The 56,970-nt window shown below is 70.0% G+C and carries 56 protein-coding genes and 5 pseudogenes (1 of these 61 only partly in view); 44 read left to right on the top strand and 17 right to left on the bottom strand.

Annotated elements, in window-relative coordinates:
• The 5 genes in view from UK23_RS16670 to UK23_RS16650 are tightly spaced (each overlapping or abutting the next) and all read right to left on the bottom strand, a layout consistent with a single transcriptional unit that may run on beyond the window.
• Positions 1 to 76, bottom strand: the 5' portion of a protein-coding gene (locus UK23_RS16670; protein WP_045312440.1) for a hypothetical protein. 440 nt of this gene lie to the left of the window's left edge; 76 of the gene's 516 nt are visible here — the first part of the coding sequence; its start codon is at positions 74 to 76; its stop codon lies off the left edge, out of view.
• On the bottom strand, positions 73 to 1,428 hold the full coding sequence (locus UK23_RS16665; protein WP_156213158.1) for a hypothetical protein: 1,356 nt from the start codon (positions 1,426 to 1,428) through the stop codon (positions 73 to 75). The genes UK23_RS16670 and UK23_RS16665 overlap by 4 nt, the downstream gene beginning before the upstream one ends.
• Complete coding sequence (locus tag UK23_RS16660) at positions 1,425 to 2,192, bottom strand: ABC transporter ATP-binding protein (RefSeq protein ID WP_045312438.1); 768 nt, start codon at positions 2,190 to 2,192, stop codon at positions 1,425 to 1,427. Before UK23_RS16660 ends, UK23_RS16665 begins: the two co-directional genes overlap by 4 nt.
• Positions 2,189 to 2,983, bottom strand: a complete 795-nt coding sequence (locus UK23_RS16655; protein ID WP_045312437.1) for a membrane protein — start codon at positions 2,981 to 2,983, stop codon at positions 2,189 to 2,191. The genes UK23_RS16660 and UK23_RS16655 overlap by 4 nt, the downstream gene beginning before the upstream one ends.
• Entirely contained in the window at positions 2,980 to 3,492 is a 513-nt protein-coding gene (locus UK23_RS16650) for an RNA polymerase sigma factor (RefSeq protein WP_419503883.1), read from the bottom strand. The genes UK23_RS16655 and UK23_RS16650 overlap by 4 nt, the downstream gene beginning before the upstream one ends.
• 185 nt (positions 3,493 to 3,677) lie before the next feature.
• Between UK23_RS16650 and UK23_RS16645 the strand changes: the two genes are divergently transcribed.
• Positions 3,678 to 4,433 carry an ABC transporter ATP-binding protein gene (locus UK23_RS16645; RefSeq protein ID WP_045312435.1) on the top strand — a complete coding sequence of 252 codons (756 nt, stop codon included), beginning with the start codon at positions 3,678 to 3,680 and terminating at the stop codon, positions 4,431 to 4,433.
• Positions 4,433 to 6,898, top strand: coding sequence for an ABC transporter permease (locus tag UK23_RS16640; protein WP_045312456.1), 2,466 nt, complete (start codon positions 4,433 to 4,435; stop codon positions 6,896 to 6,898). Before UK23_RS16645 ends, UK23_RS16640 begins: the two co-directional genes overlap by 1 nt.
• A gap of 73 nt (positions 6,899 to 6,971) precedes the next feature.
• On the opposite strand, the gene UK23_RS16635 is transcribed toward UK23_RS16640, so the two are convergent.
• Positions 6,972 to 8,375, bottom strand: a complete 1,404-nt coding sequence (locus UK23_RS16635) for an alpha/beta hydrolase (RefSeq protein WP_045312434.1) — start codon at positions 8,373 to 8,375, stop codon at positions 6,972 to 6,974.
• 270 nt (positions 8,376 to 8,645) lie between these two features.
• On the opposite strand from UK23_RS16635, the gene UK23_RS16630 reads away from it, so the two are divergent.
• From UK23_RS16630 to UK23_RS16600, 8 genes are all read left to right on the top strand, one after another.
• Positions 8,646 to 9,824, top strand: a complete 1,179-nt coding sequence (locus tag UK23_RS16630; RefSeq protein WP_045312455.1) for an MFS transporter — start codon at positions 8,646 to 8,648, stop codon at positions 9,822 to 9,824.
• Positions 9,825 to 9,838: 14 nt separating this feature from the next.
• Positions 9,839 to 10,459 (top strand): nuclear transport factor 2 family protein, encoded by a 621-nt coding sequence (locus UK23_RS16625; protein WP_196777765.1) that lies wholly within the window; start codon positions 9,839 to 9,841, stop codon positions 10,457 to 10,459.
• 11 nt (positions 10,460 to 10,470) lie between these two features.
• On the top strand, positions 10,471 to 12,402 hold the full coding sequence (locus UK23_RS16620) for a maleylacetate reductase and hydroxyquinol 1,2-dioxygenase domain-containing protein (RefSeq protein WP_231114524.1): 1,932 nt from the start codon (positions 10,471 to 10,473) through the stop codon (positions 12,400 to 12,402).
• Positions 12,403 to 12,466: 64 nt separating this feature from the next.
• The gene (locus UK23_RS16615) at positions 12,467 to 12,946 is read left to right on the top strand and encodes a DoxX family protein (protein ID WP_052684721.1); all 480 of its coding nucleotides are present in this window, start codon (positions 12,467 to 12,469) and stop codon (positions 12,944 to 12,946) included.
• 15 nt (positions 12,947 to 12,961) lie between these two features.
• A complete protein-coding gene (locus UK23_RS16610) occupies positions 12,962 to 13,768 on the top strand; it encodes an IclR family transcriptional regulator (protein WP_045312431.1) in 807 nt (268 codons plus the stop codon).
• 174 nt (positions 13,769 to 13,942) lie between these two features.
• Entirely contained in the window at positions 13,943 to 14,971 is a 1,029-nt protein-coding gene (locus UK23_RS16605) for a S1 family peptidase (protein WP_045312430.1), read from the top strand.
• Positions 14,972 to 15,062: 91 nt separating this feature from the next.
• Positions 15,063 to 15,227 carry a hypothetical protein gene (locus UK23_RS51630; protein WP_156213157.1) on the top strand — a complete coding sequence of 55 codons (165 nt, stop codon included), beginning with the start codon at positions 15,063 to 15,065 and terminating at the stop codon, positions 15,225 to 15,227.
• A 171-nt stretch (positions 15,228 to 15,398) separates the two neighbouring features.
• Positions 15,399 to 15,977, top strand: coding sequence for a hypothetical protein (locus tag UK23_RS16600; protein WP_045312429.1), 579 nt, complete (start codon positions 15,399 to 15,401; stop codon positions 15,975 to 15,977).
• A gap of 165 nt (positions 15,978 to 16,142) precedes the next feature.
• Here UK23_RS16600 and pdxY read toward each other — a convergent pair whose 3' ends face one another.
• Positions 16,143 to 16,994 carry a pyridoxal kinase PdxY gene (gene pdxY, locus UK23_RS16595; protein WP_045312428.1) on the bottom strand — a complete coding sequence of 284 codons (852 nt, stop codon included), beginning with the start codon at positions 16,992 to 16,994 and terminating at the stop codon, positions 16,143 to 16,145.
• A 34-nt stretch (positions 16,995 to 17,028) separates the two neighbouring features.
• On the opposite strand from pdxY, the gene UK23_RS54600 reads away from it, so the two are divergent.
• Entirely contained in the window at positions 17,029 to 17,160 is a 132-nt protein-coding gene (locus UK23_RS54600) for a hypothetical protein (protein ID WP_269112285.1), read from the top strand.
• A 4-nt stretch (positions 17,161 to 17,164) separates the two neighbouring features.
• On the opposite strand, the gene UK23_RS16590 is transcribed toward UK23_RS54600, so the two are convergent.
• Positions 17,165 to 18,154, bottom strand: a complete 990-nt coding sequence (locus UK23_RS16590; RefSeq protein ID WP_045312453.1) for a LacI family DNA-binding transcriptional regulator — start codon at positions 18,152 to 18,154, stop codon at positions 17,165 to 17,167.
• Between the two features lie 194 nt (positions 18,155 to 18,348).
• Between UK23_RS16590 and UK23_RS16585 the strand changes: the two genes are divergently transcribed.
• From UK23_RS16585 to UK23_RS55010, 15 genes and pseudogenes are all read left to right on the top strand, one after another.
• Positions 18,349 to 19,647 (top strand): MFS transporter, encoded by a 1,299-nt coding sequence (locus UK23_RS16585; protein ID WP_045312427.1) that lies wholly within the window; start codon positions 18,349 to 18,351, stop codon positions 19,645 to 19,647.
• A gap of 9 nt (positions 19,648 to 19,656) precedes the next feature.
• On the top strand, positions 19,657 to 20,490 hold the full coding sequence (locus UK23_RS16580) for an alpha/beta fold hydrolase (RefSeq protein WP_045312426.1): 834 nt from the start codon (positions 19,657 to 19,659) through the stop codon (positions 20,488 to 20,490).
• Positions 20,487 to 21,632: a serine hydrolase domain-containing protein gene (locus tag UK23_RS16575; RefSeq protein WP_045312425.1), complete on the top strand. Its 1,146-nt coding sequence runs from the start codon at positions 20,487 to 20,489 to the stop codon at positions 21,630 to 21,632. Before UK23_RS16580 ends, UK23_RS16575 begins: the two co-directional genes overlap by 4 nt.
• Before the next feature lie 18 nt (positions 21,633 to 21,650).
• The gene (locus tag UK23_RS16570; RefSeq protein WP_045312424.1) at positions 21,651 to 22,622 is read left to right on the top strand and encodes an alpha/beta hydrolase; all 972 of its coding nucleotides are present in this window, start codon (positions 21,651 to 21,653) and stop codon (positions 22,620 to 22,622) included.
• Positions 22,623 to 22,648: 26 nt separating this feature from the next.
• Positions 22,649 to 24,625, top strand: a complete 1,977-nt coding sequence (locus UK23_RS16565) for an alpha/beta fold hydrolase (RefSeq protein ID WP_156213156.1) — start codon at positions 22,649 to 22,651, stop codon at positions 24,623 to 24,625.
• An 89-nt stretch (positions 24,626 to 24,714) separates the two neighbouring features.
• Positions 24,715 to 26,094 (top strand): alpha/beta hydrolase, encoded by a 1,380-nt coding sequence (locus UK23_RS48700; RefSeq protein ID WP_052684720.1) that lies wholly within the window; start codon positions 24,715 to 24,717, stop codon positions 26,092 to 26,094.
• Positions 26,095 to 26,206: 112 nt separating this feature from the next.
• Positions 26,207 to 26,329 (top strand): hypothetical protein, encoded by a 123-nt coding sequence (locus UK23_RS54595; protein WP_269112284.1) that lies wholly within the window; start codon positions 26,207 to 26,209, stop codon positions 26,327 to 26,329.
• Between the two features lie 672 nt (positions 26,330 to 27,001).
• The gene (locus UK23_RS16550) at positions 27,002 to 28,255 is read left to right on the top strand and encodes an ABC transporter substrate-binding protein (protein WP_196777764.1); all 1,254 of its coding nucleotides are present in this window, start codon (positions 27,002 to 27,004) and stop codon (positions 28,253 to 28,255) included.
• The gene (locus UK23_RS16545) at positions 28,252 to 28,986 is read left to right on the top strand and encodes an ABC transporter ATP-binding protein (protein WP_045312420.1); all 735 of its coding nucleotides are present in this window, start codon (positions 28,252 to 28,254) and stop codon (positions 28,984 to 28,986) included. Before UK23_RS16550 ends, UK23_RS16545 begins: the two co-directional genes overlap by 4 nt.
• The gene (locus UK23_RS16540; protein ID WP_063778078.1) at positions 28,983 to 29,693 is read left to right on the top strand and encodes an ABC transporter ATP-binding protein; all 711 of its coding nucleotides are present in this window, start codon (positions 28,983 to 28,985) and stop codon (positions 29,691 to 29,693) included. Before UK23_RS16545 ends, UK23_RS16540 begins: the two co-directional genes overlap by 4 nt.
• Positions 29,690 to 30,559 (top strand): branched-chain amino acid ABC transporter permease, encoded by an 870-nt coding sequence (locus UK23_RS16535; RefSeq protein ID WP_045312419.1) that lies wholly within the window; start codon positions 29,690 to 29,692, stop codon positions 30,557 to 30,559. Before UK23_RS16540 ends, UK23_RS16535 begins: the two co-directional genes overlap by 4 nt.
• Positions 30,556 to 31,533, top strand: coding sequence for a branched-chain amino acid ABC transporter permease (locus tag UK23_RS16530; RefSeq protein ID WP_045312418.1), 978 nt, complete (start codon positions 30,556 to 30,558; stop codon positions 31,531 to 31,533). Before UK23_RS16535 ends, UK23_RS16530 begins: the two co-directional genes overlap by 4 nt.
• A 105-nt stretch (positions 31,534 to 31,638) precedes the next feature.
• Positions 31,639 to 31,992: pseudogene (locus UK23_RS55015) on the top strand (helix-turn-helix transcriptional regulator); the annotation flags it as partial.
• Between the two features lie 118 nt (positions 31,993 to 32,110).
• Positions 32,111 to 32,236: pseudogene (locus tag UK23_RS53785) on the top strand (alcohol dehydrogenase catalytic domain-containing protein); the annotation flags it as partial.
• 47 nt (positions 32,237 to 32,283) lie between these two features.
• Positions 32,284 to 32,484: pseudogene (locus UK23_RS55010) on the top strand (aldehyde dehydrogenase family protein); the annotation flags it as partial.
• A gap of 139 nt (positions 32,485 to 32,623) precedes the next feature.
• Here the strand turns inward: UK23_RS55010 and UK23_RS16525 are convergent.
• Genes UK23_RS16525 through UK23_RS16505 form a run of 5 tightly spaced genes read right to left on the bottom strand, consistent with a single transcriptional unit; the run spans position 32,624 to position 36,809 of the window.
• Complete coding sequence (locus tag UK23_RS16525) at positions 32,624 to 33,136, bottom strand: DoxX family membrane protein (RefSeq protein WP_045312417.1); 513 nt, start codon at positions 33,134 to 33,136, stop codon at positions 32,624 to 32,626.
• Complete coding sequence (locus tag UK23_RS16520) at positions 33,133 to 34,236, bottom strand: NAD(P)-dependent alcohol dehydrogenase (RefSeq protein WP_045312416.1); 1,104 nt, start codon at positions 34,234 to 34,236, stop codon at positions 33,133 to 33,135. The genes UK23_RS16525 and UK23_RS16520 overlap by 4 nt, the downstream gene beginning before the upstream one ends.
• Positions 34,237 to 34,252: 16 nt before the next feature.
• A complete protein-coding gene (locus tag UK23_RS16515; RefSeq protein WP_156213154.1) occupies positions 34,253 to 34,903 on the bottom strand; it encodes a maleylpyruvate isomerase family mycothiol-dependent enzyme in 651 nt (216 codons plus the stop codon).
• A complete protein-coding gene (locus UK23_RS16510) occupies positions 34,900 to 35,712 on the bottom strand; it encodes a fumarylacetoacetate hydrolase family protein (RefSeq protein WP_045312414.1) in 813 nt (270 codons plus the stop codon). Before UK23_RS16510 ends, UK23_RS16515 begins: the two co-directional genes overlap by 4 nt.
• On the bottom strand, positions 35,709 to 36,809 hold the full coding sequence (locus tag UK23_RS16505) for a cupin domain-containing protein (RefSeq protein WP_045312413.1): 1,101 nt from the start codon (positions 36,807 to 36,809) through the stop codon (positions 35,709 to 35,711). Before UK23_RS16505 ends, UK23_RS16510 begins: the two co-directional genes overlap by 4 nt.
• 82 nt (positions 36,810 to 36,891) lie before the next feature.
• Here UK23_RS16505 and UK23_RS16500 point away from each other — a divergent pair, with 82 nt between their 5' ends.
• From UK23_RS16500 to UK23_RS54820, 8 genes and pseudogenes are all read left to right on the top strand, one after another.
• Positions 36,892 to 37,632: an IclR family transcriptional regulator gene (locus tag UK23_RS16500; RefSeq protein ID WP_045312412.1), complete on the top strand. Its 741-nt coding sequence runs from the start codon at positions 36,892 to 36,894 to the stop codon at positions 37,630 to 37,632.
• A gap of 10 nt (positions 37,633 to 37,642) precedes the next feature.
• Positions 37,643 to 40,303, top strand: a complete 2,661-nt coding sequence (locus UK23_RS16495; protein WP_045312450.1) for a helix-turn-helix transcriptional regulator — start codon at positions 37,643 to 37,645, stop codon at positions 40,301 to 40,303.
• A 92-nt stretch (positions 40,304 to 40,395) separates the two neighbouring features.
• Positions 40,396 to 41,832 carry an aldehyde dehydrogenase family protein gene (locus UK23_RS16490; RefSeq protein ID WP_045312411.1) on the top strand — a complete coding sequence of 479 codons (1,437 nt, stop codon included), beginning with the start codon at positions 40,396 to 40,398 and terminating at the stop codon, positions 41,830 to 41,832.
• Entirely contained in the window at positions 41,829 to 42,314 is a 486-nt protein-coding gene (locus UK23_RS16485; protein WP_231114523.1) for a RidA family protein, read from the top strand. Before UK23_RS16490 ends, UK23_RS16485 begins: the two co-directional genes overlap by 4 nt.
• Before the next feature lie 28 nt (positions 42,315 to 42,342).
• Entirely contained in the window at positions 42,343 to 43,074 is a 732-nt protein-coding gene (locus UK23_RS16480) for a twin-arginine translocation signal domain-containing protein (RefSeq protein WP_196777763.1), read from the top strand.
• 84 nt (positions 43,075 to 43,158) lie between these two features.
• Positions 43,159 to 43,623: a YkgB family protein gene (locus UK23_RS16475; RefSeq protein WP_045312447.1), complete on the top strand. Its 465-nt coding sequence runs from the start codon at positions 43,159 to 43,161 to the stop codon at positions 43,621 to 43,623.
• Positions 43,624 to 44,109: 486 nt separating this feature from the next.
• Positions 44,110 to 44,313 (top strand): annotated as a pseudogene (locus UK23_RS53780) (cold-shock protein); the annotation flags it as partial.
• Positions 44,314 to 44,343: 30 nt separating this feature from the next.
• A complete protein-coding gene (locus tag UK23_RS54820) occupies positions 44,344 to 45,048 on the top strand; it encodes a cold shock domain-containing protein (protein ID WP_330770110.1) in 705 nt (234 codons plus the stop codon).
• A gap of 15 nt (positions 45,049 to 45,063) precedes the next feature.
• Here the strand turns inward: UK23_RS54820 and UK23_RS53760 are convergent, their stop codons facing one another.
• The 4 genes from UK23_RS53760 to UK23_RS52675 all read right to left on the bottom strand — a co-directional run bounded on the left by UK23_RS53760 (position 45,064) and on the right by UK23_RS52675 (position 46,890).
• Entirely contained in the window at positions 45,064 to 45,261 is a 198-nt protein-coding gene (locus UK23_RS53760; protein WP_052684719.1) for a hypothetical protein, read from the bottom strand.
• A 357-nt stretch (positions 45,262 to 45,618) separates the two neighbouring features.
• Positions 45,619 to 45,891 carry a DUF6119 family protein gene (locus UK23_RS55005; RefSeq protein WP_419503884.1) on the bottom strand — a complete coding sequence of 91 codons (273 nt, stop codon included), beginning with the start codon at positions 45,889 to 45,891 and terminating at the stop codon, positions 45,619 to 45,621.
• A gap of 208 nt (positions 45,892 to 46,099) precedes the next feature.
• A complete protein-coding gene (locus tag UK23_RS16455) occupies positions 46,100 to 46,501 on the bottom strand; it encodes a DUF5313 domain-containing protein (protein WP_045312408.1) in 402 nt (133 codons plus the stop codon).
• A complete protein-coding gene (locus UK23_RS52675) occupies positions 46,498 to 46,890 on the bottom strand; it encodes a response regulator (protein WP_052684718.1) in 393 nt (130 codons plus the stop codon). The genes UK23_RS16455 and UK23_RS52675 overlap by 4 nt, the downstream gene beginning before the upstream one ends.
• 106 nt (positions 46,891 to 46,996) lie before the next feature.
• On the opposite strand from UK23_RS52675, the gene UK23_RS16445 reads away from it, so the two are divergent.
• From UK23_RS16445 to UK23_RS16400, 10 genes and pseudogenes are all read left to right on the top strand, one after another.
• Complete coding sequence (locus UK23_RS16445) at positions 46,997 to 47,347, top strand: ArsR/SmtB family transcription factor (RefSeq protein ID WP_045312407.1); 351 nt, start codon at positions 46,997 to 46,999, stop codon at positions 47,345 to 47,347.
• 86 nt (positions 47,348 to 47,433) lie between these two features.
• Positions 47,434 to 47,919 carry an NADH-quinone oxidoreductase subunit B family protein gene (locus UK23_RS16440; protein ID WP_045312406.1) on the top strand — a complete coding sequence of 162 codons (486 nt, stop codon included), beginning with the start codon at positions 47,434 to 47,436 and terminating at the stop codon, positions 47,917 to 47,919.
• Positions 47,916 to 49,913 carry a proton-conducting transporter membrane subunit gene (locus tag UK23_RS16435; protein ID WP_045312405.1) on the top strand — a complete coding sequence of 666 codons (1,998 nt, stop codon included), beginning with the start codon at positions 47,916 to 47,918 and terminating at the stop codon, positions 49,911 to 49,913. Before UK23_RS16440 ends, UK23_RS16435 begins: the two co-directional genes overlap by 4 nt.
• Complete coding sequence (locus UK23_RS16430) at positions 49,910 to 50,857, top strand: respiratory chain complex I subunit 1 family protein (RefSeq protein ID WP_045312404.1); 948 nt, start codon at positions 49,910 to 49,912, stop codon at positions 50,855 to 50,857. Before UK23_RS16435 ends, UK23_RS16430 begins: the two co-directional genes overlap by 4 nt.
• A 10-nt stretch (positions 50,858 to 50,867) precedes the next feature.
• Positions 50,868 to 51,518 carry a hypothetical protein gene (locus tag UK23_RS16425; protein WP_045312403.1) on the top strand — a complete coding sequence of 217 codons (651 nt, stop codon included), beginning with the start codon at positions 50,868 to 50,870 and terminating at the stop codon, positions 51,516 to 51,518.
• 29 nt (positions 51,519 to 51,547) lie between these two features.
• Positions 51,548 to 52,972: a proton-conducting transporter membrane subunit gene (locus tag UK23_RS16420; protein WP_231114522.1), complete on the top strand. Its 1,425-nt coding sequence runs from the start codon at positions 51,548 to 51,550 to the stop codon at positions 52,970 to 52,972.
• A complete protein-coding gene (locus UK23_RS16415) occupies positions 52,969 to 54,441 on the top strand; it encodes an NADH-quinone oxidoreductase subunit C (protein WP_045312401.1) in 1,473 nt (490 codons plus the stop codon). Before UK23_RS16420 ends, UK23_RS16415 begins: the two co-directional genes overlap by 4 nt.
• A gap of 94 nt (positions 54,442 to 54,535) precedes the next feature.
• Entirely contained in the window at positions 54,536 to 54,754 is a 219-nt protein-coding gene (locus UK23_RS16410) for a hypothetical protein (protein ID WP_052684717.1), read from the top strand.
• Positions 54,751 to 55,503 carry a hypothetical protein gene (locus UK23_RS16405; protein WP_156213151.1) on the top strand — a complete coding sequence of 251 codons (753 nt, stop codon included), beginning with the start codon at positions 54,751 to 54,753 and terminating at the stop codon, positions 55,501 to 55,503. Before UK23_RS16410 ends, UK23_RS16405 begins: the two co-directional genes overlap by 4 nt.
• Positions 55,500 to 56,970, top strand: a pseudogene (locus tag UK23_RS16400) (phosphoenolpyruvate carboxykinase (GTP)); the annotation flags it as partial. The gene UK23_RS16405 and the pseudogene UK23_RS16400, both read left to right, overlap by 4 nt.

Raw genomic sequence — 56,970 nt, 5'->3', positions numbered from 1 at the left:
GCAGGCAGAAAAGCGCCGCTGCCGCAACGGAGGCGGGCACCTGGCGGGAGCGCGCGTAGAGCAGGAGCGCCCTCACAACGTTCCACCCGTGAGTGCCGTGAGCTGGTCGCCCTGACACGACAAGCCCACCGCGCGGGCGGCACTCACCCGTGCCAGCTGCTGATCCGGTGGCAGCACGCGCAGGGCTTCCCAGGCGCGGCGGGCGGGTTCGGCCGCACCGGCTCTGATGAAGAGGTGGTCGCGCACCGGTTTGAGCTCTCCGGTGAACCAGGCGGCGGCGACGGCACGGGCGGCCGCCTCGCGGATCGTCCCCTGGTCGTCGTCGCTCTCTCCGAAACAGGTGGGCGTGCCCGCGCCCGCGACCAGCTCGGTGAGCCAGTCGCCGGGCTGGGCGGCCTCGAACGAGCCGTTGAACAGCACCGGCACCGTCTCGGGGCGCCGCGGAACGCCGCCGTGGTGCAGGCTCGGTTCTGGAACCTCTCGGACGGAGGTGGGCGCGTCGGGCAGTGTTGCCAGCAATCGCAACGCGTGCTCGGCCACCGGGGCGAACGAGTCCAATGTGGACGCACGCATCCTGGTCAGGCACACGTGCTCGCGGCACACGGCAGCCGACGCGGACTCGTTGAGCACGAGCGTCCTGGCGGGCAGCACCGGCAGCGCGATCGCGAAACCCGCCACGGCGGGAACGAGCGCGATCAGTCGCAGCCGCGCCGACGTGGCGACGAGGAGACCGAACCCGGTGAGCGCCAGCCCCGCCAGCCAGATCGCCTGCCCGGCGTTCGCCGCTGCGGCGACGGTGTCGTAGACGTTGCGCACGGCGGAGAGAGCGGGGGACAGCAGGACGACCTGGTTCGGCAGAACCCGCGAAGGGTCTGCCGCCGGGTCCTGGGAGATGGTGAGGAACACCAGGGCGACCAGCGCGCTCACCGCCAGCAGCGGAGGGGTGAGCACGGACGGGAAGGCGCGGGCGACCCCCATGCCCAGCCAGCCGCCCGCGACGACGGCGAGCGCGCCGACCGCGGTGATCGGCAGCCAGGCGAGGTGGAAGTAGCCGCCGTGCCAGATCACCTGGACGGCGCCGAGTGCGAACACCGTCAGGTAGCCGAGCACCAGGTAGATCGCGAGTGCGCCGGCGGTGACCGCTGCTCGTCGCCACGGCGGCCGCGCGGCGGTGGTGAGGAGGTCTGCGATGCCGGCGCGGTGGTCCCGCAGGCCCGCGACGGCGCCCGCCCCGACCACCAGCGGCCAGAGGAAGACGAGCAGGAACCGGATCCACTGGGCGGCCGAGTGCCATTGCTCGTCCCACGCCTCCGGACCTTTCCACCAGGGCGCGCTGACCGAGTACAGCAGCGCCACCGCGGTGGCGACGAGGAGCATGCCCGCCCACGGAGCCAGGGAACGGCGCAGCTCCAGGCGAAGAGCCCTCACCACGAACCCCGCTGACGAGGCGTGGCGAGCAGGGCGCTGTACCCGCGTTCGATGGGGCTGTCACCCGCGTGCTCGTCGGTGCCCGCCGCCGCGAGCTGGGCCGGCGTGCCCTGGAAGACGAGCCTGCCCTCCGCGAGCAGCACGACGTCGGTGCACGCGGCGGCGACGTCCTCGACGAGGTGCGTGGAGACGACCACGCAGGCGTCGGTGCCGAGCTCGGTGAGCAGCTCGCGGAACCGCAGGCGCTGGGCGGGATCGAGGCCGGCGGTGGGTTCGTCGAGCAGCAGGATCTCCGGGTCGTTGACGATGGCCTGCGCGATGCCCACCCGGCGGATCATGCCGCCGGACAACGTCTTGAGCCGGTCGTCGGCGCGGTCGGCGAGACCGACCCGTTCGACCGCGCGCTGGACGGCGGCCGGGACGTCGCGGGCGGGCATCTCCTTGAGCCAAGCCATGTACTCGACGAACTCGCGGACGGTGAAGCGGCGGTAGTGGCCGAACTCCTGCGGCAGGTACCCGATGCGGCGCCGCAACGAGCGCAGCTCCATGCCGCCCAGCAGCGAGAGGGTGCCGGAGGTGGGTCGCAGCACGGTGGCGAGGGCGCGGATGAGCGTTGTCTTGCCGGCGCCGTTCGGGCCGAGCAGTCCGTGGACGCCGCGTCCCATGGTGAGGGTGACGCCGTCGACGGCCGTGCGGCGGCGGCCGACCAGCAGCCGGAGGTCCCGTGCCTCGATCTCCCAGGCGAACGTGGTGGGCGCGGTCATCGGCTGGCCTCCAGACGCGTGAAAGCGGTGCGGTTCAGGGCGATCGCGAGCAACCCCAGCGCGAGCAACGCCGCCCACACCGGGATGGCCTCGGCGCTGAACACGGCGGACGTGCGGCTGAGCGCGATGGTCGGTGCGACGATCGCGCCGGCCCACAGCACGACGAGGGCGACGGCGGCGCGGGTGACGCCGATCAGCCCGCTGAGCGCCAGCGTGCCCGTGGTGAACGCGAGACACGGCAGCAGCCACTGGGCAGGCGAGGTGCCGGCCAGCCAGCCCGCCGCGAACAGGCCCGGCATCACCACGGCGAGCACGGCGGCGGTGCGCCGGAACACCAGGAGCAGTCCCGCGCGCGGGGTGGCCGCGGTGAGCTCGTACGCCGGGTCCAGTGCGCGTCCCCACGACGCCGCCACGCCGAGCACCGGCAGCACGGGTGCGATGAGCAGCACCAGCGAGATGCCGTCGCCGGTCGCCGAGCCGATCTGGTCGAGCAGGACGGCGACGAAGGTGACGAGGAGGATCATCGCGAGCCACGGACCGGCCATCGGTGAGACCCAGGCGGTGAGCCGGCGCCGCCACGGCCGTGCGCGCGGCATCTGCGGAGTGAGGTCGAGCAGCGGGGCGAGATCGGCCCACACCGCGTCGGCCACGGGGTCGGGTGCGAGGCGGCCTCGGCACGGCGCGCACGTCTCCAGGTGCGACTCGACCGCCCACAGCTGGTCGGCGGGGATGTCGTCGTCGCCTCGCGCGTAACGGCGCAGCAGCTGCTCGCCGGGGTGGTGGGCGGTCATGACAGGGCCTCCCGCATCGCGATCCTCGCCCGCCGTGCGCGGGTTTTGACGGTGCCCTCCGGCACCCCGAGCAGCACCGAGGTCTCCCGGACGGACAGTCCGTCGAGCACCATCGCCTGCAGCACCTGCCGCAGTTCCGGCGCCAGTGTCCGCAGCGCGTCGCCGACCTCGTCGCCGACCACGCCGTCGAGCGCCTCGTCCTCCGCGGCCCGGACGACGGGCTCGCCCGCGGCGGCCGCGGGTGGCTGGGCGTGGTGCGCGCGCCGGCGGAACGCGTCGATCAGGCGCCGGGCGGCGATGGTCCACAACCAGCCGACCGCGGTCCCACCGGTGGCGGCACCGGCGAACGCGTCGGCCGCGCGCCACACCGCGAGGTACGTCTCCTGCAGCACCTCGGCGACGATCTGTTCGTCCGAGCACCGCCTGCGCAGCCGCACTGTCAGCCACGGTGATGTGCGGCGGTACAGCTCCTCGAACGCGCGGCGGTCACCTCGTGCGACGCGCCGCACGAGGTGCTCCTCATCCAGGCCGGTGGGCTCACCCCGGATTGCTCTCACACTCCGCAAGACGTGGGGAACGCGGACCAGGTTCTCGCACTGATGTGTCGTGTGTCACACATCCGCTCGTGGAGAACCGGCTCGGGTGGTGCCGCCGTCTGGCCGCACGAGTTCCCCGAGAAGACGGAGCAGATGCGATGACAGTGTCCCAAGTGTCCCAAGTGGAGGTTCGCGGGGCCGTTTCGTCCCACGAACTGGTGAAGATCTACGGCAACGGCCCGACCGCTGTACGGGCGCTCGACGGCGTGAGCGTGCGGTTCCACGCGGGTGAGTTCACCGCGATCATGGGCCCGTCCGGGTCGGGGAAGTCGACGCTGCTGCACTGCCTGGCCGGACTGGACAGGGCCGGCTCCGGCACCGTCCACATCGGACCAGCGGAGCTGGGGTCGCTGAACGACACCCGGCTGACCCGGCTGCGGCGCGACCGGATCGGGTTCGTGTTCCAGTCGTTCAACCTGCTGCCGGCCCTCACCGCCGAGGAGAACATCCTCCTCCCGATGCGACTGTCCGGCCGCGAGCTGGACCGCACGTGGTTCGCGACGATCGTCGACATGCTCGGCCTGCGAGACCGGCTGCGGCACAAGCCGAGCGAGCTGTCGGGAGGTCAGCAGCAGCGGGTGGCGTGCGCGCGGGCACTGGTGGGCAGGCCGGACGTGGTGTTCGCGGACGAACCCACCGGCAACCTCGACTCGCGCACCGGCGCGGGTGTGCTGGAGTTCCTGCGCACTTCGGTGCGCGAGCTGGGACAGACGGTGGTGATGGTGACGCACGACCCCGTCGCCGCCTCGTACGCCGGCCGCGTGGTGTTGCTCGCCGATGGCCGGGTGGCCGGCGAGATCTTCCAGCCGACACCGGAGTCGGTGCTGGGCGCGCTCTCCAGGCTGGGGGCGTGATGCTGCGGACGACCCTGGCCGGGATCAGGGCGCGGTTCGCGCGCCTGGTGCTGTCGTCGATCGCCATCCTGGTCGGTGTGGCTTTCGTGTCCGGCACGATGGTGCTGGCCGACGCGCTGAAGGCGACGATGCGCGACGAGTTCGCCCGGTCGGCGCGCGGCGTCGACGCCGTGGTGGAACTCGGTGGTGAGCTGAAGCTGGACGTCGCCACCGTCCAGGCGGTCGACGGCGTCGCGAGCGCGGGGCTGCGGCGAAGCGTGCCGGTGCCCGTCGTCGGCGCGGGGGGCCGTGCGGACGAGGCCGACCTGGTCGCTCTGGCGGCAGATCCCGTGCTGCGCCCGCAGGAGATCAGGCAGGGCGCGATGCCTGCCGCGGGGCAGATAGCGGTCAGCGAACAAACCGCACGCGACCGCGGCCTCGCGGTGGGATCGGAGCTCGTGCTGCTCGGCCGCGACTCGGCACCGGTGCGGTTCACCGTGAGCGGTGTGTACGACAGCGGCACCGTGGAACGGCCCGGCACCGCGCAGCTGCTGTTGCCCGACGTCACCCCGTTCGTCGATCCAGCGGAACCGCTCTACAACGCTCAGATCGTCGTGCGGTCGTCCGGAGTGGACCAGGCGACGCTCGCCGACCGGCTGCGCACGGCGGTGGGAGGCGAGTTCCTGGTGACCACCGGCGCGGCGTACGCGGAAAACCTGCTCGCCCGCTACGGCGGCACCGAGGACGTCGCGATGGCGATGACCCTCTTCGCGGTGGTGGCGCTGATCGTGGCCGCGATGGTCGTCATGAACACCTTCACGATCCTCATCGCCCAGCGCACCCGCGAACTCGGTCTGTTGCGCAGCATCGGCGCCGAACGCAAGCAGATCTTCCGCTCCGTCCTGCTCGAGTCGGCCGTGGTCGGCGTGCTCGCGTCGGTGCTCGGCCTGGCCGCGGGAATCGGACTGGCGGCGGCTCTGCAGTCAGTGCTGGGATCTTCGCCGGTGCGGTTGCCGGTCGGTGCCCCCGCGGTCGCCGCCGCGTTCGCCGTCGGACTCGGGGTCACGCTGCTGGCCGCGGTGTTGCCCGCGCGCAGGGCGACGCGGGTCTCGCCGATGGAGGTGCTGCGCACTCAGGCGGACAGCCGCGAGGAAGTGGCGCGCACCGGCCGGGCGCGCACGGTGGTGGCGGTCGTGCTCGCTTCGGTCGCCGGGCTGCTGACCGTGCTGGCGATGACCTCGGGTGCGGGACCGAAGTTCGCGATGGTGCTCGCGATCGGTGCGGGCATGGTCCTGCTGGGCGCCGTCGTCACGGCGGGTCCGCTGCTGGTGGGGCCGCTGATCCGGCTGCTGGGCGCGGTGCCGCGGTCGTTGTTCGGCGTGCCGGCCGCGCTCGCGGTGGGCAACGCGATCCGCAATCCCCGCCGGACCGCGGCCACGATGGCGGCACTGCTGGTCGGCGTCTCGGTCGTGACCATGCTGACCGTGATCGCGACCAGTGTGAAGGAAACCAGGGACACCGAGCTGGAGCAGCGGTTCCCGGCGGACTACGAGGTGCGCAGCGCGGTCAGCGACCGCCGGTTGCCCGCCTCGCTGGTGGACCAGATCGCCGCCCGTCCCGGCGTCGCGCGGGCCGGAGGGGAGTCGCGGCTGTCGCTGACGCTGCGGGCGGGAGACACCAGTCGCTGGTCCGACACGGCCGCGGTGACCTCCGGCTCGCTCGGCACCCTGATCCGCCCGGAGGTCGTCCGCGGCGATCCGGGCTCACTGCGAGGCAACGGAATCGTCCTGACCGAGGAGCTGGCGCGCTCGGTCCGCGCCGACGTGGGCAGCGAGGTCCTGGCCACCGCGGACTCGGTCTCGCGGACACTGCGCGTGGTCGCGGTGATCAAACCGGCGGGCGGGATGGACGCCTACACCGATCTGGCGGTGTGGTCCGGTGACGGGGTGGACACGATCGCGGTGAAGATGGCGCCCGGTGCCGACGGCAGAAGCGTGCTGGACGCCGCGACGCGGAGTGTGCCGACCGCGAAGATCGTGAGTTTCGCCGACGTCCGAACCGAGTTCACCGCGCGGGTGGACCAGCTGCTCGCCTTCGTGTGGGCGATGATCGGACTGGCGGTGCTGACCGCCCTGTTCGGAATCGCGAACACGATGACGCTGTCGGTGATCGAACGGACCTGGGAGTCGGCCCTGTTGCGCGCCTTGGGTTTCACGCGTGCGCAGCTGCGCAGGACGCTCGTGGTCGAGTCGAGCCTGATCGCGCTGACCGGCGCGGTGCTGGGCGCGGTGGTCGGGGGAGCGTCGGCTGCACTGCTGGTCGTCGCGGTGTCGCGGGACGACGACCTGCGCATGGTGGTGTCCGTCCCGTTCGGACAGTTGGCGGCGTTGTTCGTCGCGGTCGGGATCGCCGGTGTGCTCGCGGCGGTGCTGCCGGCGCGGCGAGCGGCCTCGGCCTCGATCGTCGCGGGCATGTCCGACCACTGACGCCGCGCTGCCTGGTGCGCCATCGGGGCGCACCAGGCAGCGCGGTTCGTCCACTTCGGACCGGCGAGTGTGCTCAGACGGCAGGGCAGTGGAAGCCGTCTCGCGGCGCGGTGAGGCCGAGCAGGTAGGCGTCGGTGACCGCGCGGGTGCACGGAGTCCGGCGGTACACCCCGTGCCCGGTGCCGTCGTAGGTCACCAGCGTCGCTTTGCCGCGGGCCTGCCGACGCACGTTCACCGCGTTCTCGTACCCGGTAGAAGGGTCGTGCCGTGAGTTGAGCATCAGCACCTGCGGCGCCTTGACCGGCTGCCAAGGGGTGGGAGGGTTCAGCACGGGGCCCTGCCAGCCGATGCACCTGGTCAGCGCGAGGTCCCAGATCGGGGAGGCCTGGACCGTCGGGGCGGCCGCCCGCACGCGGGCGTCCACGGCCGCGACTTCCGCGGCGGTGCGGGGATGACCGGAGAAGTCCTGGCACAACACCGCGAAACTCTGGCGACTGGCCGCCGTGGCGCCGAAGCCCGCGGCCGGTTGCCCGGACAGGGTGGCGAAGTACTCGGCCATGCGCGGGAAATCCGGTGCGTAGCCGTGCCGCACGGTGCGGTTCGCGAGCTCGCCGGGCGTCAGCGGTTGGTCCGGCAGATCGGGTACGTGCAGGTCGCCACGCGCGGCGCGGGCACGAAGCTCGGCGTACAAGGCGTGAATGTCCTTGCCGTGCAGTGCACACGACGGGGTGTCGCCACACCAGCGCACGAACTCCGTGAAGATGTCCTCACCCGCGCGGGCACCCGCCTCCATCAGGCCGGGTAGCGGCATGCTCGCGTCGACCACGCTGTCGATCACCATCGCGCGCACGTTCCGGCCGAACCGCTCGGCGTACTTCTGGCCGTAGAGAGTGCCGTAGGACATGCCGTAATAGCTGATCTCGCGTTCGCCCAACGCCTTGCGCAGGTCGTCCATGTCCCGTACGGCACTCTGTGCGTCGACCCGGTCGAACACCGGTCCTGTACGGGAGCGGCAGTCCTCGGTCAGTGCGCGGTTGTAGGCCGCGAATGCGCCGAACCGCTCCGGGGTGTCCGGGCGTCCAGCCGGGTGCGGCAGTCCGAGGGCTGAGGTGTCGCAGTAGATCGGACTGCTGCCGCCGATGCCGCGCGGGTCGTGGCCCACGATGTCGAACCGGGCGAGGATCTCCGTGCTGAAGAGCTTCGGGGCGTCCTTCGCGAACTGCGCCGCGGATCCGCCAGGACCGCCGGGGTTGACCATCAGCACGCCGATGCGCCGACTCGGATCGGTGGCCGCACGGCGGGCCACGCTGAGATCGACCTGCGGGCCGTCCGGCCGAGCACGGTCGACCGGCACGCGCAGGGTGGCGCAGCCGGCCTCGGGCACGTCGGCGCAGGGCTCGAAACGCAATCCGGGAGATGCGGACGCCGGGGCCACCGGCAGGAGCAGCAGGACCACGGCGAGTGCGAGTTTCCTCATGCCCCGCAAGACGGACCGGATCCGGCGGAGGTTCTCACTGTGATGGGGCGCACATGTCCCGTGCCTCTTCGGTCCACATGGGACAGACAACCGCCGGGTTCTGGACGATTTCCGCCGGGCGGAAACGCGACCTGGCTCCCCGGCCGCGGCGGTTCCTACTGTCGGCACCCGCAGCCGGAGAACGCGGCATCCCCCGACGAAGTGGAGGCCCTTGTGGACACGACGCGAGAGAGCACCAGATGGGTCCGGCCGCTGTGCTGGGCCGCGGTGATGCTCGACGGGTTCGACATGGTCGTCCTGGGCGTGGTGCTGCCGGTCCTGCTGAGCGGCCACGTGTGGGGACTGACACCGGCGACCGGGGCACTCGTGTCGACGGCGGGCCTGGTCGGCATGACGATCGGCGCGCTCGCGATCGGCACGATCACGGATGTCCTCGGGCGCCGCAAAGCGCTCATGCTGTCGGTGACGATCTTCTCGGTGTTCACGTTCTTGTGCGCGTTCTCGCCGTCGTTCGAGTTCTTCGGCCTGATGAGGTTCCTCGCCGGCCTCGGGCTCGGCGGCTGCCTGCCGTCCGCCATCACCCGCGTGACCGAACATCAAGCGCGGCAAGGCAAAGGTGCCAGTGCGGCCACGTTCGTGATGACCGGATATCACGTCGGCGCCGTGCTGACGTCGTTGCTGGGGATCGTGCTCATCGCGGACTTCGGCTGGCGCTCGATGTTCGTCGTGGGCGCTCTTCCGGCGCTGGTGCTCGTCCCCTTGATGGCCAGGTACCTGCCCGAGTCGGAAGACCACGTGCGGCGACGTCGCGACGAGCCGGCCAAGGTGGGGCGCGAGGCCGTCGTGAGCCTGTTCACCGGTGGGCTGCTGCGGGCGACGCTGGCGTTCTGGCTGACCACGTTCTTCGGCCTGGTGCTGGTGTTCGGCCTCAACACGTGGCTGCCGCAGATCATGCGACAGGCCGGCTACCCGCTCGGCGCGGCACTCGGCCTGCTCCTGACGCTCAACCTCGGCGCCGTGATCGGCATGGTGGTCGCGGGCGCGCTGGCCGTGCGCCGCGGGGTGCGCGGCTCGACGATCGCCTGGTTCGCCGGTGCGGGCGCTTTCCTCGCGCTGCTCAGCATCCGGCTGCCCGGCGCGGGCGTCTACTCGGTCGTCTTCGCCGCGGGGTTCTTCGTCTTCAGCGCCCAAGCCCTCGTCTACTCCTACACGCAGCGGGTCTACCCGGCGCACGCGCGGGCGACCGGCCTCGGCTGGACCGCGGGGGTCGGCAGGCTCGGCGCGATCTGCGGGCCGTTGCTCGGCGGTGCGCTGCTGTCCGCGGGAGTCGCCTATCCGTGGGGCTTCTACGTCTTCGCGGGAGTCGGCTTCCTCGCGGCGATCAGCGCCGCGGCCGTCGCGGGCCGGCGGCAGCCGGCAGGCGAGATGACCTTCCAAGCAGTCCGATGACGAACGGGGAACACATGAACGACAAAGCGCAGATTCGCGAGGTCGTCGAGAACTGGGTGCTGTTCCGGGACGCCGGTGACTGGGCGCGGTTCGCGTCGGTGTGGCACGACGACGGCTGGATGACCGCGACCTGGTTCCAGGGCACCGCGGAGGGGTTCATCGAAGCGAGCAGGGCGGGCTTCGAGGCAGGCGTGCGAATCCTGCACTTCCTCGGCGGGCACACCAGCGAGGTGGCGGGTGACCGCGCGGTGGCCCAGACGAAGATGAAGATCCAGCAGCGGGGCTCGATCGGCGGCGTGCCGGTCGACGTCACCTGCACCGGGCGGTTCTACGACTTCTTCGAACGCAGGGACGGCCGCTGGGCGGTGGTGCGGCGCCAGCCGATCTACGAGCACGACCGCCTCGACGTCGTGACGCCCGGCGACACGGTCACCCTCGACGCCGGCGCCCTGGCCAGGTTCCCCGAGGGGTACCGGCACCTCGCGCACCTGCAGGAGAGCTCCGGACACGACGTGATGCCGGGACTTCCCGGCCTGCAGGGGCCTGAGGTCGACCTGCTGTACCGGGAGGGCCGCTCCTGGCTGCTCGGTTCGGCCACGGCCGGGACTCCGCTCGCCGCGACGAGCTCGGCGTGAGAGGGGTCGTCGTGAGCACAGCACGAGTGGTCTTCGGTTCGGGCACGATCGGCGAGCTGCGCGACGAGATCGAGCGGCTCGGCGGGCACCGGATCCTGCTGCTGGGCGGGCGCGGTGCCGCAGCCGCCGCGGCACGCGCCGAGTCGCTGCTGGGTGAGCTGGTCGCGGCGCGGTTCGACGGCGCGGCCCAGCACACCCCGGTCGAGGTCACCGACGAGGTGATGAGGCTGGTCCGCGACCACGGCGTCGACTGCGTGGTCGCCGTTGGCGGCGGCACGGTGACGGGACTCGCCAAGGCGTTGGCCGCGCGGGCAGGCATCGAGCAGGTGATCGTGCCCACCACCTACGCAGGCTCGGAGATGACACCGGTGCTGGGAGAGACCGCCGGCGGTGTGAAAGCGACGAGGTCGTCCGAGAGCATCCGCCCCGGCACGGTCATCTACGACGTGGAGCTGACACTGGACCTGCCGGTGCCGTTGTCGGTGACCAGCGCGATGAACGCGCTGGCTCACGCGGTGGAGGCGTTGTACTCCGAGGACTGCGACGACCACATCGCGGAGATCGCACTGGAGGCGGTCGAACGCATCGGCCGCGCCCTGCCGGTCATCGTGCGCGACCCGGCCGACCACACCGCGCGCGAGAGCCTGCTGAGGGCGGCGTGGCTGGCCGGAACGTGTCTCGGTGCCGCGGGCATGGGCCTGCACCACAAGCTCTGCCACACGCTCGGAGGCTCGTTCGGTCTGCCCCACGCCGAGACGCACACCGTGCTTCTTCCCCACGTGATCGCCTTCACGGCGCCGGCCACGCCTGGCGTGATGACCGCCATCGCGAAGGCGCTCGACGCCGAGGACGCCGCCACCGGAGTCCTCGACCTCATCACCTCGGCAAGTGGGCCGACCTCGTTGAGCGAGCTCGGCCTGCGGTTCGACGATCTGGAGGCCGTCGCGGCCGCCGCCGTGGCCGTGCCGTACCCGCACCCGCGGCGGCCGAGCTGGCCAGAACTCCTGGAGCTGCTGAAAGCGGCCTGGCGAGGCACGCGCCCGTCCGCCGCGCGCACGACGGACCCGGACCTCACCACGCTGACGGGCCAGGTCGTGGCCAGCTTCGACACCACCACCGACCCGCGGCGACGGCAGCTGCTGACCAGCCTCGTGCGCACCCTGCACGACTACGTGATCACCAACGACGTCACCGAACGGGAGTGGCAGCACGCCGTCGACTTCCTCACCCGGACCGGACAGACGTGCGACGACACCCGGCAGGAGTTCATCCTCCTGTCCGACGTCCTGGGCGTCTCGAGCGTGGTGGACCTGCTCGCCAACTCGCGGACGCCCGACACGACCCCCTCGGCGGTGCTCGGCCCGTTCTACGTCGAAGGGCCACCCGAGCAGGACGACGGCGCGGACCTGTCCGGCGGCCTGCCCGGCACTCCACTGTGGATCGACGCCAGGGTGGTGGACTCAGCGGGAAACCCGCTCGGCGACGCGGTCGTGGACGTCTGGCAGTCCGATGAGGACGGTTACTACGACGTCCAGCTGCCAGACCTGGACGGCCCGGTGCTGCGCGGACGCTTCCGCACCAAGCCCGACGGCAGGTTCCGGTGCTGGTCCATCCTGCCGTGCGAGTACCCCATTCCCACCGACGGCCCGGTCGGCGAGCTGCTCGCCGCGGCGCGCAGGCACCCCTACCGGGCACCGCACGTCCACTTCCTGATCCAGGCGGCAGGCCATCGCAGGCTCATCACCCAGCTGTTCGTCAGCGGTGGCGCGTACCTCGACCTGAGCGGTGGCCGCGGTGACGCCGTCTTCGGCGTGAAGGACCGGCTCGTCGCCGACTTCACCGAGCACAGCGGGCCGGCTCCTGATGGCCGGGTCGTCGACGGGCCGTGGCGCTCACTCGAGTACACGTTCCACATCGCCCCGGAGGACAGCCATGATCTTTGAGAGCGCGCGAGAGCGGGTCAGGAGCATTTCCTCGTCGGAGGTCGAACCGGGAGGCAGCCGGGACGTGGGACTCCTCGTCCTGCGGGTGGGCCTGGCCGCGGTCGTGGGTGCGCACGGCCTGCAGAAGCTGTTCGGGCTCTTCGGCGGTTCGGGCATCGACGGCTTCGCCAAGACCCTCACCGGCTACGGCTTCGCCAGGGGTACAAGCCTGCTGGCCTGGGTGACCGCGCTGAGCGAGACCGGTGGAAGCCTGTTGCTGCTGTTCGGCTTCCTCACTCCGCTGGGCAGCGCGGCGCTGCTCGGCGTGGCGCTGAACATCGTGTACGTCCGCGCCCCCACGGGCTTCTTCCTCAACGGCACGAAGGAGGGTTTCGAGTTCCAGCTCGTTCTCGCGGTGGTGGCTCTCGCACTCCTCTTCACCGGTGCCGGCCGTTACGCGGTGGACGCCAGGACACCCTGGGGCCGCGAGCCCGGGCGGTTCGGCCTCGCGGCGCTGGCATTCGCCGTCGTCACCTCCGTCGGAGTGGTGGTCTTCTTCCGGTGACGAGAGGCTGTGCACATGGGAGGCAACACCCGCGAGGCGGGCCGGACCACGGCTGACCGGCTGTTGTCGCTGCTGGCCGCGTTCTCCTCGGCGCGGCCGCAGCTGACGCTCAGCGAGCTGGCGGAAGCCTCGAACCTCCCCGTCGCGACCGCGCACCGGCTGGCAGGGGAGCTGGTCACCTGGGGTGCGCTGGAACGACTGCCCGACGGCCGGTTCCAGATCGGGCTCCGGCTGTGGAACGTCGGCGCGCTCGCACCGCGGCACCGGGACCTGCGATCGGTCGCCATGCCGTACATGGAAGACCTCTACGAGGCGACGCACGAGAACGTCCAGCTGGCGGTGCGGGACGGCACGAGAGCCCTCTACCTCGACAAGCTGTCCGGCAACCAGTCGGTCGGCACGCTGACCGAGGTCGGCGGTCACCTGCCGCTGCACGCCACCGGAGTCGGCAAGGTCATCCTCGCGTTCTCCGAGCCGGAGCTGCTGACCAGGGTGGCCTCCGAGGGACTGCGGCCGTGCACCCCGCACACGATCACCCTCCCCGGAGTGCTCGCGCAGACGCTGCGCCAGGTCCGCCGCGACAAGCTCGCCTACTCCCTGGAGGAGATGACCGTTGGCGCGGCGTCGGTCGCGGCTCCGATCTTCGGTCCGGACGGCGGCCTTCGCGCCTCACTCGCGCTCGTCGTGCGCTCGTCCACCAACGTGAAGGCGCTCGCGGCAGCCGTGCGCACCGCGGCGCTCGGTGTCACACGAGCACTCGGTCAGAGGGCGCACCGGGAGTCCGGAACGGACTCGATCGTCTCGCGCACGTCCGACCACTGACAAGAACGGACAGACTGAGCTGCCAGGCGCGGGTTGGGGCGTTCGCCGTAATCCGGGCAGACGCACCGGTCGTAGACTCGAGGTGTGGTCGCGCTCTCACAGGCGACCGTTGTGAGGTCTTTTCCTTGGCACACCTGGAAAAGGGTGTGTTCCCCTGCACCAAGGAGGATCCTGATGAAATCCCGTCTCGCCGCCCTGACCGCCACCCTGCTGCTGGGCGTCGCTCTCACCCCATCCGCCTCCGCCGACGTCGCGGCGGCCACCACCGATCTCGCCACCGCGGTCGCCGACCGGCTGGGCGACCGCACCGCGGGGTCCTACCAGGACTCCGCGACGGGCAGGCTCGTCGTCGCGGTGACCGACACCGAGACCGCTCACGCCGTCCGCGCCGCGGGTGCGGTGCCCCGGTTCGTCACCCGCAGCGGCGCGGTGCTGAAGGCCGCGACCGAGAAGCTGGACCGGTCCGCGGCGATCCCCGGCACTTCGTGGGGGATCGACCCGAGGACGAACCAGGTCCTCGTGTCCGCCGACAGCACGGTGACCGGCGAGAAGCTGGCGAAACTGCGCGGCGTGCTCGCCGGGCTCGGGGACACGGCACGGCTGGAGCACGTACCCGGCGCGTTCACCACGACGATCACCGGTGGCGACGCCATCTACGGCGGCCCGTACCGCTGTTCGCTCGGGTTCAACGTGAACCGGCCGGGCAGCAGCACCGCGTGGTTCCTGACTGCGGGCCACTGCGGCAACGCGGCGGCCACCTGGTCGGCCGCCGGAGGCCAGGTGATCGGCACGCGTGAGGGCAGCAGCTTCCCCGGCAACGACTACGCCCTCATCCGCTACACCTCCGGCATCGCGCGGCCCGGCGCGGTGAACCTCTACAACGGCACCACCCGTGACATCTCCAGGGCCGCCGACCCGTACGTGGGCCAGTCGGTCGGGCGCAGCGGCAGCACGACCGGGTTCCGCACGGGCCAGGTGACCGGGCTCAACGTGACGGTGAACTACAGCGACGGCACCACGGTGTACGGACTCATCAGGACCACCGTGTGCGCCGAAGGTGGTGACAGCGGTGGTTCCCTGTTCGCCGGCAACACCGCGCTCGGCCTCACCTCGGGTGGCAGCGGGAACTGCTCCAGCGGCGGCACCACGTTCTTCCAGCCCGTGGTGGAGGCGTTGAACGCCTACGGCGTGCGCGTCTACTGAAGTCCTGCCGGGAAAGGGGCGATCATGCCCGCCGGTCACCGGGTCAGCGCGCTACGCTCGGTCGAACGATCAACCACCAGGGGGAACGCAGATGACGGCTTCTCGTGCAGTGCTGGCAACCATCGGTGCGATGCTGATGTTCGGGTTGACCGTGGGGCAGGCTGCCGCCACTGAAGCCCCGGCGGATGCGGGCGTGCATGCCGATGAGGGCCTCCCCACGGCCTGCATCATCGGCCTGGGCAACGACGGCAACTGAGCAGGTCGGGCTTGCGCGGCGGCGTGTCAGCTGCCGCGCATCCACAGCGCGATCTCGCATGGGCTTTCGTGTCAGACTCGGTGCCACCTTTTTCCGGGCTGTTCACGTCGGCATCGGTGACCTTGTGCTCCAGCGCGTCGCGTGTGGACTTGAACAGAACGAGGTACGACGTTGACTGACGAGCTGTTCTCCAAGAGCCACGTGATCACGTTGATGATCGCGTCGTTGATCGGGGTGGGGTTCGGCATCGGGTGGTGGTTCTCCGGTGTGGCCGCGCTTTCCAGCGGTGGGACCGTGCTGATGGTGCTCGGTGTGGTGATCGCCGCAGGCCTCGCGGGCTGGGTGCTCCGCTTCGGCCGGTTCGCTGGGCGGTTGCCTGGCGGTGGCGGGCGGGAGGCCGGCCCGTTCGGCCGGACGTACGGGATCGCGGTGTTGCTGATGGTGGTCGCGATCTTCGCGGGGTCGCGGCTGTTGACGGTGCTCGATCTGCCGCAGGCGGTGCCGGCGTGGGTGCTGTTCGTTGTCGGAGTGCATTTCGTGCCGTTCGCGAAGCTCTTCGGTTCCACCAGGTTTCTGTTGCTGGCCGCGTTGCTCTGTGGTGTGGGTGTGCTCGCGGTCGGCCTTGGCGTGGCCGGGCTGGGCTGGTCGTGGCGACTGGTGCCCGGCTTCGGTGGGGCGATCGTGTTGTGGGGCACGGTGGTGGCGGGCCTGCTCGACGGGCAGAAGCTGGCTCACCGCTCTGTCGTCTGACGCGCAGGGCCGGGGGCGTCGCGTCGCCGACCGTCCGGGTCACAGCGACGCGCGACCGGAACACCGAACGTTTCACCGCGGGGACCAGCCGGGAGAAATGCTGTTGCAGCAGCGGCGAACCCGCTGCCCGGCACATCTGACTGCCATGCCATCGCCGACGCGGGCTCAGCGCACCTGTTCGGCCTTGAACTGCATTCGCGGCGTCGCGTAGAACTCCTGGGCCTGCACCAGCCGCAGCTCGCGCTCACCGGAGCGGTGGGTCAGGTCGATCAGGTCGAAGACGCTCGACGCGGTGCGCTCCAGGGCCAGTGCCGCGTCCTTCGTCTGCACGTAGTGGGCGGTGAACAGCGCGGCCGTGACGTCGCCGGACCCGTTCGCCTTGAACGGCAGGTGCGGGGTGCTCACGAGCCACGACCCGGCGGTGTCCACGACGAGCATCTCGATCGTGCCCTCCTCCCGGTCGGGCCGCTCGACACTCGTGACCAGCACGGTCGACGGGCCCATCGCGCGGGCGAGATCGGCCGACGCCAGCGTGTCCTCGACACTCGCCGGCTCGGTGCCGGTGAGGAAGCCCAGCTCGAACTGGTTCGGGGTGATGATGTCGGCCACCGGCACGACCCGGTCGCGCAGCAGCACGGGGATCTCGGGCGCGACGAAGCACCCGGACTTGGCGTTGCCCATCACCGGGTCGCACGCGTAGAGCGCCGCCGGGTTCGCGGCCTTCACCCTGCGCACCGCGTCGATGATCACATCGGCGATGCCCGTGCCTCCCTGGTAGCCGGACAGCACGGCGTCGACCTGCGGGAACACCCCGCGTTCCTCCACCCCGAGCAGGATCTCGGCCACGTCCGACGGCGGCAGCAGCGGACCGCGCCACGCGCCGTACCCGGTGTGGTTGGAGAAGTTCACCGTGGGGATCGGGACGACCTCGACCCCGAGGCGCTGCAGCGGGAACACGGCGGCGGAGTTGCCGACGTGGCCGTGGGCGACGACCGACTGGATGGACAGAACCTTCATGCGCCCACCCTAGAACGGACACCTGATCATCGCCGTGCCTGCCACCGGCCTGGTCGTGATCGGCCGTTCCATCTACCCCGACCACGGCTTCGACGCTAACCGGGACTCGTATCCCGGCCGGATCGCCCGGCAGGCCGTCACCCAGCTCCTGGCCGCCAACGGCTGAGTGGTCAGGTGGTGTCTCGCTGGACCAGGGTGAGGATGGCGGCCGGGTCGGCTGGAGTTGCCGGAGCGCCCTTGTCGATCAGCGAGAGGACGGTCGTGGTGAGGCTGACGGCGATCGCGGTGAGGTCCATCGCGATGGTGGTCAGCGCCGGTACCGCGAGCGAGGCGATGGGCAGGTCGTCGACTCCGATGAGCGCCAGGTCGTCCGGGACGGTGATGTCCTGGGTGCGGCAGCTCGCCAGGATGGCAAGGGCGAGGAGGTCGTTGAAGGCGGCGACCGCCGTGACCGGGTTGGTGCCCCGCGTCCACTTCGTCACTGCGGCGCTGGCGCTCTCCTGCGAGTAGCGCAGGTCGACGACCTTCGGTGCCGGCAGGCCCAAATCGCGGCAGGCTCGTCTGGCTCCCTTCAGGCGTGGCGGGCAGAACGGGCTCTCCCGGGGGTCGTCCAGTGCCGCGAAGCCGATGCGCCGGTGACCGCGGGCCGCGAGGTGTTCGACCTGGAGTCGTCCGACGTCCTCCTGGTTCAGGCCCGTCATCCGCGCGTTCTCCGGGGCGAGAACGCCTTCGAGCAACGGAATGCCCGCCTGCTTCAGTGTTCGCGCGTCGCTGGGCGGCAAGCTGCCGAAGGCGACGACGATCGCGGGCTGAATGTGTTGCCACGTCTGGGCCAGCGGCACGGTCGGCTTGGCGTGGTGCAGGTACACGCACGCGTAACCGGCCTCAGCGAGGGACGCACCGAGGGTGAGTTTGAACTGTTCCATCGCCTCGGCGACGGGAAGGTCCGGGATCACGCACAACACGACCTGGCCGCGCCCCTTGCGCATCGCACGGCCGATGCCCGAAGGCACGTACCCGAGCCGGTCCGCCGTCTCCAGCACGAGGCGACGTGTCTCGGCTGCGATGCCGTGCTCGTCCTTGCCGTTGAGCACGAAGCTCACGGTGGTCTGGGAGACCCCGGCCTCGCGTGCGACATCCCTGCTGGTGACTCGCCCCACCACTGCTCCCGGCCGATTTCGTCGATGTCTTGCGCTTCCGGACGTCCACAGGTTAGCGTGCCGCATCTAATACGTATTAGACACCGCCACAAGTGGTGAGCAGGGGAGATCCGCACCGTTTTCGCTGCTCTACCGATCCAGGTCGCCCTTCGCCGCGTCTCGGCGAGGTGGTCGCACCCGAGGAGAGATCTGTCATGGACGACACGATCCCCGTCAGCACCGACCCGAGACCCGGTCACGTCCCGTCAGGCCACGTTTCTCCCGCTCCTGACCCGATTCGCCTGAGCCGGCTCCTGACCTTCGTCTTCCCGGCGACGACCGCGTTGTACGCCTTGTTCAACGGGATCGGCATGATTCTGCTGCCCGCGCAGGTGGCGCAGCTCGCGCCGGACTCCAAGGTCGGTGTCCTGGCGCTGCTGACGACACTGGCCGCGGTCGCCTCGATGATCGCCCTGCCTGCCGGCGGAGCACTGTCCGACCGCACCCGGTCCCGGTTCGGACGGCGAGCTCCGTGGCTGGTCGTCATGGCGCTGGCCTCCGGGGTGCTGACGATCGCCATGGGCATGACGACCGGACTGGTCGCGCTCGCACTGGTGATGACGGTGTTGTGGTTCACCGCGAACTTCTACGGCGGCGCCATCGCGGCGATCCTGCCCGACCGGGTGCCGGTGCACCGCCGGGGCGTCGCCTCCGCGGTGATCGGCCTCGGCACACCGATGGGCGTTCTCGTCGGGGTCAACCTGGTCAGCCGGGTCAGCCAGTTCTGGGGCTACACGATCCTCGCCCTCGTGCTGGCCGTCACAACCCTCGCGTTCGTGGCCGGTGCACGGGAGCCGTCCTCGCTCGACCTCGTGACGGTGGAACAGGCAGAGCGCCGAGGTGCGATGGCAGCGGCGGGTGTCTTCTTCCGCGCGTTCCGCCACCGTGACTTCGTTCTGGCCTTCGCGAGCCGCTTCGGCCTGTTCATGGCCTACTTCACCGTCTCCGGGTACATGTTCTACGCGGTGCAGGACTACGTCGGTGCCCACAACGTTCCCGGCGGCGACGTCGCGGTCGCCGTGAGCACGTTGGCGACGGTGTCGCTCGGCGCCTGGATCGCCGTGGCGACGCTCTGCGGCTGGCTGGCCGACAAGCTCGACCGGCGCAAGCTTTTCATCGCGGTCAGCGCCGTCGGTCTCGGGCTGTCGCAGATCATCCCGGTGGTCAGCCACACCTGGACCGGGATGCTCGTGTACTCCGCGGTCTCCGGCGCGGCACTGGGCACCTACTTCGCCGTCGATCTCGCGGTCATGTCATTGGTGTTGCCGGACAAGGAGAGCGAGGGACGCGACTTCGCGATCCTCAACGTCGCCACCGGCCTGCCGCAGCTCGTGTCGCCACTCGTCGCGGGCGCTCTGATCAGCAGCCTCGGCTACGGCTCGCTGTTCCTGTTCAGTGCGGTGTTCGCGCTTGCCGCCGGCGCGCTCGCCATGTGCATCCGCTCGATCCGATAGGGGAGACCGATGACACAGATCACCACCTCCGGCGGCGTCTCGCTGGACTACGACACCTTCGGAGCTGCCGGGCTGCCCCCGCTGCTGCTGATCCAGGGACTGGGCGCGCACCGGATCGGATGGCGTGCCGAACTCTGCCGACAGCTCGCGGACGCGGGATTTCACGTGATCCGCTTCGACAACAGGGACGTCGGGCTGTCGCAGAAGTTTCCCGCGGGCGGCTACACGCTGGCGGAGATGGCGAGCGACGCCGCCGGACTGCTCGCCGCCCTCGAGATACCCGCGGCGCACGTGGCCGGGCAGTCGATGGGCGGCATGATCGCCCAGGAGCTCGCCCTCGAGCACCCGGACCGCGTCCGGTCTCTCGCGTTGATCTACACCGCGCCCAGCGTGGACTTCTTCGCCGGCCGGGAAGTCGTCGATGATCGCATGCACCGGCCACGCGCCCGCGATCGCGATGAGGCCATCGCGCTGTACCTCGACAACGAAGCCCCCTGCGCCTCACCCGGATACCAGCAGGACGTCGCGTGGCTGCGCGAGCTCGGCGGCCAGATGTACGACCGCGACTACGACCCGGACGGCATCGAACGGCAACTGGAGGCGGTCGATCGTTCGCGCGACCGCACGCTCCGGCTGCATCGGATCGATGTACCCACCACGATCATCCACGGGGACGGCGACCAGCTGATCGACGTCGTCGCGGCCAAGGTCATGCACGAGCAGATCCCGGACTCGACGTTGACCATCCACGCCGGCATGGGCCACGAGCTGCCAAGTCCATTGTGGACTGACATCGTCGAGCAGATCCGGCGCAACACCGTCCGAAGGAGTGCGCGAACGTGACGGCGGTACACGTCGAGGGTCTGGTCACGGCGGGCTTCGAACCGGTCGCGGACGCTTTCGCGGACAACTTCCGGCAGCGCGGCGACACCGCTGCCTCCTGCGTGGTCTACGCGTCGGGCACACCGGTCGTGGACATCTGGGCCGGGCGGACCGACGAGGGCGTCTGGACGCCTGACCTCCGCACCGTCGTGTTCTCCGTCAGCAAAGGCGTCACCACGATCTGCCTGCTGATGGCCGCCGAGCGCGGACTGCTCGAACTCGACGCCCCGGTCGAGCGGTACTGGCCCGAGTTCGCGGTCAACGGCAAACACGCGACGACGGTGCGGATGCTGCTCGCGCACCGCGCGGGCCTGATGGCGCCCGAGGCGGACCTGAGCGTCGATGATCTGTCCACATGGGACCCGGTGGCAGCGGCACTGGCCCGGCAGACACCTGCCTGGGAACCGGGTACGGCATACGGTTACCACGCGCTCACACTCGGCTGGCTCGCAGGCGAAGTGCTCCGCCGGGCGACCGGCCGGCGGCCCGCCCAGTGGCTGCGCGAGCACATCGCGGAACCGCTCGGCCTGGCGATGACCTACGGGACGGATCCGGCCGCCGGCGACTTCCGGACCCTGCAGGACCCGCTGCCGGACACCGACCTCGCCGCCGCCCAGTCCATGGCCGCGGCGCTCGCAGATCCGCTGGTGCAACGCTCGACCAGCCTGGGCGGAGCCCTCGACCCCGCCAACCTCATCGCCGAGGTGAACAGTCCTTGCCTGCTGTCGTGCGAGATACCGGCAGGCAACCTGGTGACCAACGCCCGAAGCCTCGCCAAGCTCTACGCGGCCACCGTCAGCGAGGTCGACGGCATCCGGCTTCTCGGGCCGGAGGCGGTGCGCGACGCACGGGTCGAACGCTCGTCGGGACCACCGTTCGCCGGTCCCGACGAAGGAAACCGGTGGGGCACCGGATTCCAGCTCAGCTCGACGCGACGGCGGATGGCCGGCCCCGGCAGCTTCGGCCACGACGGCTTCGGCGGCTGCCTCGCCTTCGCCCACCCGGAATCGGAGATCGCCTTCGCCTACCAGACAGCCCGTCCCGGCGGCCTGGGCGACAACCGGGCGGAAGCGCTCTGCGAAGCACTCCGCATCTGTCTCTGACGAACCAAGGAACCGATCATGCCGCTCGACCCGTTCCTCGAAGCCCTCCTGGCGACCCTGCCACCCCTGCCCGACGAGATCGACGACTTCCCCGCCTTCCGCTCCAACGAGACTGCCGCCGCGGAGGCGCTCGTCGCCCAGCTGACGGAACCGGCGCCCGAGATCAAGTCCCGCCACGTGGTCTCCATTCCGGTCGACGGAGGGACGATCGACCTGCACGTCTTCACGCCCTTCGGCGCAGGCCCGCACCCGGTGCACCTCTACGTGCACGGCGGCGGCTGGATCGGCGGTTCGGCCAAGCACAAAGCCATCGACATCCTGTGCGCGGAACGGGCCGCGGGCGCCGGCTGTGTCGTGGTCGCGGTGGACTACCGCAAAGCACCCGAGCACCCCTTTCCAGCCGGGCTGAACGACTGCTACGCGGCACTGCTGTGGGTCACCGAGCACGCTGACCAGCTCGGTGCCCGGCACGACCTGATCACGATCGGCGGCGGCTCCGCCGGTGCCAACCTGGCCGCCGCGCTCACGCTCAAGGCCCGCGACGAGGCAGGCCCGCGCCTGGCCTTCCAGCTGCTCGAAGTTCCGGCGCTCGACCTCACCCTCGGTCAGCCTTCGCATCAGAGGTTCGCCACCGGCTACGGACTCACCCTCGCCGCCGGCGAGATGTGTGTGCGCTACTACCTCGCCTCGCCCGAGCAGGCGACGAATCCGTACGTCTCACCACTGCTCGCGCCCGACCTGTCCGGCCTTCCGCCGGCCCACATCATGTCCGCCGAGTACGACCCGTTGCGCGACGACGGCGAACGCTACGCCGAGCGGCTCACCGAAGCAGGCGTGCCGGCGACGTTTTCCCTTCACCACGGTCATATCCACATCTCGCCTGGCTTCACGAAAGCCATGACAGCGGCCCAGCGCTGGCGCGAGGAGGCCGTAGCCGTGCTGCGGCGCGCCCACCTGACGGGTCAGAGTCCACAAGGGAACCGCGAATGAAAGCGGCGTGTACGCGGCGCTGGACCATGCTTGCAGTTGCTGTGTCCGTTGGGGTACTTACCTGTCCGGTCGCGGAGGCAACGGCCGGCGACACAGCCGCCGGCTGCGACAGCGGCTCGTGGATCGCCGGCACGACGAACCTCTGCAAGGGCGACCTCGTTCACCGCGACTACGTGTACGACGACTACGGTGCCGACACCGGAGCGGGTGGGTCCTCCACCTGTTCGATGCCTGGCCAGTCATCCATGACGCCGACGGGGGATCAGCGGTATCCGGCCGGAGAGGAGAACACCGCCGATCTTCGCCAGTTGCGCGTGTCTGTCAAGAACAACCGGCTGAGTGTCACGTTCGCGCTCAACGCTCTGTTCGACGAGAACTCGACAGTCGCGGTGCTCGCCATCGACACGGACAACGATCCCGCGACCGGGGGCGGGAGTCTGCCCGGCGTCCGCATCTCCAGCCGAGGCTGGGATTCGGCCGCCGCATTCCACGCAGGCATGCCAGGCGTCGCCGTGGACACCACCGCGAACACCATCACCGGATCACTGCCCATGCCGACCGGCAGCGTGTGGCGCATCCAAGCGCTCACCGCGCAGTCCGACGGAACCGTGATGAACGTGGCGTTCCGCGGTGACGACGAGCGCGGCCCGTGGTTCGAAGACGAGCAGGCCGCGGCACTACACGGCGGGGACATCAGCGCGTTCGGGTACGTGGTGTCGGCCGACGACCTCAAATCCGGCGTGACCCGCATCGCCGACGTCGGACCGGGCCTGCACGAGCGGGTGTACAAATCGGACTACACGCTCGGCCGCGGCGAAGGCATGACCTACCAAGGCATTCCGGGTGAGCAAGCGGCGCCGATCGGTCAGGCCTTCCACTTTCTCGGGGCGTACCAGCCGTTCGCCATCTACCTGCCCGACAAGCGTGGCCCGCACGGCCTGCAACTGGTGCTGCACGGCTACTGCGACGCCTTGAACTTCGCACTCGGGAAACCAGGCATGCAACAGGAGTTCGGGGAAGGCCGGAACCGGATCCTGGTCACTCCGCTCGGCCGCGGCCCGGCGGGCTGGTACTCAGGTCCATCCGAAAGAGACGTCCTCGACGCCCTCGACGACACCGAAGCCGCCTACCGCGTCGACACCCGGCAAGAGATCATCTCCGGCTACTCCATGGGCGGGTACGGCACCTATCGCCTCGCCGAGCTGTATCCCGACCGGTTCGCCGGATTCATCGACTGGGTCGGCTACACCGACTGCCTCACCGGCACGCCGCTCGCCGGCCGCTGCCCGCTCGGCGGTGCTGACGGCAACCCCGTCGACCACGTCCGGAACCTGCGCTGGGTGCCCGGCGGGATGCTCTACTCCGGTGCCGACGTACTTGTCCTTCCGACGAGCGCGATCGCCGTGCAGCAGGCGTTGGCCACCACCGGCTATCAGTACCAATGGTGGTTCCATCCGGTCGCCGAACACGGCACATACGCGACTCTCGACGACTGGCGCAAGGAGTCGCGCTACAGCTCCACCATGGCCCTCGCCGTCAATCCGCCTCAGGTCACCTACCGCTACGACCCGCAGCTCGACAGCCCCACCTACGGGCTGCGCCACGATCGCGCCTACTGGATCTCCGGCCTCACCACCGCCCACGACGGACACGGCGATGTGGACCTGACCACGCAGGGATGCGGCGGCAGCCTGCCGGTCACCATGCAGACCAGCGGTGCCGGCAGCGACCCGGTGCCGTGGGTGTCGCAGGGCGCGACGGTCGTCGGATCGAGACCTCTCGTCCGGGCATCCCGCCTGACCGGATCACTGTCGAACATCGCGACCGTCATGGTGGACGTAGGACCAACCTGTCTCAGCCGCCTCGCGATCCAGTACGACGTGACCACCGACGGCCCTGTCGTGATCCGCTTCAGCGACGCCCGGAGCATCCGGTTGCCCGGAGCCGGGCGCCACACCGGAACGGCGGCGGCAACACCCACGGCGGTTCAGTCCATCGGATGATTCCCTCCGCCGCGCCATCAGTTGGTGCCTGAGTGAAACGGTTGTCCGCAACACTTTCATTGCGTTGAACTGTCCAAAGGAGACCGAAAGTGATTCAGGAGAAGGTCGCGCGTGGAGGGCTCACCGCGATCGGCATCGCGGTCCTGCTCGTCGCCTGGCTGCAGATGCTGCTCATCCGCTACATGTCCGTGGTGGGTGGCCTGCTGATCGTGGGGCTGGCCGGCGCGACGGTACTGGCCCACTTCGCCCGTGCCGGACGTGCGACGCGAGTGGTGCAGGCCGTGGCGATCGTCGGGGTTCTCGCCGAGATCGTCTGGCTGATCTCGGGCTGGTACCCGCTCCTGGTCACCGGTCAGGTCGCCGCCGTGGTCGTCGCGTTCGCGTGCCTCGTCACCACCTGGACGGCCAGGCGCCGTGACTCGGTGGCCGACGGGCGCACGCTGGGCCGGACCGTGCTGCGGGGAGCCGGCCTCCTCGTAGCCGGAGTGGCCGCGGTGCTCTCGGCGGCCCTGCTGGTGAACGCCGTCACGCCCGTGCCGGTGGCGACGGCTCTTCAGTCCGCGACCGGCTACGGCAACTCCTTCGAGCCGGCGAAGCCCATGGCGAGCACCGTGGTCTCGAACACCCGGCTCATCAACGACATCAAGTACGGCGACAAGTACCCCAACAGCTACCTCGACGTCTACATCGCCGGCAACGACCCCACCGTCAGCCGGCCCACGTACGTGATCGTCCACGGCGGCGGCTTCATCCTGGGAGACAAACTCGGGGGCGACCCGAACGCGGCCGACCACACCTTCGCGCTCGGTAACGCCCCCGTGCTCGACGCCGGGTACAACCTGGTCTCGATCGGCTACGGACTGGCCCCGCGGACGCCCTACCCGACGCCCGTCATCCAGTTGACGCAGGCCATCGAGTTCCTGAAGACGCATGGCGGCGAGTACGGGCTCGACATGAGCCGCGTGGTCCTGTCCGGCGGCAGCGCAGGCGGCCACATCGTCGGCCAGTACGCCAACATCCAGACCAATCCCGCCTATGCCCGGCAGATGAACATCGCGCCGTCGCTGAACCGGGACCAGCTCAAGGCCGTCGTGTTCGACAGCGCCCCGTTCGACCCGCGCCGCGCCGGCCGGACCGAGGCGCCTGCCTTGGCGCAGGACTGGCTTTTCGGGCTGTGCCTCCGGGTCTACGTCGGCACCACGACCGCCCGCTTCGACGAGGCGAGCGTCACCGATCACGCCACCGCCGAATTCCCGCCGGCCTTCATCGCCGACGGCAACACCGGCACCTTCCCCGATCAGGCCCGCGATTTCGCCGCCCGCCTCAACGAACTCGGGGTGCGCAACGCCCTCGACCTCTATCCCGTCAGCGAGGTGACGCTCGGACACACCTTCATGAGCGCCCCGTCCCCGAGGACTGACGACTACAACCGGCGCAAGATCGAATTTCTCCGCTCCGTCGTCGGCTGAGCACTGTCCGGGGACGGGCGGCGTTTCCCCGTTCCGGTCGACGAGACAGGGCGCGTCCACGGGTGGAGGTAGTGGGCGGACCTTCGCCCCTCCGACCACCACGTGGTGCGAGATGGATCCCGCGTGGGGTGTTCCGACCGGTGTCACCGGCCCTGGCGGGGCCGCCTTGGACGCCTTCTACTCGTCCAAGCGTGTGTTCGACGGTGACGCGTTCAAGGTGTGGATCACGCCGTAATTCTCTGCCAGGACAAGCGTGCGCAGTTTGTGTGTTCATGCGCTGGTGCCGACGGCCTGGCCGCGGCTGAACGGCACCTCGTCGAGCTCTCGACCGCATGCAGAACGGCAGTCGCGCCGATGCGGGGCGGGCAGCTCGTCCAGGATGCGGTCGACGTCCGCGCGCTGTCAGGGGGCGGGCGCCGAGAAGGCCGAGCAGCGTTGCAGGGTGGCCTGGGAGAAGTCGCCGAGCCGTCGGCGCGGGTTGCGGTGGGACGGAGGAGTGCCAACTGCAGTGCGTGAGCGGCCGACCCTGTTGTGTAAGAGCCTGTTCTGCACAGCAGAAAAGGTTGTCCCGCGTTGCGGAAAGAGTTCCATCATCGCGGAATGCCAGAACCTGTCGAACCCGGTCCCGCCCTCTTGCGCGGGCCTGTCCGAACCGATCGGACCGCCGAGCTCGAAGAGCTCCACGGACCAGGGGAGCACGGACGAGTTCCTCCACTGTGGATGGAGCCCGGCGAGCTCGCCTGGCGCGGGCGACCGTCCGTCGCGGCCTGGTTCAGCGGCTGTGCATCCACCTCGATCGCATCGGTGCGGACCGCGGCTCGTGTCCGTGGTTGAGAACTCTGTGAACACCTCCCCACCACTCTCGGAGAAACCCATGTCACGAAGGCGCTTTTCACGCACTGGAGCTGTGGCGCTAGCGGCGGCCCTGACTCTCAGCGCCTGCGGCGGACTGGACGACCAGGCCGGCCGCGACGGCGACAGCAGAGTGATCAAGGTCGGCTTCGTCACCCCGCAGACCGGTCCGCTGGCCGCGTTCGGGGAGGCTGACGACTTCGTCATCGATCAGATGCGCGAGCACTTCCGGACCCACCCGGTGCGGATCGGCGCAGAGGACTACTCGGTCGAGATCATCGTCAAGGACGCCGCGTCGGACTCCAAGCGCGCGGGCGAGGTGGCCGGCGAGCTGATCAACTCTGATCAGGTCGACCTCATCATGTCCGGTGGCACGCCGGACGTGGTCAACCCGGTGGCCGATCAGTGTGAGGCCAACGGCGTTCCGTGCATCACCACGAGCGACCCGTGGCAGCCGTACTTCTTCGGCCGGGGCGGCAAACCCGACAAGCCCTTCCGCTGGACCTACCACTTCTTCTGGGGCCTCGAGGACGTCGAGGCGGTGTACCTCGACATGTGGAACGCCGTGTCCGCGGGGAAGAAGGCCGGGGCGTTGTGGCCCAACGATCCCGACGGCCGCGCCTGGGGCGACCAGAAGACCGGGTTCCCCACCGTGATCGCGGCGCAGGGGTACTCCACTGTGGACCCCGGGTTCTATCCCAACGGAACACAGGACTTCACCGCTCAGATCGCGCGCTTCAAGGCCGACGGTGCCGACATCCTGCTCGGTGTCCCGATTCCGCCGGACTTCACGACCTTCTGGACCCAGGCCAAGCAGCAGGGCTACCAGCCCAAGCTCGCCACCATCGGCAAGGCGCTGCTGTTCCCGTCCTCGGTCCAGGCGCTCGGCGACCTCGGCGACAACCTGGCCACCGAGGTGTGGTGGCACCCGTCCTACCCGTACAAGAGCAGCTTGACCGGGCAGTCGGCGGCGGACCTCGCCGCTGCCTACGAGAAGACGACCGGGAGGCAGTGGATCCAGCCGATCGGCTTCACCCACGCGCTCTTCGAGGTGATGGTCACGGCGCTGACGCGGGCGGGCAGCGTTGACGGGACGAAGGTGGTCGACGTGCTGAAGTCGTTGAAGACCAACACCATCGTCGGTGCGCTGGACTGGACCGCGGGGCCCGTGCCCAACGTCGCCAAGACACCGCTCGTGGGCGGCCAGTGGCGCAAGTCGGCCGGTCCTCACCCGTACGAGCTCGTCATCGTCAGCAACAGCAAGGCGACCGACATCCCGACCGGCGGCCGAGTCGAGGCCCTGCGATGACACCTCTGCTCGAGATCAGTGGACTCGCCAAGCGGTTCGGCAAGCTCACGGTGATCGACGACCTGTCCTTCACCGTGGCACCGGGCGAGGCGCTCGGCGTGGTCGGGCCCAACGGGGCCGGCAAGTCGACCATGCTGAACCTGGTCAACGGTGTCCTGCGACCTGACGAGGGAACCATCAGGTTCGCCGGGACCGACGTGACCCGAATCGGAGCGGACCGGCGGTGCCGGGCGGGCATCGGGCGCTCCTACCAGATCCCGCGTCCCTTCGGCGAGATGACCGTGTTCGGCAACGCCCTCGTCGGCGCGACCCTGGGCGCCGGCCTGCGCGGCCGGCACGCTCACCGCGCGGCGTTCGAGGCGTTGGAGAGGACCGAGCTGATGTCCCTCGCGAACTCACCGGCGGGTGCGCTGCGGCTGCTCGACCGCAAACGGCTGGAACTGGCCAGGGCGATGGCCTGCGGCCCGCGGCTGATCCTGCTCGACGAGATCGCGGGCGGCCTCACCGACAGCGAGCTGCCGACGTTGGTCGACACCGTGCGAGGCCTGCGCGACAGCGGGGTCGCGGTGATCTGGATCGAGCACATCGTGCACGCCCTGCTCGCCGTCGTGGACCGCCTGATGTGCCTGACCTACGGCACGATGCTCGCGATCGGCGATCCGCAGGCGGTCATGCGAGATCCCGAAGTGGTCACCGCCTACCTCGGCCACACCGTCGAGCGTGCGTCATGACCTTGCTGCGACTGGACGACCTCAACGTCCACTACGGAGACTTCCACGCGCTGCGCGGCATCTCCCTGTCGATCGACGAAGGTGAAACCGTGGCCGTCATCGGTGCCAACGGCGCGGGCAAGTCGACTTTGCTGCGGACCATCGCGGGACTCAACGCCGCCACGTCGGGTGAGATCAGCTATCGCGGTCAGCCGGTCGATCGGTTGCCGGCTCATCGCAGGGTTGCGCTGGGCATCTCGCTGACCCCGGAAGGACGCAGACTCTTCCCCAGCCTGACCGTGGAGGAGAACCTTCTCACCGGCGCTGCGCGCAGCAGGCCGGGCCCGTGGTCGCTCCGTGCGGTCTACGACCTGTTCCCGTTGGTCGAGGAGCGGCGGAACCGGATCGCGGCAAGGCTTTCCGGCGGTGAGCAGCAGGCCGTGGCCATCGGCCGGTCGCTGATGAGCAACCCGGCGCTGCTGCTGCTCGACGAGGTCTCGCTCGGGCTTGCACCCGTCGTCGTCGACCAGGTGTACGCCGCTCTGCCGAAGGTCGTCGCGTCCGGCACCACGGTCCTGCTCGTCGAGCAGGACGTGCATCGCGCGACCGCGGTCGCCGGCCGGTTGCACTGCCTGCTGGCCGGCCGCACCGCGTTGCAAGGCGCTGTTGACTCGGTGCGGTACGAGCAGATCGTCGCCGCGTACTTCGGCCAGGCGGAGGCAGCGTGAACCTCGTCAACGCAGTCGTGCAGGGCGTCCTGCTCGGCGGGCTCTACGCATTGCTCGCCGCGGGCCTCTCGTTGATCTTCGGGGTGATGCGTCTGGTGAACCTCGCCCACGGCGCGTTCGCCGTCACCGCGGCTTACGGCTCGCTGACTCTCGTGCAGCACCTGGGATGGCACCCGCTGATGACGCTCGCCGTCGTGGTCCCGGTGTTCGCCGCGGCGGGTTTCGGCTTGCAGCGCGGCGTCCTCACCCGTGCGGCGACGCGAGGTCCGCTCACCCCGCTGCTGGTCACGTTCGGACTCGCCGTGATCGTGGAAAGCTTGCTGCTGACCGGGTTCTCCGCCGACTCGCGGACACTTCCGACCGGACAGCTGTCGGTCGCGAGCGTCCGGCTCACCGGCACCGTGTCGGTGGGTGTCCTGCCTCTGCTCACCTTCGCCGTGGGAGTCGTCGCCGTGCTCGGTCTGCAGTGGTTCCTTTTCCGCACTCCAGCAGGCAGGTTGATGCGGGCGACCAGTGACGACCGCGAGGCGGCGCGGATCGTCGGGGCCGACGACCGGCGGGTCTTCGCGACCGCCACGGCGATCGCGCTGGGTCTGGTGGCGGTCGCCGGGGTGTTCATCGGCATGCGGGGCACGTTCGCACCCAGTTCCGGCGCCGGTGTGCTGTTGTTCGCCTTCGAGACGGTCGTGATCGGCGGCCTCGGTTCACTGTGGGGCACGCTCGCGGGCGGTGTCCTGCTCGGTGTCGCACAGCTCCTCGGTGCCGCCATCGATCCGGCGGCCGGTGTCCTGGCCGGACACGTGGTGTTCCTCGTCGTGCTCGCCGTTCGCCCGGAGGGCCTGTTCCCCAAGGCGGTGATCGCGTGAGGGCCAGCAGGACGACCCCCTTCTCCCGCGTCAGCGCGGTCGTGCTCGGCGTGCTGGTCGCCGTGCTCGCCTATGCCCCGTACGCGGTGTCGCGCGGCACGCAGACCCAGTTGGTGCTGCTGTTCTGCTACGTCCTGATGGGCACGATGTGGAACCTGCTCGCCGGGTACGGCGGGATGGTGTCCGTCGGCCAGCAGGCCTACATCGGTATCGGCTCCTACGGTCTTGTGACCATTGCCGACCAGATGGGTGTTCCGGCGGTTCTCGCCGTGCCGCTCGCCGGCGTGGCGGCGGGGGCGGTCGCCTGGGTCACCTCGTTCCTGGTGTTCCGCCTGGCCGGTGGCTACTTCGCGATCGGCACCTGGGTGGTGGCCGAGGTCCTCAGGCTGGTCTTCACCCAGGTCGACGGACTCGGCGCGGGAGCGGGCGTTTCCGTTGGTGCCTACGGCGATCTCGGGCCCGCCTACCGCATCGCCGTCGTGTACTGGCTCGCGCTGGCCACGACGGTGCTCAGCGTCTTCGGGGTCTACCTTCTGATGCGGTCCAGGACCGGGCTCGGACTCACGGCCGTGCGCGACGACCCGGTCGCCGCGAGCAGCCTCGGGGTCGGGGTCGCCGGGGCCAAGCGGCTGGTCTACGTGGCCGCGGCGGTCGGCTGCGGCATGGCGGGCGCGCTGATCGCATCGAACACCCTGCGCGTGCAGCCGGAGTCGGCGTTCTCGATCAACTACACCGCGGTGATGATGTTCGTCGTCGTCATCGGCGGTATCGGCGCCATCGAGGGCCCGATCCTCGGCGCGGTGCTCTACTTCCTGCTCGAACGGGAACTGTCGCACTTCGGCGCGTGGTACCTGGTGTTGCTCGGGATCGTCGTGGTGGCGTTCACCCTCGTGCTGCCCAAGGGGTTGTGGGGGCTGGTCGCCGGGCCGCGCCGGCAGGTGTTTCCCGTCGGACTGACCGTCATGAGGTCGTGATCGGTTCGACCGTCGGGAACGTGCGACCACGGGCGTAGTGTCTGGCGGGGCGCCGCTTCCTGGTGGAGGAGGCGCGGACCCGGTGGGGCGGACAGCGATCCTCTCGTGCACGGGCAGTTGTTCCGCACGGTGACCGCCGCGTTGCTGGAGGCGTACCGCACCACCTGCGGCATCAACGAATCGGCTCCGGGGTCCGCGTCTGCGGCGGAGGACATCGGTCTGGTGGAGATCGCGGCGGCCGCGCGCCTGAGCGTGCGCGGCCTGCAAGCCGCGTTCCAGCGGTCGAGCTCGACGACTCCGCTCGGCTATCTCCGGGAAATCCGGCTGCGCCAGGCACATGCCGAACTGCGCGTCCGCAGTCCACATGAGACCACGGTCGCCGCCGTTGCCTCCCGCTGGGGCTTCCGCAACCTGAGCCGGTTCGCCGAGCACCGCGCGGAGTACGGCTGTTCGCCGAGCGAGGCACTACGCGACGACTCACCGGTGAACGCAGCGCGGGAGACGCGGAACGCACTCGTCCTTCCAGCGCGGCACCCGGCCGCGCAGCCTGGTGGCGGTTCAGCGCCGACCGGGCAGCGAAGGAGACTTTCCCGCGGTGTTCGGCCACGAGGGTGCTGGTGTGGTCGAAACGGTCGGCAGCAAGGTCACCGCGGTGGCTCCAGGCGACCACGTGGTGCTCGGCTTCGCCTCCCCCGGATCCTGCGCGACCACCGCATCGCGATCGGTCAGTACCGGTTCTTCGCCGCCGCGATGACCCATTACGGCTGGCACCAGAGCGTACCGACCACCAACGACTTCGACACCTTGATCCAGCAGGCCGACGGCGTGGACTACGGCCTCGCCGCGGAGCTGTACACCACGAACCTCCGCAACGCGATGCGCGCCGCCGACCGGTTGAAGGCCGGCTCGGTGTGGGTGAACCAGTACTTCGACCTCGTCGACGGGCGCCCTTCGGCGGGTATGGCGGCAGCGGCCTCGGCAGGGAGTACTGCGCCGAGACCCTGGACATGTACACACCATCGTGCTCGCGGAGGAACTGCCGCCGCCGCTGTTCGGTTGATCCGGAACCGCGGCGGCGGCCGTCCGCGCATCAGGAACGGGTCAGCAGAACGACGACGCCGGACACCACCGCCAAGGCCACCGCCGAAACGCCGTACCTCAAGCGGTGCGCGCGCAGCACGGGCAGGAACGAGTCGGCGGCGAACCGGCCGGGCCCGGTGAGCGCCAGCGCCGCCGCGGCGACCGCGAGCACGATCTCGTACTCCACCCCTTTGGGGATGAAGAAGCCGTTGGACCACTTGACGGCGGTCGCGTTGATCATCGTGCCGATGATCGCGGCCGCCGCGAGGGGCGTGAGCAGTCCCAGCGCGAGGCCGAGCCCGCCAAGCAGTTCGCTCACCGCCGCCACGACGGCCATCACGTCGGCCGCCAGATAACCGTTGGCGGAGAAGGACTTCGCCGTGATCGCAAGACCGACTCCGCCGAACCAGCCGAACAGGTGCTGGGCGCCGTGCGCGGCCATCGTCAGACCGAGACAGGCACGCAGCAGCAACAAACCGATGTCGTAGCCACGTTGTTGCTGTGCTTCCACGTGGTTGCTCATGACGGCATCACCACCACCGGCTTGATCGCGGTGCCGTCCAGCACCGCCGCGGCCGCGTCGTTGATCTGCTCGAAGTCGAACCGGGTGATGAGCCGGTCGAACGGCAGACGTCCGTCCCGGTGCAGGTCGACGAGCCGGGGCAGGAAGCGGCTCGGATCGCTGTCGCCCTGGTTCGTGCCCACCAAGCGGATACCGCGCCCGAGCAGGTTCGTGACGTCCACCGGAATGGTCGTGCCGAGCGGCGGGGCGCCGACGACGACGGTGGTGCCGCCGGAGGCCATGCACGCGATCGCCGTCTCCAGCACGGCCGCTCGTCCGGTGGTCTCGATCGCGTAGTCGGCGCCGCCGGTCAGTTCCATCAAGGCGACGAGCGGATCGTCCTCGGCCGAGTTGACGGTGTGGGTCGCGCCGAGTTCTTCGGCCAACGCCAGCCGGGCGGGATTGATGTCCACGGCGACGATGCGCCTGGCAGGTGTCAGCCGAGCTCCCATCACCGCGGCGAGGCCGACGCCACCCGCGCCGAACACCACGAGCGTGCTCCCCGGCTCCGGCCTGGCCACGTTGAGCACCGCGCCGACACCGGTCTGGACGCTGCATCCCAGCGGTGCCAGCACTTCGAGGTCGACGTCGTCCGGTGCCTTGATCGCGGACTGCTCGTGCACCAGCGCGTGCGAGGCGAACACGGACTGGCCGAAGAAGTGGCCGTGCACCTGCCCGGACGACCTGGTGATCGTCGCCGAACCGTCCAGCCGGGATCCGCCGAGCAGGTTCAGGTCCACCCAATGGCCGCAGTAGACCGGGTGTCCCGCGGTACAGGCGGAACACCGGCCGCACGAGCTGAAACTGATGATCACGCGGTCACCGGGGGAGAAGCGGCTGACCTGCGAGCCGACCGCCTCGACCACACCCGCGCCCTCGTGGCCCAGCACCGCGGGCAACGGGAACGGGGTGTGGCCCTTGCGGACGCTGAGATCGGTGTGGCACAGGCCGGCGGCCACGACGCGCACGACCATCTCGTCCGGGCGCGGGTCGTCGAGGACGACCTCGGTGAGCCGGAATGGAGCGTCTTCCGCTTCCACGACGGCGGCGGTGATGTTCATGATGGTCTTCCTGGGGTCACAGCCACGGCGGGAGCTCCGGGAGTGCGGAGCCGGTGGCGGGGCGAAGTCGGGGGGAAGCGCCGCGGCCCGTGAGCCACTGCGCCAGGTCGGCTGGAGGGCCGGACACGTTCACGGCGACGGACTGCCGCGCGCGTCGATGAGTCAGGACGTCCTCGACGAGCGCGTCGAGGAAATCCGCGGGCATGAAAGCGAAATCGCCGCCGGGCCGCAGGTCGTGCGCGTGGATCCACAGCTCGCGAGCGCGTAGCCACGGAATGGTGCCAGCCGGCACGATGCGTCCCTGTGCCGTGATCACGTCGGCCTGCCACCGCTCGCCGGTGATCAGGCCGAGGACGGCAACGAGCTGCTCCTGTTCCTCGGCAACGAATTCCCGAAGCCTCGGCACCGGCCACCCAGCGCCCGTCTCGATCTCCTCGGCACGCGCCGACGTGCTCGGGTACATCGGTGTCGGTTCGCCGGTCGCCGCCCAGCGCGCGAGGCGGCTCAGCGCACGCGCGTTGTGTCCCAAGTGGGACAACAGATGTCTGCCGGTCCAGCCGGGCAGCCCGCTCGGCCGGGCGAGCTGCCCGTCGTCGACCGACCGGAGACACGACAGGAAGTGCTCGTGGCCCTCGGCCATCCAGCGGAGTTCACGCGTCGGTGTCACGGCGCCCGCCGCACGGGGGTGACCATCTCGCCGATGCCCTCGACCCGCGTGACCACGGTCTGGCCGTCCTGCAGGTAACGCGCTGGCGTGCGTGCGTGTCCGACTCCACCGGTGGTGCCGGTGGCGATCACGTCGCCGGGGTTGAGGGTGAGGATGGTCGAGATGTAGCTGACGAGGTCGGCCGCGTCGAACAACAGGTCCGCGATGGTCGACCTCTGCACGATCTCACCGTCGACGGCGCAGCTGATCACGGCGTCGGGGGAGAGCTCGTCCGGGGTCACGAGGCAGGGGCCGAGCGGCGTCGTCGCCTCCCACGTCTTGCCCTGCAGCCACTCCCGCGTGCGGAACTGCCAGTCCCGCAGCGTGACGTCGTTCATGACGGTGTACCCGGCGATGGCGGCCTCGGCGGTGGCCCGGTCGGCCCGTCGAACCGACCGTCCGATGACGACCGCCAGTTCGGCTTCCCAGTCCACGGCGTCGGACTCCGGCGGCAGCACCAACGTCTCATGTGGACCGATGAGCGCCTCGGGGTACTTGGCGAACAACGTCGGGTGAGTCGGGAGAACGCGTCCCATCTCGGTGATGTGGGTGCGGTAGTTCAAGCCGACGCAGATGATCTTGCCGGGGTTCGGGATCACCGGGGCGAACAGGGCGGGCTCGATCTGGAGGACCTCGCCGTCGGCAGCGGAAGGCAGACCAGGTCCCGCGAGGAGGCTCCCCACGTCGCCGGGGCCCAGGTCGACGTACCCGTTCGCCTTGGTCGCGACCACGCGGAAACCGTGCTCGGTGTGTACGGTTGCGAACTTCATGCCACGCTCCGATCGAGGTGCAGCATCTCGAAGACCGGGGCGTCGCTGAACCGGAACAGGTCCAGGCCGTGCTCGGTCGACGCGCTGAACGGCTGCCAGGAGGGCACGACGAACAGGTCGCCCCGCGCGACGGCCCACGACGTGTCGCCGACGGTGACCTCGCCGGTGCCTTCGAAGACCTGGAACACCGACGAACCGGCCTCGCGCCTCGCGCGGGTCCCGGTGTCCGGTGCGAGCCGGTGGAACTCCGTGCGGACCGTGGGCAGAACGTCACCACCGGTGGCCGGGTTCGTGTAGCGGACGGCGGCGTGCCCGGGTTCGACGGTCGCCCTGTGTCCGTCCGCCTCCAGCGCCAGCTGATCCGACAGCGCGCGGTCGGTGTGTTCCCAGCGGTAGGCGAGCAGAGGTGTCGCGGGCGTCGGTCGCAGATGCGTCAGCGGGCGCAGACCCGGATGTCCCCACAACCGTTCGGAGCGTGAGGAAGCAGGTGCTTCGGTGGAGTCCGTCTCGTCCGGACCGAACTCGAAGAACGTGGAGCCGATGTGGTGCTGGAAGGGAATGTCCAGGCCGTCGATCCACGCCATCGGGCGGTCGCTGAGGTTGTGGTGGCCGTGCCAGTTCCACCCCGCCTGAGGCAGGAAGTCACCGCGGCGCATGGCGACCGGGTCTCCGTTGACGACGGTCCAGACGCCCTCGCCCTCGACCACGAACCGGAACGCGTTCTGGGTGTGCCGGTGGACCGGCGCGTCCTCACCGGGCTTGAGGAACTGGATCGCCGCCCACAGCGTCGGGGTGGCGAACGGGCGCCCGCCCAGACCGGGGTTGGCCAACGCGATCGCCCGGCGTTCGCCACCCCGCCCGACCGGGACCAGTTCGCCCGCCTGCGCGGCCATGGGCAGCAGGTTCCGCCACCGCCACAGGTGCGGCAGCGCGCTGGAGTCCGGGTGGGCCGGCATCAGGTCGCCGATCTCGGTCCACAGTGGAACGAGCAGTTCCGACTCGAAGGCCCGGTAGAGCGTGTCGAGTGCGGCGGAGGGCTCTGGTTGGTCAACGGCGTCAGTGGCCTGGACGCGCACCGGTGAAGATGTCGATGTCACTGCAGTGCTCCTGGGATCAAACGAAAAGGTGCTCCTCCGGCAGGTTGGCACGATTCTGGAGAGTGGGGCTACATTTTCTGGTGTGAAGAACAAGCCGCCTTATCCGATCGCATCGGTGGACCACGCGCTGCACCTCGCGACACTGCTGCAGCAGGAAGGTCCGTTGCGGGTCAGCGAAGCCGCGGACCGGCTGGGAGTCTCACCGTCCACTGCGCACCGTCTGCTCTCGATGCTGGTCTACCGCGGCTTCGCCGAGCAGCGCCCCGACCGGTACTACGAGGCCGGCGACGTGCTCCGCCCGGCCGCTGCCTCACGCGCGCCCGTCGCGTTGCTGCGCGAGGTGGCCGTGCCGCACCTGAACGCTCTGATGACCGCGGTGCAGGAATCCGTCAACCTCGTCGTGCTGGCGGGCACCGAGGCCAGGTTCGTGACCACCGCGGAGTGCACGCAGACCCTCCGCGTCGGCAGCCGGGCCGGTCGTACTCTGCCCGCCCGGCTGACCTCGTGCGGAAAGGCGATACTCGCTGCGATGCCCCCCGACGACGTGACGGCGCTCTACGAGGACGCGGACGACGTGGAACTCGCCTCGCTGCGGCGAGAGCTCACGCTCGTGCGCAAGCGCGGCTTCGCGATCAACGACCAGAGCACCGAAGCCGGCCTGGTCGCGCTGGGAGTCGCCATCCGCGACGCCAAGGGGTGCCCGATCGCGGGAGTGGCGATCGCCATGCCCAGCATCCGCTTCCACCGCGACCGGATTCCCGGCTGGATCAGGGCGCTCGCCGGGTGTGCCGCCGACATCGAGCACGACCTCGAACTGCAGTGAGGTGTTCAGCATGGATCTGCACGGACGGCAGCGTGAGCGGAAGGTTGTCGGCGAACTCCTCGACGACGCGCGTGCGGGCAACGGGACCTCGCTGGTGCTGTGGGGAGATCCGGGCATCGGCAAGACCGCGCTGCTGGAACACGCGATCGGCGCGGCGGGGGACTTCACCGTCCTGAGCTGCCGCGGCACCCGGCTGGAATCCGGGCTCGCTTTCGCCGGGATCCACGCACTGCTGTGGCCCGTGCTGGACGGTGTCGACACCCTTCCCGAACCTCAGCGCACCGCATTGCGGAGCGCACTCGGCTGCGACGAGACGCCCGTCGACCGCTTCCTCGTCGGTGGTGCCGTGCTCGCCCTCGTCTGCCGGCTCGCCGAGCAACGGCCGGTGCTGGTCGTCGCGGACGACGCGCAGTGGCTGGACGAGGCGACCGCGCAGTGCCTCGCCTTCGTCTCCCGGCGGCTGCGGACGGTGCGCGCCGCCGTTCTCCTCGCCACGTACGAGGACCCGGCGTGCGGCACGTGGGACCAGCTGCCGGCGGTGGAGGTCCGGGGCCTGGACGACGACTCGGCACGCCTCCTCGCCGCCGCCACCGCGCCCGGCCTGGACGAGGTCTCGATCCGCCGGACGATCCGTGCGGCGGCGGGCAACCCGCTCGCCTTGGCGGAGCTCGCGCTCACCCCGCCGGTGCCGGGCGAACAGATCGCGGTCGGGCCGCGGCTGAGGCGTGCGTTCACCGCCAGGATCGAAGCGCTGGCCACGTCGACGCGGGCCCTGTTGCTCCTCGCCGCCGCCGAAGACCGGGGCGACCGGCAGGTCCTGCAGCAGGCAGGTGTCGACGCTGTCGCGTGGGACGAGGCGTTGCGGTCTGGTCTGCTCGGCGTGCAGGGAGATCGCGTCCGGTTCCGCCACCCGCTGATCCGCACGGTCGTCTACGAGAACGCGCCGGCCTCTGAACGGAAGGCCGCTCATCGCCTGCTCGCTCGGGTGTTGAGCGGCAGGAACGCAGAGGATTTCGGCACGCGGCACCTCGCGGCGGCCACCGACAACGCCGACGAACTCGTCGCATGGCACCTCGCCGCGGCCGCCGACGGCGCCGACGAGGACGTGGCAGGGCTGCTCGAGAAGGCCGCCGGCCGTGCCCAGGCTCGTGGCGGCTGTGCCACGGCCGCTCGTGCGCTGGGGCGCGCGGCGGAACTGTCACCCGACCCGGCCGACGCGGCCCGGCGGCTGGCGCGGGGAGCCAGGGCGGCGTGGGAAGCGGGTCAGGTGGACCTGGCGCGGGAGTACCTGCTGCGCGCGGAAGAGCTCGCCGGAGAGGCGGCCGTAGGCGAACTCAGCGAGGGGCTGCGAGGGCTGATCGAGTTCGCACACGGTGACCAGGAACGGGCCTTCCGCTACCTGACCGGCGACATGCGCGTGGTGTCCGATCAGGACACCGCGGTCGAGCTCGGGACCATGGCCGTGCGAGCGGGATGGTCCGCGGGAAGAACAGGCCTGCAGGCCGAGGCGCTGCGGCAGCTCGGTGGACGGGCAGATCCGCTCCTGTTCGAGCCCGCATCGGGCGCGGTGGTGCGCGACGACGACCTCAGACTCGACTCGTGGCGCGTGACACCGCCCGCACCGCTGTGCGTCGCGTGGGGTGTGGAGCGGTCCGTCTCGGAGGCTTTGGGACGGCAGATCGCGGAGTTGCGGCGCACGGACTCGGTGACCGCGCTGGCGGCGGTGCTGGCGCAGACCGTGACGCTGGACATCGCGCAGGGGGACTGGTCGCGGGCCGCCGCCAGCGCGGAGGAAGGCATGCGGCTCGCCGAGGAGATCGGCGCCGACCACCTCGCCACGCAGTGCCGCAACTGCCTCGGCTGGCTGGCTGCCGTCCGGGGCGATGAACAGACCGTGGCGAGCCTCGCCGAGCGTTCGAGGGAGGTGTCGGTGCCACGGGGCGTGCGCGTCCTGACCGCGGCCGCCACCTGGAACCTCGGTATGTCCGCATTGTTCGCGGGCAGGCCGGAGGAGGCCTTGGAGCACCTGAGCAGACTCACCGAGCCGGAGCACGACGCCTCCCACCCCACGTTCGCGCTGCTCGCGGCCGTCGACACGGTTGAGGCGGCGGTGCACGCCGGACAGCCGGATGCGGCCGAACCGCACGCGAATCTGGTGCGTGACTGGGCCGAGCGCACCGGGGCGGCCTGGGCCGTGTCCGCCGGCCACCTCACCCGCGCGTTGCTGACCTCGGAGCCGGAGGAGGAGTTCAGGCTCGCTCTCGCCGTTCCGGGAGCGTCAGCCAGACCCTTCGCACACGCGCGTACCCGGTTGCTGTTCGGTGAGTGGCTGCGACGAGCACGCCGCCGCACCGAGGCCAGGGCACAGCTCGGCGAGGCCGCCGCGACCTTCCAACGGCTCGGTGCCACACCGCTGCTCGAACGAGCCACGAGCGAACAGGAGCTCACCGAGCAGCCGCGGGGCGCCGCGCACCTGCTGACGTCACAGGAACTGCGGGTCGCTCGTCTGGCCAGGGAAGGCCTCACCAACCGGGAGATCGCCGCCCAGTTGCTGATCAGCCCGCGCACGGTGGGCCACCACCTGTCCAACGTGTTCCCCAAGCTCGGCGTCGTCACGCGGGCCGAGCTGTCCCACATCGACTTCGACGGGAGCATGCGACTGACGCGATGACGGATACCGTGGCCGATTCGCTCCTCGGTTGATCTTCGTACCGTCGCTGGTGCCCGACCAGCAACGGCACGACACCAAGGAAACGTCTCCCGATGAGCCTCCCGCACGCACGCCACTTCCTCGCCGGCCAGTGGGCCGATTCCGGCACCCGCAGCGAGTCCCGCAACCCCGCCACCGGTGAGGTGCTCGGCACCTACGCCGACGGCGGCGCGGAGGAGGCCAAGTCCGCCATCTCCGCCGCCCGCCACGCGTTCGACACCACCGCCTGGGCCGGCGACCGCCACCTCCGCGCCCAGGCCCTGTTCGAGATGGCCGACCTCCTCGACGCGCGCCGCGACGAGTTCGTCCGCCTCCTCGCCCGCGAGAACGGCAAGCCCCTGGCCGAAGCCGGGTTCGAGATCGCCCTGACCGTTCCGAAGCTGCGCTACTACGCGGCGCTCGCGCTCACGGACCGCGGTGCCGCCGCGGAGGTCAAGCCCGGCCTGTACTCCATGACGCTGCGCGAGCCGATCGGTGTCGCCGGCGTGATCGTGCCGTGGAACTCGCCGGTCGTGCTCGCCGTGCGGTCCTTCGCTCCCGCGCTCGCCGCCGGTTGCACCGTCGCGATGAAGATGCCGGGCCAGACCGGTCTGGTCAACGGCCTGCTGAGCGAGGTCGTGGCGGCGACGACCAGCCTGCCCGCCGGGGTGGTGAACCTCTTCACCGAGTCCGGCAACGACGGTGCCCCGCTGCTGGTGTCATCGTCCGATGTGGACGTTCTGAGCTACACCGGGTCCACCGCCGTCGGCCGCAAGATCGCGGAACAGGGTGCTGCCACGTTGAAGCGCCTGTCGCTGGAACTCGGCGGCAAGTCCCCGATGATCGTCTTCGACGACGCCGACCTCGACGCCGTGGTGCCCGTGCTCACCAGGGCAGTCACCACGTTCGCCGGGCAGTTCTGCATGGCGGGCAGCCGGGTTCTCGCCCAGCGCGGCATCGCGGCCGAGCTGCGCGTGCGGCTCACCGAGGCCCTCGAAGCCGTCGAGGTCGGGCCGGGGGAGGACCCGGCCACCGAGATGGGCGCGATGATCGACGAACAGAACGCCGCACGCGTCGAGCGCTTCGTCGAGGACGCCGCCTCCTACGCCACGGTTCTGGTGCAGGGCAAGCGAAACGGCGCCTTTCTCTCCCCGTCCCTGGTGGAGGTCGCGGATCTCGGCACCCCGATCGTCCAGCAGGAGGTGTTCGGTCCCGTCGCCACCTTCGAGGTGTTCGACACCGAGGCCGAGGCGATCACGCGCGCGAACGCCACGGAGTACGGCTTGGCCGCGTCTATCTGGACCCGCGACGTCGACCGGCCGTTGCGCGTCGGCAGGGAGATCAAGGCCGGCACGGTGTGGACCAACACCTGGGCCGTGGTGCACGACCAGTTCGAGGAGGGCGGCTTCAAGCAGTCCGGCATCGGCCGCCTCAACGGGGTGCGCGGCCTGGAGGAGTTCCAGGAGACCAAGCACCTCGTCCACGCCGCACCCCGATTGGAGCAGGCATGATCGACCGTCGTGCGGTGCTGTCCGGCAGCGCCGCGGCCTTCGGGCTGGCCGCTTCGATGTCCGCCGCGGCGGCCGCACCGAAGGAAGACCGAATCGGTCACCCCCAGCCGGCCGGCGTCGCTCCGGGAGTCGGCTACAGCAACGTCGTCTGGGGCGAGGGCCGGTTCGCGGCCATCGCCGGGCAGGTGGCACTGGACGAGACCGGCAAGATCGTCGGCCCCGCGGACCCGGCGGCCCAGGCCCGCCAGGTCTTCGAGAACCTCCGCCGCTGCCTGCAGGCCGTGGGTTCGACGTTCGCCGACGTCCTGTCGTTGAACATCTACGTGACCGACATCGCCTACATGCCGTCGATCCGCGCGGTCCGCGACCAGGTGCTCGGCACACTGCCGCCACCGGCCGCCACCGCCGTCCAGGTGGTCGCCCTGGCCCGTCCCGAGTTCCTGATGGAGATCGAGGCCTTCGCGATCGCCCGCGATGCCTGAGAACCCCCATTTCTTCCACGGAGGATCCGTGTCCGAACTTCCCGCCCCCGTCACAACGCGCCGTACCCTGCTGAAGGCCACCGCGGGCGCCGGTGCCGTCCTGCTCGCCGGTGGCACCGCGAACGCCGCAGCCGAGGAACGATCTGTGAACGCCTTCACCGTGTCCCGCGTGTCCCTGCGCCAGACCGTCTACAAAGGACGCGGCGCCGTCGAGATGACCATGCCCAGCTCGGCCTACCAGGACCCCGCGAAGGAGGTTCTGACCGACCGGGACTTCATGGCGTGGAAGGACTTCGACTTCCACGACGGCACCATCGACGCGTACGTGGCGAGCAAGCTGGCGCCGGACGCGCCGTCCTACGCGCGCGGCTTCATCGGCATCTCGTTCCGGATCGACGCCGAGAAGCGGTTCGAGAACATCTACCTGCGCCCGGTCAACAGCCAGGTGGAGGACCAGGTGCGCCGCAACCACAGCATCCAGTACTTCGCGTACCCCGACTTCCTCTTCCCCAAGTTGCGCAAGGAGGAGCCGGAGAAGTACGAGTCCTACGTGGACATCGATGTGCAGGAGTGGATCCACATGCGGATCGACGTGCGCGGGTCGCAGGCGAAGCTGTTCGTCAACGGCGCCCCGCGACCCTCGCTCGTCGTCAACGACCTGAAGCTGGGGCCTGAGCAGCGAGGGGGCGTCGGGTTCTGGATCGAGTCCGGCACCGTCGGGTACTTCTCCGGGCTCCGGGTCAGGCGCGTCGGACGCTGACCCGGCGGGTTGTGGATCTTACGGGTCTGTGACATCGGAACGTGCTCCCGGCGTGGGGCCGTTCCGATTCATAGGCTCGACGTGGTGTTCAACGAAAACGCAGGTCATCAGTTGTCTGTCGCCGGTCAGTGGTTCAGCCGGTACGCCCTGGTCGTGGTGCTCGCGTGGATCGGCGCCGGGAAGTTCGTCAAGATGGAGGCACACCGGCTGGTCATGGACAGCCCGCTGCTGAGTTGGATCTACGACTTCCTCAGTCCCGACACCGTGGCGTACGCGCTGGGCACGACGGAGATCATCGCCGCCGCGCTGATCGCGGTTCGCCCGTTCTGGCCGCGTGTCTCCGCCGTCGGCAGCGGCGTGGCCATCGTCCTGTTCCTGGGCACCCTGAGCTTCCTGTTCACGACGACCGGAGTCGTTCAGCAACTGGCCGGGCCGCTACCGGTGCTGTCGGGAAATCCAGGCCAGTTCCTGCTCAAGGACCTGGTGCTGCTGGGCGTGTGCGTCTGGACACTGGGTGAGTCGCTCACCGCCGCACGAGCTACCAGGTGATCGAGAGCCCGCGCCGCCCGTAGAAGCCGGCGAACACGGAAACGGGAAGACGGCCGTCACGAGCGCTATTGGACAGCTCGAAACCAGTATGAGGGCCAGTCGGCGTATTTCAATCTTTGGTCATTCGCGATGTCGGCTATCTAATGGAACACTGCTGACCAACGAACGTGACCCTCGGCTTCAGCGCACTCCACCACGGCCCGGTGACCCGCTCACAGAATCAGGCTGTAGCGTCGTTCATCGTCGGCGAGTAATCGGCGGCTTGATCAACGAGTACGAATCTGCGGCGGCCTGAGGCGCAGGTCAGACCACCAGGCACAGGTTTTGGCCCCACACGTCCACATACTCGGGCAGCGGCTGGTGACAGGCGCGAACTCGGCGACTCCGGCGATGTACTCACGGCGGAGCTGCCGGGCGCCGGGATCAGGATGTACATACGCGCCTGGGACACTGGCCCCCGACCACCCGCGAGACCAGGAGTGCACAGTGCAGCAGGGAACCGTCCGCTGGTACGACCTCGAGCGCGGCTTCGGCTTCCTCGCCCCGGATGACGGCAGCGCCGACATCTTCGTGCACGTCTCGCAGGTGCGGGGCGAGGGCGCGGCCAAGGCGCTGCGCGAGGGCCAGACGGTGGAGTTCGAGACCGGTGAGGGGCCCCGCGGTCCGCAGGCGCTGCACGTCGCCGTCACCGGGGACGTCGCGCCCGACGCGGCCCTGGGTGTGCTCGCGACCGTCTCCTGGTACGAGCCGGCCAAGGGCTACGGGTTCGCCGCGCCGGACGGCGGGGGTGCGGAGGTGTTCGTGCACTCCTCCGCCATCGTCACCGGGGGAGTCCTCGCGGCCGGGCAGCGGGTGGCCTTCGTCGTCATCGCCGGGGAGAAGGGGCCGCAGGCCCAGCACCTGGTGCCGCTGAGCTTCGACGCCGGGGTCCGCAGGGCCCCTCTGGTCGCGCCCGGCGACGGCGCCGACGGCTCCGTCCTGTGGTTCGACGAGGAGAAGTCGTTCGGCTTCGTGGCCGCCGACGACGGGGTGGGTGATGTCTTCCTGCACGGGCGCGCCCTGGTCGACGAGGTGTATCTGCCGGCCGAGGGCGACCGGGTCTCGTTCACCACGGTCACCGTGGACCAGGGTCGTCAGGCGCGCGAGGTGCGGTTCGTGGCCACCGGCGAGCCGGTGGAGGCCGCCGCGGCCCCCAGCCAGGCCCGTTCGGCCACCCGGCCCGCAGCCCGCGCCGGCGACGGCACGGTGGCCCGCTACGACGCGGACCGCGGCTTCGGTTTCATCACCCCCGACGCGGGCGGGCCCGATCTCTTCGTGCACGTCTCGGTGGTCTCCGGCGAGCCACTGGTGGCCGGGGAGCGGGTGCGCTTCCGCATCCGGCAGAGCGACCGGGGCCCGCAGGCCGATGCCGTCGAGCACGCCTGACCGTCCGGGACGGTCCTACAACGCCTCGAAGCGGGCGACGTGGCGGCGCTGCCACGGCGTCTCGACCGCTTCGGCGGCCGGGACCCTGTCCAGGTCGGCCAGGCGCGTCTGCGCGGTGCCGGTGCGACCGCGACCCCACCGCAGGCGAGCTCCACCTGCTCGTCGCGCGCCGCTCCACGCCTCCCGCAGCGCGTCCGCGGCGGGTCGGTTCATGAGCCATGAGACGACGCGCGGTGTGTGTGCCGGGAAATACGCCCCTGCACGCCGAGATTGAGCCCAGGACCGCCGCCCATGCCTGATCGTCCGAAGAGGACCAGGAGTTCGACGGGGCGTCGCCGGCCGCGCCGAGCCAGGGCGGGATGTGCGCGGCGACCTCGCCCAGCAGGAGGATGAGGTCGCCGTCGTCCTGGATGCGTTCGGCACTGACTCCGATCGGCAGAAGTTCGCATCTGGCAACGCTTCCGCGCATTTCGACGTCAGACGGCACGGTGGCCCGAGTCACGGAATGACGGCGACGTGCACCGGGATTCCGCAGGTCGTGAGCGTTGTCCACGCGGACACCAGGGTTGACTAGGCGAAGGTGAAGAGGTTGCCCGCCGAGAGCTTCTTGTCGCTGTGGTGGATCGCGAAGACCAGGCTTCCTGGATGTGTTCCCAGCCGGCTTGCGCGCTCGGGATCCTGCTGAGCCACGACCTGGCGGAACTTCTCCCACGTCTCAGGATCGGTGAAGCTGTCGGCCGCGACGAGGCCCTGGACGAAGAGATGGCTGAGTGGGCTCGACCCGGTGGCGGTGCGGGGCGGTAGCTGTCCTCCAACGGCGGCGGGCCGTCGTGACGACCGCAGTTCGTTGTGCTGGGACTGGGGTTGGTCGAGTTCGACGACGGCGATGAGCTGGTCTCCGTTGAGGAGGTTCCGGCTGTGGGCAACGGCAATCGGCGTGCCACCGGCGCAGGGTCAAATCGATCTCGCCGGGCGGCGCGACTGGTTCATCTGTCATGTCGTCGCCTTCGCGAACTCGCGGCCGTCACCATCCTCACTGGGTTGGGCGAGCTCAACCTGAGTGGTTGCTGCGGTATCGCCGTTCGTAGGCTGCTTTGGCGAGGGCGTCGGCCTCGGCGTGTTTGGCGCGGCGGGTCTGGGCGCCGAGTCCTCTTTCGAAGCCGTGCTTGACGAGGCGTTGCTCGGTGGTGTGCCACATGTAGGTCATCGAGTAGAAGTAGCCGACGAGCATGCCGAGCAGGATCGACAGGATCCTGATGTAGAGCGGTCCTGGCAACAGGAGCAGCAGCAGGATCGGCGACATCTGGAAGAACGCGCGCACGAAGTGCCGGACCGCCCAGGTGCGGCAGGTGACGTCGTGCAGGACCCACGGGTTGCATCGTTGTGGCAGTCGCCCGCCCAGCGCGTACCACAGCCATTGGGCCGGATTGGGTCTGGTTCCACGCAGTGTCACAGAGTGGCGCCTTCCTCGGCTGCACGGCGGATGGCCGCCAGGATCTTGCGGTTCGGCGCGCCTTTGATCACGTATTCGACGACGCCGAGCTCGCGGAGTTCGGTCTCGGACGGCCCGTCGATGAGTCCCCACAACGCGACGAGCTTCACCGCGGGTGTCTTCTGGTGGATACGGCGGATGGCGTGCAACCCGTCGCCCGACAGGTGGACGTCCACGACGGCGATGTCGGGCTGGTGCTGTTCGGCCAGGCGGATCGCGTCGTCCGCTGAGCCGGCGACGGCGACGACATCGATGTCGGAGGCGCCGCGCAGGAATTCCCGGAGTGCGTCGCGGAAGAACGACGATCCGTCGGCGACGAGAACCCTCAGCGGGTCGCGAGTTCCGGTCACTGGTGTGGTCCTATCGGGCTGCGCGGTTTCAGACTTGCTAAGGTTAGCAAGTGCTGAAGCCTGCGACCAAGTGCCGGCAACGCACGAGCAGGGAAGGGGTGCGCGGGTGAGCAAGCCGCTGTACCAGCTGAAAGCAGAGTTCTTCAAGACGCTCGGGCATCCGGCGCGGATCCGGGTGCTGGAGCTGCTCAGCCTGCGTGAGCACGCGGTCGCGGAGATGGTGCCGCAGGTGGGTGTCGAGCCCGCGAACCTGTCCCAGCAGCTGGCGGTGCTGCGCCGCGCCGGGCTGGTCACCACCCGCAAGGAAGGTGGGGCGGTGTACTACTCGCTGACCAGTCCGCATGTGGCGGAGCTGCTGGTCGCCGCGCGCCGGATCCTGTCGGTCGTGCTGTCCGGGCAGGTCGAGCTGCTCGAGGACCTCCGCGCGACGAGTCCGCCGGTGTCGCGCACCGGTTGAACCGCGGTCACCCCGCGTCCCTCCCTGAGGCGGGGTGACCGCACCTGCTTCTCCGTGTCGACCGACTCCATCGCGGGAGTGAGAGCGTGCTGAGTTTGTGGCGCAAGATCCGCCGGACCGGGCGAGTGGCCGAACCGGCCCCTCCGCTGCCGGACGGTGAGCGGCCCGAGCGGGCCGCGGTGCTGGGTGGGTCCGTGCAGATCCGGCACGTTGACGCGGGGTCGTGCAACGGCTGCGAGGTCGAGATCGGGTCGGCGTTCGGGCCGGTCCACGACGGCGAGCGGTACGGGGCGCGGCTGGTGGCCTCGCCGCGGCACGCCGACGTGTTGCTGGTGACGGGGGTCGTGACGCGGAACATGGCCGAGCCGTTGCGGCGGACGTTCGACGCGGTCCCGGCGCCGAAGCTGGTGGTGGCGGTGGGGGACTGCGCCCGCGACTGCGGCGTGTTCGCGGGAGCCTACGGGGTGGCCGGTGCCGTGCGGGATGTGGTGCCGGTCGACGTGGAGATCCCGGGTTGCCCGCCGCGGCCGGAGGCGATCGTCGAGGGACTGCGGAAGCTGACCGGCCGATGAACCTCGCTGCGACAGGGATGGCCGCGGCCGTGGCCATCGGACTGATGACCGCGCTGATCGCTGCCCTCCTCCCCGCGCGGCCGGCGCTGATCGGTACGGGGACGGCATTGACGGGCGCGGCCGCGGTGGCCGCAGGGGCCGCGGCGCTGGCCGGAGGCTCGTTTTCCGTTGTGCTGCCTGATGTCTTGCCGCTGTCAGGCGTGTCGTTGACGCTGGATCCGCTGGGCGCGTTGTTCGTGGCGGTGACCGGCGGCGTCGCCGTGGCGGCAGGGATCTACTCGGTGTCCTATGCGGACACGGCGGACCTGCGGGCACGTGGTGTGCAGACGGCATTACCGGTGTTCGTGGTGGCGATGGTGCTCGTCCCGGCGGCAGCGAACGTGGGCACGTTGCTGGTGTGCTGGGAACTGATGGCACTGGCATCGTTGGTGCTCGTGGTCGCGGAGCACCGGCGCGGCCCGCGGGTGGCGTCGGCCGGCCGGTGGTACGCGGTGATGACGCACCTGGGTTTCGTGTCCGTCCTGATTGGACTGATGGTGTTCGTCGCGCAGGCGCCGGATGACTCGTTCACGGCGTTGCGCGAGGCGGGACGGCAGCTGTCGCCTGCGGTGGCGGGCGTGGTGTTCGTGTTGACGTTGGCGGGTTTCGCGTCCAAGGCGGGCATCGTGCCGTTGCACGCGTGGTTGCCGCGGGCGCATCCGGAGGCCCCGAGTCACGTGTCGGCGTTGATGTCGGCGGCGATGGTGAACCTCGGGGTGTACGGGGTGGTGCGGGTTGGCGTCGATCTGCTCGGTGGGGGTCCAGCGTGGTGGTGGCTGCTGGTGCTCGCGCTGGGTGCGGTGTCGGCGGTGTACGGGATTCTGCAGGCCGCGATGAGCTCGGACCTGAAGCGGCTGCTGGGCCTGTCGACGACCGAGAACATGGGGCTGGTGCTCATCGGGGTCGGCGCGGCCGGGCTGTTCGCGTCCTCCGGTGATCACGCCCTGGCCGCGCTGGCGTTGACCGCGGCACTGCTGCACCTGGTCGGGCACGCGGCGTTCAAGACGGTGCTGTTCCTCGCGGCGGGGTCGGTGCTGCACGCGACCGGTACCCGCGATCTCGATGCGCTCGGTGGGTTGCGGCCGGTCATGCCGGTGACGACGGCGGCGTTCGGGGTGGGGGCGCTGGCGGCGTCGGCGTTGCCGCCGGGGACGGCGTTCGTGTCGGAGTGGTTGTTGTTGCAGGCGTTGATCCACGGCTTGCCCGCGGGCGGGGTGGCCGCGGCGATCGCGATGCCGGTTGCGGTGGCCGCGGTGGCGTTGACGGCGGGGCTCGCGGTGGCCACGTTCGTGAAGGCGTTCGGGGTGGGATTCCTGGCCAAACCTCGCAGCGATGCCGTGGTGGACGCGCACGAGAGCCCGCTCACCATGCTCGCCGGGATGGGCGTTGCCGCGGTGGTCTGCGTGGTGCTCGCGCTGTGGCCGGCCGGGATTCTGCCGGCGGTCCAGGCCGCGGCCGGGGGAGTTGCGGTGTCCGGAGACGTGATTCTGCGGCTGGATCAGGTCACTGGGGCTTTGTCGCCGCTGCTGCTGGCTCTGGGGCTCGTCGCTGCGGTGGTCGTGGTGGCGGGTGTGGTGCGGACTGCAGCGGTACGGCGGGTTCGCCGGACGGCGCGGTTGTGGGACTGCGGTGGGGGACCGATGTCGGCGCGGATGGAGTACACGGCGACGTCGTTCGCCGAGCCGTTGCAGCGGGTGTTCGACGACGTGGTGCAGCCGGAGCTGGACGTGGACGTGTCACATCACCAGGAGTCGCGCTATCTCGTGCAGGCCGTCGAATACCGGCGAAAGGTGCCCGACCGGATCGAGCGGCGCCTGTACCAGCCGGTGCTGCGGCTGATCGCCGCGTGGGGCAGGGCCGGGCGCGGGCTTGCACCGGGCAGCGTGCACCGCTATCTCGGTTACGGCTTCTACGCGGTGTGCGGCGTGCTGATTTTGCTGGCGGTGACCCGATGAGCGCTTTGGGCGTGGTCGGTGGTGTGGTGCAGCCGGTGCTGATCGTGGCCGGTTCGCCGTTGCTGGTCGGGGTGATGCGGCAGGTGCGGGCCCGGCTGGAGGGACGTGCCGGTGCGGGTGTCGGGCAGCCGTGGCGTGATCTGCGCAAGCTGCTGCGCAAGGAGCGGATAGCCCCGCGGGGCACGAGCGAGGTGTTCCGGTTCGCGCCGCTGGTGCTGGTGGCAACGACGCTGGTCGTCGCGGTCGTGGTGCCGTTCGTCGCGACGGAATCCGCGCTGGACCCGGTGGCGGACCTGTTCGCGGTGGTGGCGTTGCTGGCACTGGGTGCGGTGGCGCTCGCGTTGGCGGGGTTGGACACGGGCACGGCGTTCGGCGGGATGGGCGCCAGCCGGGAGATGACGATCCTGGCGCTGGTCGAGCCGACGCTGCTGGTGGCGATCTTCGCTTTGTCGGTGCGGGTCGGGTCGACGAACCTGGGCACGATCGTCTCGTCGACGCTGCAGGATCCCGCGCGGGTGATCTCGCCGGTGAGTCTGCTGGCCGCGGTCGCGCTGGTCGTGGTGATCGTGGCCGAGACGGGACGCATCCCGGTGGACAACCCGTCGACGCATCTTGAGCTGACGATGGTCCACGAAGCGATGGTGCTGGAGTATGCGGGCCCTGATCTGGCGTTGGTGGAACTGGCCTCGGCCATGCGGTTGTCGGTGTTCCTCGGTTTGCTGGCGAACTTGTTCGCACCGTGGGGAATCGCTACCGAGGCCACGCCGCTGGCGGTGCTGATCGGCGTACTGGCCCTGATGGTGAAGGTCGGTGTGCTGGGCGGGTTGCTCGCGGCCGCCGAGGTGTTCGTGGCCAAGCTGCGGCTGTTCCGGGTGCCCGAACTGCTGGCCGGATCGTTCCTGCTCGCGTTGCTGGCCGTCGCGGCCTCGTTCTTCTTGGCCTGAAAGGGGAACTGTGTACGTCCAGCTGCTCGACCTGGCCTGCGGCGCGCTGTTGCTGACCGCCGTGCTGGTGCTGTGGCGCCGCGAGCTCGTGGTGATCATCCGGGTGTTCGCGTTGCAGGGCGCCGCGCTCGCTGTTCTCGTGGGAGTGCTGGCCGCGCACGAGAACTCCGCGGAGCTGTGGGCCGTCGCCCTGGGCGTGTTCGTGTTACGGGCAGGCGTGTTGCCGTACCTGTTGCGCCGGGCGCTGGCCGGTGCGGGGGAGTCACGGCGGGAGGCCAGCCCGCTGGTGAACGTGTCCGCGTCGCTGCTGGCCGCGGCCGCGCTGACACTGCTGGCCTACGCGGTGTCGCAACCGCTGGTGGCCTTGGCGCCTTCGGCGGCGACCCAGGCCATCCCGGTCGGCGTGACGGTGGTGCTGATCGGGTTCTTCGTGCTTGTCACCCGGCGGCGCGCGCTGTCGCAGCTGGTCGGCTTCTTGTTGATGGACAACGGGATCACCGCGGTCGGCTTCCTCACCACCACGAGCGTCGGCCTGGTGGTGGAGCTCGGGGTGTCGCTCGACGTCCTGCTGGCGGTGCTGGTCCTGCAGGTGCTCACCACCCGGATGCGGGAGACCTTCGGCGACACCGATCTCGACGAACTGCGGGAGTTGCGCGACTGATGACTCTTCTTCTTCCCGTAGGAGTGCCCGTGCTCGGTGCGCTCGTCCACCTGGCCTTCGGTTGGCGACGCGCCACCACCTGGGTCAGTGCCGCCTCTGCGGGCTTCGTGCTGGCGACCGCGATCGTGCTCGCCGTGGAGGTGAGCCGGTCCGGGCCGGTGACCGCGATGGCGGGATTGCTGCGGGTGGATGCGTTGTCGGCGTTCATGGTGCTGGTGATCGGCGCGGTCGGGCTGGTCGCCACCGCCGCCACTCCCGCCTACTTCCGGGCGGAGATCGACGACGGACGAGCCACGGCCCGCACTGCCGCGCGGCACAGCCTGCTCGTGCAACTGTTCCTGGCCACCATGGCGCTCGCGGTGCTCGCCGCGAACCTCGGTGTGGTGTGGGTGGCGGTCGAGGCCACCACGATCGTCACCGCGTTCCTGGTCGGCCAGCGGCGCACCCGTGCCTCGGTCGAGGCGGCGTGGAAGTACGTGGTGATCTGCTCGGCCGGTATCGCCCTCGCGCTGCTGGGCACCATCGTGCTCAACTTCGCCGCCGCCCACGCCCCTGGCACCGCGGGCCTGGATCTCGCCACACTCAGCGCACACGCGTCCGGGCTGAACCCCGGCGTGACCCGGATCGCGATCGCGTTGCTCGTGCTCGGTTTCGGCACGAAGGCCGGCCTGGCCCCGTTGCACGCGTGGTTGCCCGACGCGCATTCCCAGGCCCCGGCGCCGGTGTCGGCACTGATGTCCGGGGTGCTGCTGTCGGTGGCGTTCTACGCGATCCTGCGGGTCAAGGTGATCAGCGACGCGGCACTGGGTGCGGGGTTCGCCCGCACCCTGCTCACGGTGATGGCGCTGGCCTCGCTCGCGCTCGCCGCGTCGTTGCTGATCGGACAGCGTGACTACAAGCGGATGCTGGCTTATTCGAGCATCGAGCACCTCGGCCTGGTCGCCTTCGGCGCCGCGATCGGCAGCCCTCTGGCACTGACCGCGGCACTGTTGCACGTCTTCGGGCACGGGCTGGCCAAGGCTGTGCTGTTCCTCGGCGCGGGCCGCGTCCTGCAGTTCACCGGCACCAGCCAGATCGACGGTGTGCGCGGCCTGATCGCCCGCCATCCCGCCCTCGCCACGACCTTCGGGTTCGGTGTGCTCGCCCTGGCCGGCCTGCCTCCGTTCAGCCTGTTCGCCAGCGAGCTCGGCATCGTCCGTGCGGGTTTCACCGCCGGTCTCGGCTGGCAGACCACTGCCGCGCTGGCGCTGGTGCTGGTGATCGCCGCCGCCCTGATCACGAACACCAGCCGGATGCTGCTCGGCGCACCATCCACATCGGACACCCCGGCCGCAACGCCGATCCCGATCGCTCTGGCCGGTGGGCTGCTCGCGTGCGCTGTGCTCGGCATCGTCGCCGGACCACTGCCTGCCCTGCTCGACCTGGCAACCCAGCCTCTGGCGGTGACACGATGATCACGACGACTCTCACTCCGGCCGACCTGCCGGATAAGGCCGGGTCCCTGCTGGAGCAGGGTTTTCGGCTCGCGCTCGCCGCCGGTCACGACGACGGTGACCGGTTGCGCGCGGTGTACCTGTTCACCGCCTCCGCTCCGGACCGGAGGGTCGAACTGCACGTCCCCCTCGACCCGGACGCCCCGGAAGTGCCCAGCCTGACCGGATTGTCGTTCGCCGCCGGTCGGTTCGAGCGCGAGATGCACGACCTGTTCGGCATCGTGCCCACCGGCCACCCGCTACCGCAGCGACTGGTGCGCCACTTCCACTGGCCCCAGGGCTGGTACCCCATGCTCACCGACGCGGGCGATCCACCCGAGTTCGGCAGCGTCGACGGCCCGTACCCCTTCCGCACGGTCGAAGGCCCCGGCGTGTACGAGATCCCGGTCGGCCCGGTGCACGCGGGCATGATCGGCCCAGGCCACTTCCGCTTCTCCGTGGTCGGTGAGACCATCCTCAACCTCAAAGCCCGGCTCTGGTTCGTCCACAGAGGACTCGAAAAGCTCTTTCACGGCCGCACCTCCGACCAGGGGATCGAGCTGGCCGAACGGGTCAGCGGTGACACCACCGTCGGTCACACCCTGGCCTACTGCCTCGCCGTCGAAGACGCACTCCGGTGGCCGGTACCCGAGGACGCGCAACGCATCCGCGCGATCCTGCTGGAGCTCGAACGCCTCTACAACCACATCGCCGACATCGGCGCCCTCTGCAACGACGTCGCTCATGGCGTGCTCAACGCCCACTCCCAGCGCGTTCGCGAACGTCTGCTGCGCATCAACGACACCGTCACCGGACACCGCCTGCTGCGCGGCGCCATCCACCCCGGCGGCGCCACGATCACCGCACTGCCCGACCCGCACGAGCTGGCCGCCATCGGCGCCGACGCGGCCGAGATCGTCGAGCTGGCCCTGTCCAACACGGTGGTGGCCGACCGGTTCACCGGCACCGCGCCGCTGCACCGCGACCAGGCCGCCGACCTCGGCACGCTCGGCGTCGTCGCCCGTGCCAGCGGCCTGCACGTCGACGCCCGGCACGACCACCCGTTCCTGTCCGCGGAGTTCCCCCGCACGGTCCACACCCGCACCGACGGCGACGTGTTGTCCCGCTTCCTCGTGCGCGCGGAGGAGATCACGACGTCGATCGCCATGATCGCCAGCCTGACCCACATGCTCGGCGGCCGGACCAGCGCGACAGGCCCGGTCGCCGGGGTCAGCGGCGGCTCGGGCGTCGGCATCGTCGAGGGCTGGCGCGGCACGATCGTGCACCGCGTCGAGCTGGCCGGCGACGGGCGGCTGAGCCGGGTGAAGATCGTGGACCCCAGCTTCTTCAACTGGCCTGCACTCCCGGTCGCGCTGGCCGACACGATCGTTCCCGACTTCCCGTTGACCAACAAGAGCTTCAACCTGTCCTACGCCGGCAACGATCTGTAGGCCCCATCCGATCAAGTGTGGGCAGCCTCGCACATCCAAACAGTTGCATAATTGTTTAAGTCCGCAGATGATGGATTCTGCGGACGAGGGAGAGATGTCGAAGACGATGAGCGAGTTCGAAGCAGAGCTGCGAAGCAAGATCGCCGAGGCCGGGGTGGCGATGAACCAGGCCAGGGAAGCCGGCCACGACTACGAGATCCACCTGCACGGCGCCCGGATCCACGACCTGCTCGACCTGGCCTCCCAGCACGGCATCGACACCACCAGCTGGATCGACCCGGCACTGCTGGAGAACTCGGGACTCGGCCGTTGACCGCGAATCGTGCTGTTGTCGCCGTGGTGGGCGGGATCGGCGCCACCACCACCGTGCTGCGCCGCTACGCCACGCTGGTCGAGGAACAGGCAGGGCTGACGGCCCGGGTGATCGCCTCGGACTACGGGCTGCACATCCTCCCGGCCGGCACCAGCGCGGTGCTGCTCGTCCGCGCCACGCCCGACCGTGAGCAGAAGGCGCGCGACCTCATCACGGACATGCCGGTGCTCACCGACCAGGACACCACCGCCATCGCGCTGACCGCCGCGCTGCTCACCACGCTGGCCCGTGCCGGTCGCGCGCCGGAGACCAGCCGGGTCGTCATCGCGGGAGCCAACACCATGCCGCGGCTGAACCCGGTCCTGCTCACGGCGGGAATCCGGGACATCACCACCTGGAACCTCGCCGACGCGCTCGCGTTTCCCTTGCGCCGCATCGCCGCCGACGCCGACGTGGTGATCAACCTGGTCGGCGGAGGCGGCAGGTTCGCCAGGCCCCGCCACGCCTCGCCGGCCGTGATCGTGCCGGACCCCGCCCGCGACCCGATGCTCGCGCTACCTGGCCTGCTGCACGCGCTCACCCAGCACCCGCACGCGCGGCTGACCCCGGACGTGCAGCACGCCTGCGCCGTCGCGCTGTCCGCCGCCACCCCACCGGGCGAACAACTGCCCCGGCGTCCCGACGACGCGCTGACCCACCAGGTCGCCGACTTCGCCACCGACGCACTGCACCGAGGAGCCGCACGATGACCGCGCCCACCGCACACCCCGGCCTCGTGAAGTGGGTGTCCGAGGTCGCCGCGCTGACCACTCCCGACCAGGTGGTGTGGTGCGACGGTTCCCCGCTGGAATGGCGCAGGCTGACCGACAAGCTGGTCGACGCGGGCACGCTCGTGCGGCTCGACAAAAAGCCCAACTCGTTCTGGTGCGCGTCGGACCCCACCGATGTCGCCAGAGTCGAGGACCGCACCTACATCTGCTCGGCCGACGAAGCCGACGCCGGTCCCACCAACAACTGGATGGACCCGCTCGACATGAAGGTCATCATGACCGAGCACTACGCGGCAGCATGGCGGGCCGCACCATGTACGTCATCCCGTTCTGCATGGGACCGATCACCGCCGACAAACCCGTGCTGGGCGTCGAGATCACCGACTCCGAGTACGTGGTGATCTCCATGCACATCATGACCCGCATGGGCTCGGACGCTCTCGCGCTGTTCGGAGAGGACGCGGACTTCGTGCGCTGCCTGCACTCCGTCGGCGCCCCGCTCAAGCCCGGCCAGGCCGACGTGCCGTGGCCGTGCGACCGGACCAAGTACATCACCCAGTTCCCCGAGGAACGGATGATCTGGAGCTACGGTTCCGGCTACGGCGGCAACGCCCTGCTCGGCAAGAAGTGCTACTCCCTGCGCATCGCTTCGGTGATGGCCCGCGACGAGGGCTGGCTCGCCGAACGCATGCTGATCCTCAAACTCACTTCACCGCACGGCAGGGCCCACTACATCGCCGCCGCATTCCCCTCGGCGTGCGGCAAGACCAACCTCGCCATGCTCGAACCCTCGATCCCGGGCTGGAAGGTCGAGACCCTCGGCGACGACATCGCCTGGATGCGCTTCGGTGACGACGGCCGCCTCTACGCCGTCAACCCGGAGAACGGCTTCTTCGGCGTCGCACCCGGCACCGGCTGGAAGACCAATCCCAACGCCATGCGCACGCTGGCCGAAGGCAACTCCATCTTCACCAACGTCGCGCTCACCGACGACGGCGACGTCTGGTGGGAGGGCTGTACCGACACCCCGCCGGACTACCTCACCTCCTGGCGCCGCGATGACTGGACTCCGGCGTCCGACGACCTCTCGTCCCACCCGAACTCCCGCTACTGCACCCCGATCGCCCAGTGCCCGATCGCCGCGCCGGAGTGGGACGACCCTCGGGGTGTGCCCATCTCGGCGATCCTCTTCGGCGGCCGCCGCGCCACCACCGTCCCGCTGGTCACCGAGTCGTTCGACTGGCAGCACGGCGTGTTCCTGGCCGCCACGCTCTCCTCGGAGACCACCGCCGCGGCCACCGGCGAGGTCGGTGTCGTGCGCCGCGATCCCATGGCGATGCTGCCGTTCATCGGCTACCACGCAGGTGACTACTTCCAGCACTGGATCGACACCGGCAAGCACGCCGACACCGCGAAACTGCCGAAGATCTTCTACGTCAACTGGTT

This window comes from Lentzea aerocolonigenes, from assembly GCF_000955955.1.
Lineage (GTDB): Bacteria > Actinomycetota > Actinomycetes > Mycobacteriales > Pseudonocardiaceae > Lentzea > Lentzea aerocolonigenes_A.
This window is presented reverse-complemented; position numbering and strand designations above follow the sequence as displayed.

Coding starts and splice junctions, on each gene's coding strand:
- UK23_RS16435 (WP_045312405.1), top strand. CDS start 47,916: ATGAACCTCGCTGCGACAGGGATGGCCGCGGCCGTGGCCATCGGACTG.
- pdxY (WP_045312428.1), bottom strand. CDS start 16,994: ATGAAGGTTCTGTCCATCCAGTCGGTCGTCGCCCACGGCCACGTCGGC.
- UK23_RS16495 (WP_045312450.1), top strand. CDS start 37,643: ATGGATCTGCACGGACGGCAGCGTGAGCGGAAGGTTGTCGGCGAACTC.
- UK23_RS16415 (WP_045312401.1), top strand. CDS start 52,969: ATGATCACGACGACTCTCACTCCGGCCGACCTGCCGGATAAGGCCGGG.
- UK23_RS16645 (WP_045312435.1), top strand. CDS start 3,678: ATGACAGTGTCCCAAGTGTCCCAAGTGGAGGTTCGCGGGGCCGTTTCG.
- UK23_RS16565 (WP_156213156.1), top strand. CDS start 22,649: ATGCTTGCAGTTGCTGTGTCCGTTGGGGTACTTACCTGTCCGGTCGCG.
- UK23_RS16605 (WP_045312430.1), top strand. CDS start 13,943: ATGAAATCCCGTCTCGCCGCCCTGACCGCCACCCTGCTGCTGGGCGTC.
- UK23_RS16485 (WP_231114523.1), top strand. CDS start 41,829: ATGATCGACCGTCGTGCGGTGCTGTCCGGCAGCGCCGCGGCCTTCGGG.
- UK23_RS16655 (WP_045312437.1), bottom strand. CDS start 2,983: ATGACCGCCCACCACCCCGGCGAGCAGCTGCTGCGCCGTTACGCGCGA.
- UK23_RS16540 (WP_063778078.1), top strand. CDS start 28,983: ATGACCTTGCTGCGACTGGACGACCTCAACGTCCACTACGGAGACTTC.
- UK23_RS16520 (WP_045312416.1), bottom strand. CDS start 34,236: ATGAACATCACCGCCGCCGTCGTGGAAGCGGAAGACGCTCCATTCCGG.
- UK23_RS54595 (WP_269112284.1), top strand. CDS start 26,207: ATGGATCCCGCGTGGGGTGTTCCGACCGGTGTCACCGGCCCTGGCGGG.
- UK23_RS16410 (WP_052684717.1), top strand. CDS start 54,536: ATGTCGAAGACGATGAGCGAGTTCGAAGCAGAGCTGCGAAGCAAGATC.
- UK23_RS16570 (WP_045312424.1), top strand. CDS start 21,651: ATGCCGCTCGACCCGTTCCTCGAAGCCCTCCTGGCGACCCTGCCACCC.
- UK23_RS51630 (WP_156213157.1), top strand. CDS start 15,063: ATGACGGCTTCTCGTGCAGTGCTGGCAACCATCGGTGCGATGCTGATG.
- UK23_RS16610 (WP_045312431.1), top strand. CDS start 12,962: ATGGGAGGCAACACCCGCGAGGCGGGCCGGACCACGGCTGACCGGCTG.
- UK23_RS16630 (WP_045312455.1), top strand. CDS start 8,646: ATGCTCGACGGGTTCGACATGGTCGTCCTGGGCGTGGTGCTGCCGGTC.
- UK23_RS16580 (WP_045312426.1), top strand. CDS start 19,657: ATGACACAGATCACCACCTCCGGCGGCGTCTCGCTGGACTACGACACC.
- UK23_RS16635 (WP_045312434.1), bottom strand. CDS start 8,375: ATGAGGAAACTCGCACTCGCCGTGGTCCTGCTGCTCCTGCCGGTGGCC.
- UK23_RS16640 (WP_045312456.1), top strand. CDS start 4,433: ATGCTGCGGACGACCCTGGCCGGGATCAGGGCGCGGTTCGCGCGCCTG.
- UK23_RS16525 (WP_045312417.1), bottom strand. CDS start 33,136: ATGAGCAACCACGTGGAAGCACAGCAACAACGTGGCTACGACATCGGT.
- UK23_RS16625 (WP_196777765.1), top strand. CDS start 9,839: ATGAACGACAAAGCGCAGATTCGCGAGGTCGTCGAGAACTGGGTGCTG.
- UK23_RS16490 (WP_045312411.1), top strand. CDS start 40,396: ATGAGCCTCCCGCACGCACGCCACTTCCTCGCCGGCCAGTGGGCCGAT.
- UK23_RS16545 (WP_045312420.1), top strand. CDS start 28,252: ATGACACCTCTGCTCGAGATCAGTGGACTCGCCAAGCGGTTCGGCAAG.
- UK23_RS16510 (WP_045312414.1), bottom strand. CDS start 35,712: ATGAAGTTCGCAACCGTACACACCGAGCACGGTTTCCGCGTGGTCGCG.
- UK23_RS53760 (WP_052684719.1), bottom strand. CDS start 45,261: ATGAACCGACCCGCCGCGGACGCGCTGCGGGAGGCGTGGAGCGGCGCG.
- UK23_RS16430 (WP_045312404.1), top strand. CDS start 49,910: ATGAGCGCTTTGGGCGTGGTCGGTGGTGTGGTGCAGCCGGTGCTGATC.
- UK23_RS16660 (WP_045312438.1), bottom strand. CDS start 2,192: ATGACCGCGCCCACCACGTTCGCCTGGGAGATCGAGGCACGGGACCTC.
- UK23_RS16585 (WP_045312427.1), top strand. CDS start 18,349: ATGGACGACACGATCCCCGTCAGCACCGACCCGAGACCCGGTCACGTC.